The 57671-nt window shown below is 52.2% G+C and carries 52 protein-coding genes and 1 tRNA gene (1 of these 53 running past the window's edge); 13 read left to right on the top strand and 40 right to left on the bottom strand.

What is annotated here, in order from left to right; all coding sequences use genetic code 11:
* Positions 1-90: 90 nt before the first annotated feature.
* Positions 91-996, top strand: coding sequence for a LysR family transcriptional regulator (locus V2154_RS01655; RefSeq protein ID WP_100938148.1), 906 nt, complete (start codon positions 91-93; stop codon positions 994-996).
* A 35-nt stretch (positions 997-1031) separates the two neighbouring features.
* Here V2154_RS01655 and V2154_RS01660 read toward each other — a convergent pair whose 3' ends face one another.
* From V2154_RS01660 to V2154_RS01705, 10 genes are all read right to left on the bottom strand, one after another.
* Entirely contained in the window at positions 1032-2018 is a 987-nt protein-coding gene (locus tag V2154_RS01660; protein ID WP_353500797.1) for a glutathione S-transferase family protein, read from the bottom strand.
* A gap of 167 nt (positions 2019-2185) precedes the next feature.
* A complete protein-coding gene (locus V2154_RS01665) occupies positions 2186-2578 on the bottom strand; it encodes a DoxX family protein (protein ID WP_034786772.1) in 393 nt (130 codons plus the stop codon).
* A gap of 283 nt (positions 2579-2861) precedes the next feature.
* Positions 2862-3146, bottom strand: a complete 285-nt coding sequence (locus V2154_RS01670; protein WP_353500798.1) for a YqjK-like family protein — start codon at positions 3144-3146, stop codon at positions 2862-2864.
* Entirely contained in the window at positions 3143-3547 is a 405-nt protein-coding gene (locus tag V2154_RS01675; RefSeq protein ID WP_034786781.1) for a phage holin family protein, read from the bottom strand. Before V2154_RS01675 ends, V2154_RS01670 begins: the two co-directional genes overlap by 4 nt.
* Positions 3548-3549: 2 nt before the next feature.
* Positions 3550-3855, bottom strand: a complete 306-nt coding sequence (locus tag V2154_RS01680; RefSeq protein ID WP_353500799.1) for an ElaB/YgaM/YqjD family protein — start codon at positions 3853-3855, stop codon at positions 3550-3552.
* Between the two features lie 173 nt (positions 3856-4028).
* On the bottom strand, positions 4029-4406 hold the full coding sequence (locus tag V2154_RS01685; protein WP_353500800.1) for a DUF1090 domain-containing protein: 378 nt from the start codon (positions 4404-4406) through the stop codon (positions 4029-4031).
* 195 nt (positions 4407-4601) lie between these two features.
* The gene (gene mzrA / locus V2154_RS01690) at positions 4602-4988 is read right to left on the bottom strand and encodes an EnvZ/OmpR regulon moderator MzrA (RefSeq protein WP_353500801.1); all 387 of its coding nucleotides are present in this window, start codon (positions 4986-4988) and stop codon (positions 4602-4604) included.
* Positions 4985-5668, bottom strand: a complete 684-nt coding sequence (locus tag V2154_RS01695) for a DedA family protein (protein ID WP_353500802.1) — start codon at positions 5666-5668, stop codon at positions 4985-4987. Before V2154_RS01695 ends, mzrA begins: the two co-directional genes overlap by 4 nt.
* 541 nt (positions 5669-6209) lie before the next feature.
* A complete protein-coding gene (gene exuR / locus V2154_RS01700) occupies positions 6210-7013 on the bottom strand; it encodes a transcriptional regulator ExuR (RefSeq protein ID WP_353500803.1) in 804 nt (267 codons plus the stop codon).
* Between the two features lie 154 nt (positions 7014-7167).
* On the bottom strand, positions 7168-8460 hold the full coding sequence (locus V2154_RS01705; protein WP_353500804.1) for an MFS transporter: 1293 nt from the start codon (positions 8458-8460) through the stop codon (positions 7168-7170).
* A 453-nt stretch (positions 8461-8913) separates the two neighbouring features.
* Here V2154_RS01705 and uxaC point away from each other — a divergent pair, with 453 nt between their 5' ends.
* Both uxaC and V2154_RS01715 read left to right on the top strand, forming a co-directional pair.
* Complete coding sequence (gene uxaC / locus V2154_RS01710; RefSeq protein ID WP_353500805.1) at positions 8914-10326, top strand: glucuronate isomerase; 1413 nt, start codon at positions 8914-8916, stop codon at positions 10324-10326.
* Positions 10327-10358: 32 nt separating this feature from the next.
* Positions 10359-11840 carry a UxaA family hydrolase gene (locus tag V2154_RS01715; RefSeq protein WP_353500806.1) on the top strand — a complete coding sequence of 494 codons (1482 nt, stop codon included), beginning with the start codon at positions 10359-10361 and terminating at the stop codon, positions 11838-11840.
* A gap of 51 nt (positions 11841-11891) precedes the next feature.
* Here the strand turns inward: V2154_RS01715 and V2154_RS01720 are convergent, their stop codons facing one another.
* The 9 genes from V2154_RS01720 to argF form a co-directional block, all read right to left on the bottom strand.
* The gene (locus V2154_RS01720) at positions 11892-12620 is read right to left on the bottom strand and encodes a proteasome-type protease (protein WP_353500807.1); all 729 of its coding nucleotides are present in this window, start codon (positions 12618-12620) and stop codon (positions 11892-11894) included.
* A gap of 28 nt (positions 12621-12648) precedes the next feature.
* Positions 12649-13443, bottom strand: a complete 795-nt coding sequence (locus tag V2154_RS01725; protein ID WP_034786809.1) for a transglutaminase family protein — start codon at positions 13441-13443, stop codon at positions 12649-12651.
* Entirely contained in the window at positions 13443-14387 is a 945-nt protein-coding gene (locus V2154_RS01730; RefSeq protein ID WP_353500808.1) for an alpha-E domain-containing protein, read from the bottom strand. The genes V2154_RS01725 and V2154_RS01730 overlap by 1 nt, the downstream gene beginning before the upstream one ends.
* Positions 14381-15847, bottom strand: coding sequence for a circularly permuted type 2 ATP-grasp protein (locus V2154_RS01735; RefSeq protein ID WP_353500809.1), 1467 nt, complete (start codon positions 15845-15847; stop codon positions 14381-14383). Before V2154_RS01735 ends, V2154_RS01730 begins: the two co-directional genes overlap by 7 nt.
* A 290-nt stretch (positions 15848-16137) precedes the next feature.
* Positions 16138-16524, bottom strand: a complete 387-nt coding sequence (ridA, locus tag V2154_RS01740; protein ID WP_034786820.1) for a 2-iminobutanoate/2-iminopropanoate deaminase — start codon at positions 16522-16524, stop codon at positions 16138-16140.
* 92 nt (positions 16525-16616) lie between these two features.
* Positions 16617-17084 (bottom strand): aspartate carbamoyltransferase regulatory subunit, encoded by a 468-nt coding sequence (gene pyrI / locus V2154_RS01745; RefSeq protein WP_353500810.1) that lies wholly within the window; start codon positions 17082-17084, stop codon positions 16617-16619.
* Between the two features lie 18 nt (positions 17085-17102).
* Positions 17103-18038 carry an aspartate carbamoyltransferase gene (pyrB, locus tag V2154_RS01750; RefSeq protein WP_353500811.1) on the bottom strand — a complete coding sequence of 312 codons (936 nt, stop codon included), beginning with the start codon at positions 18036-18038 and terminating at the stop codon, positions 17103-17105.
* Positions 18039-18317: 279 nt separating this feature from the next.
* Positions 18318-20081, bottom strand: coding sequence for a sugar phosphorylase (locus V2154_RS01755; RefSeq protein ID WP_353500812.1), 1764 nt, complete (start codon positions 20079-20081; stop codon positions 18318-18320).
* A 190-nt stretch (positions 20082-20271) separates the two neighbouring features.
* The gene (gene argF, locus V2154_RS01760) at positions 20272-21279 is read right to left on the bottom strand and encodes an ornithine carbamoyltransferase (protein ID WP_353500813.1); all 1008 of its coding nucleotides are present in this window, start codon (positions 21277-21279) and stop codon (positions 20272-20274) included.
* Between the two features lie 163 nt (positions 21280-21442).
* On the opposite strand from argF, the gene rraB reads away from it, so the two are divergent.
* Positions 21443-21871, top strand: a complete 429-nt coding sequence (gene rraB, locus V2154_RS01765) for a ribonuclease E inhibitor RraB (protein ID WP_034786830.1) — start codon at positions 21443-21445, stop codon at positions 21869-21871.
* Positions 21872-21970: 99 nt separating this feature from the next.
* Here the strand turns inward: rraB and ampH are convergent, their stop codons facing one another.
* From ampH to fdrA, 6 genes are all read right to left on the bottom strand, one after another.
* Positions 21971-23116, bottom strand: a complete 1146-nt coding sequence (gene ampH, locus V2154_RS01770) for a D-alanyl-D-alanine-carboxypeptidase/endopeptidase AmpH (protein ID WP_353500814.1) — start codon at positions 23114-23116, stop codon at positions 21971-21973.
* Positions 23117-23228: 112 nt separating this feature from the next.
* The gene (locus V2154_RS01775) at positions 23229-24458 is read right to left on the bottom strand and encodes an MFS transporter (protein ID WP_034786834.1); all 1230 of its coding nucleotides are present in this window, start codon (positions 24456-24458) and stop codon (positions 23229-23231) included.
* 112 nt (positions 24459-24570) lie between these two features.
* Positions 24571-25479, bottom strand: a complete 909-nt coding sequence (locus tag V2154_RS01780) for a carbamate kinase (RefSeq protein WP_353500815.1) — start codon at positions 25477-25479, stop codon at positions 24571-24573.
* Positions 25480-25523: 44 nt separating this feature from the next.
* Entirely contained in the window at positions 25524-26375 is an 852-nt protein-coding gene (locus tag V2154_RS01785) for an oxamate carbamoyltransferase subunit AllH family protein (protein WP_353500816.1), read from the bottom strand.
* A gap of 50 nt (positions 26376-26425) precedes the next feature.
* Positions 26426-27691: a YlbE family protein gene (locus tag V2154_RS01790; protein ID WP_353500817.1), complete on the bottom strand. Its 1266-nt coding sequence runs from the start codon at positions 27689-27691 to the stop codon at positions 26426-26428.
* An 8-nt stretch (positions 27692-27699) separates the two neighbouring features.
* Complete coding sequence (fdrA, locus tag V2154_RS01795) at positions 27700-29367, bottom strand: acyl-CoA synthetase FdrA (RefSeq protein WP_353500818.1); 1668 nt, start codon at positions 29365-29367, stop codon at positions 27700-27702.
* A gap of 368 nt (positions 29368-29735) precedes the next feature.
* On the opposite strand from fdrA, the gene allD reads away from it, so the two are divergent.
* The 4 genes from allD to allE all read left to right on the top strand — a co-directional run bounded on the left by allD (position 29736) and on the right by allE (position 34317).
* A complete protein-coding gene (gene allD, locus V2154_RS01800) occupies positions 29736-30785 on the top strand; it encodes an ureidoglycolate dehydrogenase (protein ID WP_353500819.1) in 1050 nt (349 codons plus the stop codon).
* 164 nt (positions 30786-30949) lie between these two features.
* Positions 30950-32197 (top strand): allantoate deiminase, encoded by a 1248-nt coding sequence (gene allC / locus V2154_RS01805; RefSeq protein ID WP_353500820.1) that lies wholly within the window; start codon positions 30950-30952, stop codon positions 32195-32197.
* Entirely contained in the window at positions 32194-33474 is a 1281-nt protein-coding gene (locus V2154_RS01810) for an MFS transporter (RefSeq protein ID WP_353500821.1), read from the top strand. The genes allC and V2154_RS01810 overlap by 4 nt, the downstream gene beginning before the upstream one ends.
* A gap of 54 nt (positions 33475-33528) precedes the next feature.
* On the top strand, positions 33529-34317 hold the full coding sequence (gene allE / locus V2154_RS01815; protein WP_353500822.1) for a (S)-ureidoglycine aminohydrolase: 789 nt from the start codon (positions 33529-33531) through the stop codon (positions 34315-34317).
* Positions 34318-34417: 100 nt separating this feature from the next.
* Here the strand turns inward: allE and V2154_RS01820 are convergent, their stop codons facing one another.
* From V2154_RS01820 to allR, 4 genes are all read right to left on the bottom strand, one after another.
* Positions 34418-35686, bottom strand: coding sequence for an MFS transporter (locus tag V2154_RS01820; protein WP_353500823.1), 1269 nt, complete (start codon positions 35684-35686; stop codon positions 34418-34420).
* 268 nt (positions 35687-35954) lie between these two features.
* The gene (gene hyi / locus V2154_RS01825; protein WP_353500824.1) at positions 35955-36734 is read right to left on the bottom strand and encodes a hydroxypyruvate isomerase; all 780 of its coding nucleotides are present in this window, start codon (positions 36732-36734) and stop codon (positions 35955-35957) included.
* Positions 36731-38527 carry a glyoxylate carboligase gene (gene gcl, locus V2154_RS01830; RefSeq protein ID WP_353500825.1) on the bottom strand — a complete coding sequence of 599 codons (1797 nt, stop codon included), beginning with the start codon at positions 38525-38527 and terminating at the stop codon, positions 36731-36733. The genes hyi and gcl overlap by 4 nt, the downstream gene beginning before the upstream one ends.
* A gap of 137 nt (positions 38528-38664) precedes the next feature.
* Positions 38665-39477, bottom strand: coding sequence for an HTH-type transcriptional repressor AllR (allR, locus tag V2154_RS01835; RefSeq protein ID WP_034786864.1), 813 nt, complete (start codon positions 39475-39477; stop codon positions 38665-38667).
* Between the two features lie 220 nt (positions 39478-39697).
* Between allR and allS the strand changes: the two genes are divergently transcribed.
* The gene (gene allS / locus V2154_RS01840; protein WP_353500826.1) at positions 39698-40624 is read left to right on the top strand and encodes an HTH-type transcriptional activator AllS; all 927 of its coding nucleotides are present in this window, start codon (positions 39698-39700) and stop codon (positions 40622-40624) included.
* Positions 40625-40751: 127 nt separating this feature from the next.
* Positions 40752-40836, top strand: a tRNA-Leu gene (locus V2154_RS01845).
* 85 nt (positions 40837-40921) lie between these two features.
* Here the strand turns inward: V2154_RS01845 and V2154_RS01850 are convergent.
* The 3 genes from V2154_RS01850 to V2154_RS01860 form a co-directional block, all read right to left on the bottom strand.
* A complete protein-coding gene (locus tag V2154_RS01850) occupies positions 40922-41242 on the bottom strand; it encodes a hypothetical protein (RefSeq protein WP_437341985.1) in 321 nt (106 codons plus the stop codon).
* Between the two features lie 406 nt (positions 41243-41648).
* Positions 41649-43463 carry a response regulator receiver domain gene (locus V2154_RS01855; protein WP_353500827.1) on the bottom strand — a complete coding sequence of 605 codons (1815 nt, stop codon included), beginning with the start codon at positions 43461-43463 and terminating at the stop codon, positions 41649-41651.
* Positions 43456-44199: an ATP-binding protein gene (locus V2154_RS01860; protein ID WP_353500828.1), complete on the bottom strand. Its 744-nt coding sequence runs from the start codon at positions 44197-44199 to the stop codon at positions 43456-43458. Before V2154_RS01860 ends, V2154_RS01855 begins: the two co-directional genes overlap by 8 nt.
* A 168-nt stretch (positions 44200-44367) precedes the next feature.
* Between V2154_RS01860 and V2154_RS01865 the strand changes: the two genes are divergently transcribed.
* Positions 44368-45065 (top strand): IS1 family transposase gene (locus V2154_RS01865; protein WP_225865976.1). Its coding sequence is split into 2 segments (ribosomal slippage): positions 44368-44617 and positions 44617-45065, totalling 699 coding nucleotides; the frame shifts between segments, so codons are not numbered across the junction.
* A gap of 10 nt (positions 45066-45075) precedes the next feature.
* Here the strand turns inward: V2154_RS01865 and V2154_RS01870 are convergent.
* A complete protein-coding gene (locus V2154_RS01870; protein ID WP_353500829.1) occupies positions 45076-47202 on the bottom strand; it encodes an ATP-binding protein in 2127 nt (708 codons plus the stop codon).
* A complete protein-coding gene (locus V2154_RS01875) occupies positions 47199-48413 on the bottom strand; it encodes a DNA cytosine methyltransferase (protein WP_353500830.1) in 1215 nt (404 codons plus the stop codon). Before V2154_RS01875 ends, V2154_RS01870 begins: the two co-directional genes overlap by 4 nt.
* Positions 48414-49205: 792 nt before the next feature.
* Here V2154_RS01875 and fic point away from each other — a divergent pair.
* Complete coding sequence (fic, locus tag V2154_RS01880; protein WP_353500831.1) at positions 49206-50282, top strand: protein adenylyltransferase Fic; 1077 nt, start codon at positions 49206-49208, stop codon at positions 50280-50282.
* 74 nt (positions 50283-50356) lie between these two features.
* Here fic and chbG read toward each other — a convergent pair whose 3' ends face one another.
* The 6 genes from chbG to V2154_RS01910 all read right to left on the bottom strand — a co-directional run bounded on the left by chbG (position 50357) and on the right by V2154_RS01910 (position 55656).
* The gene (chbG, locus tag V2154_RS01885; protein WP_353500832.1) at positions 50357-51118 is read right to left on the bottom strand and encodes a chitin disaccharide deacetylase; all 762 of its coding nucleotides are present in this window, start codon (positions 51116-51118) and stop codon (positions 50357-50359) included.
* 43 nt (positions 51119-51161) lie between these two features.
* On the bottom strand, positions 51162-52505 hold the full coding sequence (locus V2154_RS01890; RefSeq protein WP_034786892.1) for a 6-phospho-beta-glucosidase: 1344 nt from the start codon (positions 52503-52505) through the stop codon (positions 51162-51164).
* Between the two features lie 93 nt (positions 52506-52598).
* Entirely contained in the window at positions 52599-53435 is an 837-nt protein-coding gene (gene chbR / locus V2154_RS01895; RefSeq protein WP_353500833.1) for a transcriptional regulator ChbR, read from the bottom strand.
* 14 nt (positions 53436-53449) lie between these two features.
* Positions 53450-53797: a PTS N,N'-diacetylchitobiose transporter subunit IIA gene (gene chbA / locus V2154_RS01900; RefSeq protein WP_034786899.1), complete on the bottom strand. Its 348-nt coding sequence runs from the start codon at positions 53795-53797 to the stop codon at positions 53450-53452.
* A 65-nt stretch (positions 53798-53862) separates the two neighbouring features.
* Entirely contained in the window at positions 53863-55221 is a 1359-nt protein-coding gene (gene chbC / locus V2154_RS01905) for a PTS N,N'-diacetylchitobiose transporter subunit IIC (RefSeq protein ID WP_353500834.1), read from the bottom strand.
* A 102-nt stretch (positions 55222-55323) separates the two neighbouring features.
* The gene (locus V2154_RS01910) at positions 55324-55656 is read right to left on the bottom strand and encodes a PTS sugar transporter subunit IIB (RefSeq protein WP_353500835.1); all 333 of its coding nucleotides are present in this window, start codon (positions 55654-55656) and stop codon (positions 55324-55326) included.
* Between the two features lie 734 nt (positions 55657-56390).
* Here V2154_RS01910 and V2154_RS01915 point away from each other — a divergent pair.
* A protein-coding gene (locus tag V2154_RS01915) for a ShlB/FhaC/HecB family hemolysin secretion/activation protein (protein ID WP_353500836.1) crosses the window boundary here: on the top strand, positions 56391-57671 show its 5' portion. The gene runs 447 nt beyond the window's last position; 1281 of the gene's 1728 nt are visible here — the first part of the coding sequence; the start codon lies at positions 56391-56393; the stop codon falls past the right edge of the window.

The raw sequence follows: 57671 nt of genomic DNA on the forward strand, positions 1-57671 counted from the left end.
AATTCCATACTTAAATGGTAAGCGTCTGGACGACTGATTGTTAGCCAGTTAATCTGGTCGGTATATTCAAATTTCCTGACAGAGAACCCCATGGCTAAGGATCGCGCACTCACACTTGAAGCACTCAGGGTCATGGATGCCATCGACCGGCGCGGCAGCTTTGCGGCGGCGGCAGACGAGCTAGGCCGCGTGCCTTCTGCATTGAGCTACACCATGCAGAAGTTGGAGGAAGAGCTGGACGTGGTGTTGTTTGACCGTTCAGGACATCGGACAAAATTCACCAACGTTGGCCGCATGCTGCTCGAACGCGGCCGCGTTTTGCTCGAAGCCGCTGATAAACTTACCGTAGATGCCGAAGCGCTGGCGCGCGGTTGGGAAACCCAAATCACCATCGTTTGTGAAGCGCTGGTTCCCGCTACCCAGCTGTTTCCGTTAATTGAAAAGCTGGCGCTGAAAGCCAACACGCAGGTTTCGCTGATAACCGAAGTGTTAGCCGGAGCTTGGGAGCGCCTTGAGCAGGGCCGCGCCGACATTGTTATCGCGCCGGATATGCACTTCCGTTCATCATCTGAAATCAACAGCCGCAAGCTCTACAAGCTGATGAGTGTCTATGTCGCCGCGCCGGATCACCCGATTCATCTCGAAGCCGAGCCGCTGTCGGAAGTCAGCCGCGTGAAGTATCGCGGCATCGCGGTGGCGGATACCGCCCGCGAGCGCCCGACTCTGACCGTGCAGCTGCTGGACAAACAGCAGCGTTTAACCGTCAGCACCATTGAAGAGAAGCGTCAGGCGCTGCTGGCCGGTTTGGGTGTCGCCACCATGCCTTATCCGATGGTGGAAAAAGATATCGAAGAGGGGCGTCTGCGGGTAGTGAGCGCGGAGTATAATCGCGAGGCGGAGATTATTATGGCGTGGCGTCGTGACAGCATGGGCGAAGCCAAGGCGTGGTTCCTGCGAGAAATCGCCAAGCTGCTCGGCACTCGCGACGCCAACTAAGCTTGCTCCCCCTCGCCAAAAGGGGAGCATGTAGCTTAGCTAAAACGCAGGTCGCGGCCGTGCTCGGCATCTAAGTCCTGCGCCGGGCCGGTGGAGATCACCCCGTGCGGATTGATGGTCGCGTGGCTGCGATAGTAGTGATTGCGGATGTGCGCGAAGTCCACGGTTTCAGCAATGCCCGGCATCTGGTAGATGTCGCGCAGGAAGCCGTAGAGGTTCGGGTAATCACTGATGCGATAACGGTCACACTTGAAGTGCGTGACGTAGACCGGATCGAAGCGTACCAGCGTGGTCCACAGGCGCAAATCGGCCTCGGTTAGCTGGTTGCCGGTCAGGTAGCGATGTTTCTCCAGCAGGGCTTCGGCTCGGTCCAGCCCTTCAAATACCCCTTTTACCGCCTCGTCATAGGCTTCCTGCGAGGTAGCAAAACCCGCTTTATAGACGCCGTTGTTAATTAGTGGATAGACCCACTCATTCACTTCATCAATGGCCGGGCGCAAATTTTCCGGGTAGTAATCCCCTGCGCGCGCGCCTTGGGCATCAAACGCGCTGTTGAACATGCGAATGATATCCGCTGACTCGTTGCTGACGATGGTTTGCAGCTTTTTGTCCCACAGGATAGGCACGGTGACGCGCCCGGTGTAGTCCTTCTGTGCCCGCAAATAGATTTCGTAGGCGAAGTTCAGGTGGTAAAGGTCGTCGCCGGTTGCGGCAGGGAAGTCGGTGGCGAAGGTCCAGCCATTCTCCAGCATCAGCGGATGCACCACGGAAACTGGAATCAGCTTATCCAAGCCTTTCAGGGCGCGCATAAGCAAGGTGCGGTGCGCCCAGGGACAGGCGAGGGAGACATAAAGGTGATAGCGATTCGGCTCGGCGGCGAATCCGCTTTTGCCGTGCGGACCTGCCTCGCCGTTGGGGGTCACCCAATTGCGAAATTGCGATTCAGTGCGTTTGAAATGGCCGCCGGTGGATTTGGTGTCATACCAAACGTCATGCCATTTGCCTTCGACGAGTTGTCCCATGATCTCTCCTTTCCCATCATCCTTCGTGCTGAATCTTGATGTACTGCATTGATGCAACGCGAATCATGCTGGGGAGATGTGCAGATAAGAAATAAAAAGGGCGAGGTGAATAATCACATCGCCCATCAGTCTATTGAGTATAGCGGCACATTCTTATGTGCGAACTGTTACCAGTTTTTCTTGATCAGGCGATCGATGCTGATTGCGCCCGGACCCGCTACGAACAGGGCGAAGAAGCCACCGGCGATAGACAGGTTTTTCATGAACATCATCTGGTTTACGGCAACAGCAAAATCAGTGTGGAAGATCAGTGCAGTCAGGATGGTGAAGATTGCAGTGATAAACGCTGTAGTACGGGTCAGGAAGCCGAACAGAATGGCCAAGCCGCCGCCGAACTCAAGCAAAATGGTCAGTGGCAGCAGGAAAGATGGCACACCCATTGAGCTCATGTAAGCACCGGTTCCTGCGTAGTTGGTGATCTTGCCCCAGCCCGCAGTGATGAACAGAATCGGCATTAAGATACGAGCGATAAGCAGGACGGTATTGTTAACTTTGGTCATTTTCGACTCCGAAAAATGTTGCCCAAATTGGGCGACAATAATATTAACGGCACGTTCGGGTATTATCCCCAACCGTTACCGCGTCTGGTTGATGATGGGATAGTAAGGGGAAAGTTGAACAGTTGTTAGCAAGTAAAACTGTCTATTATTATCAAATAAATTGAACAGCGCGGCGGGAACTTAAAGAAACGGGCCAGTCGGAGAAATTCCGGACTGGCCCGTGGGGGAGCGCGTTGCGCGTTGATTAAAAATGAATTAGTCGACTTTAATCAATAAATTAGCGCTACGGCTTTATAAAGTTACGGCGGAAAAGCTGCACGGTGCCCCAGATACCAAAGGCGCGACGCGACCAGCGAACCACTTTACTTGGATGTCGGATGCCGTAAATCGCCAGAACGCTGGAACCCAGCACCAGGTATTTACGCATATCAATAAACTTCACCCAGCCGCGATCTACTTTTGCGGTTGCTTCGAGCCATTCTAGGCGGCCCGCAGACAACTCAGCGCGTTGACGCTCGATTTTACGCAGCAGTTTTACTTTCTCGATAACGCGGTCAGGTGTGCTCATTGGTCATCCTTTTCCAGCAATGAACGGTCAATATCCAGCTGTTTACGCGTCATGCTCAACAAAGTTGAACGTTTCGCTTTCGACAGCGTCCAGAGACCTAATACCACCGCCAGAAACAGTAAAACGCCGGTGGTGGTGCCCATTGCAACAAGTCGATAAGCCGGGTCGATTGCCCAGAACAGCACAACCAATAGGCTCATTAAACCGAAAGCGGTAAAGATGAGGGTGATGCCCGCCATCAGCAAGAGTTGGAAAATATTGGCCTTTTCCTCTTCCAGCTCAATGACGGCCAGTCTGACACGCGTTTCAACCATGCCAACCAAAACGGTGACAATGCGTTGCGCCGTATCAAGTATCCCTTTGCCCGGTCCTTGTGGCGGAGTCTTTATCGGTTCAGCCATAATTAACGGCGTGCTAGCAGAACGCCAATAACTACGCCGACGGCAGCACCAATACCAACGCCAGTCCAAGGTTTGTCATGCACGTAATCATCAGCACGACCTGCGATTTCTTTCGAATGATGGGCCAGCTTATCGCCAGTATCACTCAGGCGAGAGCGGGTGTCTTTCAGCAGGCTTTCTGCCTTGCCGCGCAGCTTATCTAACTCTGCTTTTGGCTTATCGGTGGAAGTTTGAAGAACTTCTTCCAAGGTATCAGCCAACGATTTAAGTTCCGCGCGCAGATTTTCTGAGGTGGTGTTCTTAGCCATGTTTGTATCACTCCATACGTTAACTGATGCGAACTTTTAACATAGCGGATATCTGGGTTATCGCAACTTAGGCACCTGATTTAAGGACTAAAGCCCCCGATTTAAGGTTAAGCCTGAGTCAGATAACGCCATTTCACCGCTATGAACGGGGAAAATCGGTCTGACAGGGCTAATTATTGGCCCTGTGCTTCTTTCAATTCAGATTGTGCTTCGTCCAGCTTCTGCTGTTTCTTCTCGATCTTTTTGCTGTCGCCCGTGGCTTGGGCTTCTTTCAGCTCTTGCTCACGTTCCTGAACTTTTTCTTTCTTTTCAGCAACATGTTTTTCGTATTCGGCTTTGAGACCAGAGTCCGTGCAGTGCGCTTGGTTTTCGCTCAAGGCTTTTTGCAGGCCAGCGATCTGGTCTTTATTGTTGTGCTGATGTGCGTAATCAAGTTGGGTCTTGATTTGCTGTTGTTTAGCGGCGCAAGTCTGTGGCTGCGAAGCAGCGAGAGATGCGGCAGAAAATGCGAAAAGCGGTATAGCGAACAGCGCGGATAAACGCAGATTCATGAGGGTGTCTTCCTTAGTCATTGTGAAACGCTGGTGCATTTCTTCCGTAGGTAAAGCACTGAAAAACGTCTTATCGAAATGGGTCGATAGAAAAAATGCGCCGTCTTGGCACAGATAATTTTTCAATACAGTGGGATTAAGTATAACAGCAGATAATAGATGCGCTTAGGGGAGGATTCCGAAAGCGCGAGAGGGTTAACCTAATTTGAGCTGGTCGCGGGTGATTTTATGCACCCAGAGCTGGGATTGTGGCGGATCGCAGCGTTGGATGGAGAAGCCCAGCGGTAAGATATCCATCAAGGCGTGTTCCGCCAGTTCGCGCTGCTCCAGTGAGTCCAGTTCGACGATCAGCCCGTCCTGCACCGGCGTGATGCTCTGAATGCGAATGCCGCGCTGGTTCAGGCTTTGGTAAACATAAAAGCCGTCGGGCAGCGCCACGCCGGCCCGCACTGGGCGAATCTGCAGGGCGTTAGTGTTCTGCGGCATGCGGGCGACGGCAAATCCAATCACAATCGCCACCAACACCAGCGTCAGCAAGGTGATAGGCCACAGGATTGAGCGTTTAATCGGTTTGATTTTCACGGTGCCTTATCGCCCTTATTCTGACGATCGGCCTGCTTTTTACGCCACAGCAGCAGCAATGAGCCGCCAAGGCCACCCACCAGCAGCACCACCGGCAACAGCATCAGGCAGTTCATCAGCTGATCTTCGTACTTCAGGAACAGCGGCGTCTTACCCAAGAAATAGCCGAGGGTGGTCAAAATTAAGATCCACAGCAGGCCGCTCATCCAATTGAAGAACTGGAAACGCGCGTTGCTCAGCCCGGACAGGCCCGCGATGGTCGGTAATAAGGTTCTGACGAAGGCCAGAAAGCGGCCCACCAGCAGTGCGGAAAGGCCGTGGCGGTGGAACAGGTTGTGCGCCCGCTCATGATACTGCACGGGGAGATGCGCCAGCCAGCCTTGCACTATTCGCGTATTGCCCAGCCACTTGCCCTGAATATAACTCAGCCAGCAGCCGAGGCTGGCGGCGGTGGTCAGCAGCACGATGGTAAGCGGGAAATTCATGGCGTCTTTGGCAATCAATACGCCGACTAAAATTAATAAGCTGTCGCCAGGCAGGAAGGCGGCGGGCAGCAGGCCGTTTTCGAGGAAGATAATCAAAAATAAAACGGTATATAACGTCCAGACCAGCGAAGGGTTGGCCAGAGTTTCATAATCTTGTTGCCATAAGGCATCGATAAGCGAACTAATGATTTCCATGTACTTTTGCGAAACTCCATCGTTTTCAGTTAACCCGCCTGAATCGACTACGGAGCAAGCATGCTCAACGCGAGACTTTCAGACCGAGAAGTACGCCTTTCCCTGGCGCTGCATTCGGGGCAAAAAGCCCAAAACGCCGTGAGTATTGATACATGCAGTATAGGAATTGATACAAAAGGCCGATTGATCACTGGCAATCAAATGCATCTTAAGTGCAAAAAAAACGTTGTAACCTTTATTTTCCTTAGTCTTTATGCGGGTATTTTGGACGATTCCTCGCATTAAGCGCATTTTATCGCTCGGCGCTTAGGTAATAAAAGTCGTCTAACTGTAACAAAACAACCACCTTTGAGACAGGTAAATATACCTGCTTGAGCGCATTGGTTTAAGTTCGCAACGCCATACGGGGCGCGCTTTTACACTGACTGACACAACTCGACAATGGCTGACAGGTAGAGGCTTATTTTTCTGACAAATGGGTAGGATTATTCAGAAGAAATTGATGAAAGCAGGTCGAGAAATCGGCCTGCTATAAGAGGCACTATTTGTTGTTTAGCGGAGTAGGGACATTGAGAGGTGGTGAATCGAGATGCACCACCGGGTTTTCTGAGTACATATAGCGATCAACGTTGAATTCAAAGTCATCGCTGGTGGCGCGGAACAGCATCTGCTTGGTGTTTTCCAGATGTTGCCACATCGCCAGCTTGGCGGCGTGCGGGTCGCGGCGGATCAGCGCCTTCAAAATTTTGTCGTGATCTTCACACCAGCCTTCGATCGACTTCTCATCAATATGTTCGTGCAGCTTGCGCCAGTAAGGGTTCTGCCGACGCTGGCTCCACATCTTCTCGACGATGGTCGCCATGGCGCTATTTTGGGTGGATTGCGCCACCTGAATGTGAAATTTCAAATCCCATTCTGAATCGCGAAAACGGTCTTCAAGCCGCGCCTGCTCTTGGATCTCCATCAGCCGGATAATGTCCTGCTTGGTGACCTGAGTCGCTGCAAACTCCGCGATATTGCTTTCAATCAGCTGGCGCGCCTGAAGCAGCTCAAAGGGGCCTGCAGCGCCGAAATCAAGGCCGGTACCGCCGCTGCCCGCCACCACCAGATGCTTCTGTTGGTTGGACATTACGTGAATGCCCGAGCCTTTACGCACCTCCACGTAGCCTTCTACTTCGAGCATGATGATGGCTTCGCGCACCACGGTGCGGCTGACATTCATCTCTTCCGAAATCAGACGTTCGGCGGGCAATTTCTCACCGACCGGATAAACGCCACCCTCAATACGCTCCTTGAGCGTCGCGGCCAGTTGTTGATAAAGACGTCTGGTTTCAGTGGGTTCCATGATTTTACTCTTCATCGCTCTGATAAATTGAATTGCGCGGGTCTAGCGTTCAAAACTTGTTATACCAGTATACGGGGAAGTGCAGGGCGTTGCACCGTGCAACTCAAGTGAAAACCGGCATGCCTGATTCAAGACATGCCGGTTGGCGCGAAGTTTAGACTTTCGCGGGTTGCAACGGCTGCGGAACAGGCTCTACCGCCGAGCGATTTTGCAATACGGTCCAGATAACTATCGCGCCGAGCAGGTCAAATACCGACAGCGCGGCAAACAGCGGGCTGAAGCCCAGGGTGTCTGCCAGCGCGCCTACTACTAAGGCGAACAGCGTGCTGGCGGTCCACGCGGCCATGCCGGTTAAACCATTGGCGGTCGCCACTTCGTTACGGCCAAACACGTCAGAGGAGAGGGTGATCAGCGCGCCGGACAGCGACTGGTGAGCAAAGCCGCCGACGCACAACAGGGCGATGGCCGCATAAGGGCTGGCGAACAGGCCAATCATCCCCGGCCCAATCATCAGCAGCGCGCCCATGGTCACCACCAGTTTGCGCGAGACAATCAGGTTCACTTTGAAGTATTTCTGGAACAAAGGTGGCAGATAGCCCCCCACGATGCAGCCCAAATCGGCGAACAGCATCGGCATCCACGCAAACATCGCAATATGCTTGAGGTCGAAGCCATAGGCTTTAAACATAAACAGTGGGATCCACGCGTTAAAGGTCCCCCAGGCCGGTTCTGCCAGAAAACGCGGCAGCGCGATGCCCCAGAACTGGCGATTACGCAGGATTTGCCACGCCGACATCTTCTTGCTGTTGGAGGTTTGATGCTGGGCTTCCTGACCACCCAGAATGTATTCACGCTCAGGCTCACTCAGCTTCTTCTGGTCTTTCGGATGCTTATAGAACACCAGCCAGCACACCGCCCACACCAGACTCAGCACGCCGGTGATGACGAACGCCATCTGCCAGCTGTGCATCACAATTGCCCACACCACCAGTGGCGGCGCAATCATGCCGCCGATGGAAGAACCGACGTTGAAATAGCCTACCGCAATGGAGCGCTCTTTGGCGGGGAACCACTCGCTGCTGGCTTTTAGCCCCGCCGGGATCATCGCCGCTTCTGCCATGCCTACCGCGCCACGGGCGATAGCCAAGCCGCCCCAACTGCTGGCCAGCGCCGTCGCCATACAAAACAGCGCCCACATAACGGCAAACATGGCGTAACCCACTTTGGTGCCCATCACGTCCAGCACGTAGCCCGCCACGGGCTGCATGATGGTGTAACAGGCTGAATAGGCAGCAATAATATAAGAATATTGTTGAGTGGTGATATGCAGTTGATCTTGTAATGTCGGTGCCGCTACGGCGATGGCATTACGTGTTAAATACCCCAGAACAGTACCGACGGTCACCAGTGCGATCATGTACCAGCGTAACCCTTTAATCTTACCCATTTCGTTCTCTCCAACCCAATGTAGTCGGCGATGGCTCGATACGGCCACGGCGCGAATAGCTCCGCCTGACGGCGGGCCTCGGCTTTATTGCTTCTTGGTTTTTTCTTTTGCCCAGCTAACGGTTCGCTAAAAAATGCCCAAACAACGGTGCCGTCGAGGTGGCAGGATCTCGACGGCACATTTGTTCGGGCAAAATTACGATAACTTGTCATACAGATTTAAAATTTGAATGACATCACAAAACCACATTTGAATAGTGTGGATAATGTGCGCTGGCTATATAAATTGATAAAATCCTTAAATATCAGACATATTAAAGATTTTTTATTATTTCTCAGTCTATTGGCGAGCCGGGTTTAGCAAGAAATAGCGCTGGACGATAGCTTAAATTGGTGTGATAACTTTGCATCAAGAGAGATAACTCAAATTAACATCAAGGTGAGGAACCCCAAGATGGCGCAGTTTTTAACTGAAGATTTCCTGCTCGATACCGAAGTCGCACGTCGCCTGTACCACGACTATGCGAAAGATCAGCCGATTTTTGACTATCACTGTCACCTGCCGCCGGAACAGATTGCGCAGGACTATCAGTTTAAAAACCTCTACGACATCTGGCTGAAGGGGGATCACTACAAGTGGCGCGCCATGCGCACCAACGGCATGGCCGAGCGCCTGTGCACCGGCGACGCCAGCGACCGCGAGAAGTTTGATGCTTGGGCCGCCACCGTGCCTCACACCCTCGGTAACCCGCTCTATATCTGGACTCACCTTGAGCTGCGCCGCCCGTTCGGCATTATTGGCAAGCTGCTGTCGCCGAAAACTGCCGATGAAATTTGGGAGCGCGGCAATGAGCTGCTGGCACAGAAGAGCTTCAGCGCGCGCGGCATCATGAAGCAGATGAATGTGAAAATGGTCGGCACCACCGATGACCCGATTGACTCGCTGGAACACCATAAAATCGTCGCCGAAGATGGCAATTTTGACGTCAAAGTGCTGCCGAGCTGGCGGCCAGACAAGGCGTTCAACATTGATGCCGCCGGCTTCAACGATTACATCAAGCGCCTTGAACAGACCTCAGACACCTCAATTTCGCGTTTTAGCGATGTCTGCGACGCGCTGAAAAAACGCATGAATCACTTCGCGGCGCACGGCTGCAAAGTGTCTGACCACGCGCTGGACGTGGTGGTATATGCCGAAGCTGACCAAGCCACGCTGGACGGCATTCTTTCCCGTCGCCTGAGCGGCAGCCTGCCGAGCAAAGAAGAGAGCGCGCAGTTTAAAACCGGCGTGTTGCTGTTCCTCGCTTCTGAATACCAGCGCCGCAACTGGGTGCAGCAGTACCACATCGGCGCGCTGCGTAATAACAACACCCGCATGTTTGAACTGCTGGGTGCCGACGTCGGCTTTGACTCTATTAATGACCAGCCACTGGCCGAGCCGCTGTCAAAACTGCTGGGCGCGCAGGGCATGAACGGCGGCCTGCCGAAAACCATTCTTTACTGCCTGAACCCGCGTGATAACGAAGTGCTGGCGACCATGGCGGTGAATTTCCAAGGCGACGGCATTCCGGGCAAAGTGCAGTTCGGCTCCGCGTGGTGGTTTAACGACCAAAAAGACGGCATGCAGCGCCAGATGATCCAGCTCGCCAACATGGGGCTGCTCAGCCGCTTCGTCGGCATGCTGACCGACAGCCGCAGCTTCCTATCGTATACGCGCCATGAATACTTCCGCCGCATCCTATGCCAGATGATGGGGCGCTGGGTGGAAGAGGGCGAAGCGCCGAATGACATCGCGCTGCTCGGTAACATGGTGAAAAACATCTGTTTCGACAACGCCAAAAGCTATTTCGCGATTGAGCTTAACTGAGAGTGACGCACAGCATGACTGACACGGCGACTATGCAAAGCACCATAACTATTCACCCTGCTGATAATGTCGCCGTGGCACTGCGCGATCTCACCTGCGGAGAAATTACCAACACCGGCGCTGCTTTGCTGCAAGAGGTAGTGCGCGGCCACAAGTTTGCGCTACGCCCGATTGCCGCCGGAGAGCACATCATCAAATACGGCTTGCCGATTGGTCATGCGCTGGTGGACATCGCTGCCGGAGAACACATTCATTCGCAGAATGCCAAAACCAACCTCAGCGATCTCGACGCGTATCAGTATCAGCCGCAATTCGCCGCCGTGCCTGAACAAAAGGGCGATCGCGAGGTGCAGATTTACCGCCGCAAAAACGGGCAAGTCGGTATTCGCAACGAGCTGTGGCTGATCCCAACTGTCGGCTGCGTGAATGGCATCGCCAAGCAGATTCAGCAGCGTTTCCTCAAAGAAACTCAGCAGGCGGAAGGCATTGACGGGGTCTACCTGTTCACTCATCAGTTGGGCTGTTCGCAGCTCGGCGATGACCATATCAACACCCGCACTATGTTGCAGAACATGGTGCGCCACCCCAACGCGGGCGCGGTGCTGGTGGTTGGTTTAGGCTGTGAAAACAATCAGGTGGACGTGTTCCGCGAAACCTTAGGAGAGGTCGATGAAGCTCGCGTGCGCTTTATGGCGTTGCAGAAATTCGATGACGAAGTTGAGGCGGGCGTCGCACGTTTGCACGAGCTTTACGCCGTGATGCGCAGTGACCAACGCCAGCCGGGCAAGCTCAGCGAGCTGAAATTCGGCTTAGAGTGCGGCGGGTCTGACGGGCTGTCGGGCATCACCGCCAACCCGCTGCTCGGGCGTTTTTCGGATTACACCATTGCCAACGGTGGCACCACGGTGCTGACCGAAGTACCGGAAATGTTCGGCGCGGAGCGCATTCTGATGAGCCGCTGCCGTGACGAGGCGACTTTCGACAAAACCGTCAGCATGGTGAATGACTTCAAACAGTATTTCATTTCCCACAACCAGCCGATTTATGAAAACCCGTCGCCGGGCAACAAGGCGGGGGGCATCACTACCCTTGAGGAGAAGTCGCTGGGCTGTACGCAGAAAGCCGGGCATAGCCCGATTGTCGACGTGTTGAAGTATGGCGAACGCCTGACCGCGCACGGCCTGAACCTGCTGAGCGCGCCGGGCAATGACGCCGTCGCCACCAGCGCGCTGGCCGGGGCAGGCTGCCACATGGTGCTGTTCAGCACCGGGCGTGGCACGCCTTATGGCGGCTTTGTGCCGACGGTAAAACTGGCGACCAACAGCGAACTGGCGGCCAAAAAGCCGCACTGGATCGACTTCGACGCGGGGCAGCTGATCCACGGCGTAAGCATGGATCAGCTGCTGGACAGCTTTGTGGATCTGATTGTGAAGATTGCCAGCGGCCAGCAGACCAAGAACGAGCTGAATGATTTTCGCGAGTTGGCGATTTTCAAAAGCGGCGTGACGCTGTAAACGTCAGAGAGAACGTGAGAGAAGGATCGGCCAGCGCCGATCCTTTTTTGATCAATCCAGCTTCAGCGGCGGCAACTGGGCAAAGATGCTCAGCAAACCTTCCCCCCAGCCTTTACGGATCATGTCGAAATAGGGATGTTCCTCCGTGACGCGATACTGCTGCGCGGTGCTGAAACTGTCGGTCGGGTAGATCATCACGTCCAGCGGCAGGCCCACCGACAGATTACTGCGCAGGGTGGAATCCATCGAAATCAGCGCGCACTGCATGGCCTGCTCCAGCGGCGTGTTGTAAGTCAGCACGCGGTCGATAATCGGCTTACCGTACTTGCTTTCTCCCACCTGAAAATAGGGCGTGTCGTGGGTCGCTTCGATGAAATTACCTTGCGGGTAAATGTGGAACAGCCGCAGCCCTTCGCCCTTAATCTGCCCGCCTAACAGCAAGTTACAGCTGAAATCGGTCATGCCACCCTGATTCGCGCCGCTGTCGCGGGCGATCACCTCTCTCACGGTTTCTCCCAGCAGGCTGGCAGCGTCGTACATCGACTCCACGTTGAGCATATTCTCGCGATCCGGGTCCAGACAGCGGCGGTGCAGCAGGCTGATGATGCTCTGTGTGGTCGCCAAATTTCCGGCACTTTGGATAACCAGCATCCTCTCATCACTTTGATGAAAAACATGCAGTTTGCGGAAGGTGGAGATGTGGTCCACCCCGGCATTGGTGCGCGAATCTGAGACAAAAACCAGACCAGAGGACAAGCGCATGGCCACACAGTAAGTCATCGAAATCTACCTTTTCAGTAAGTCAGGGTCATTGGGGAATATCGAGCATTTGCACCGCCGCGACGGTATGCATATCTTCGCACCCTCCGCCTAACCGAACGCCACGCACCGGGCACGCATCAAGATAATCGATACCAATGGCGAGTTTCAAATGCTGATTCGGCTGGCAGGTATTGTTAGTCACGTCGAAGCTCTGCCAGTGTCCGTCGAGCCAGGCTTCGGCCCAGGCGTGCATCGCCACGTGGGTAGAATCCTCGGTGTAGAGATAGCCACTGACGTAGCGCGCCGGGATGCCCAAGCTGCGGCAGCAGGCGAGGAACACGTGGGTGTGGTCCTGACACACTCCCTGTTGGGCGGAAAACGCCTGCGAGGCGCTGTCTTTCACCGTGGTGGTGCCGGGGCTGTAAGGCATTTTCATCAACAGTTCGCCCATTAAGGCGCGCAGGCTTTCATGCTGGGCCTGCGGGCGATAATAGCGGCTGGCGAAGTCGCGGATCGCGCCGTCGGCCTGGGTCAGCGGGCTGGTGCGCAGGAACACCAGCGGCGATAAATGGCCGCAGTTGTCATCCTCGACGTTATCTTCGATTTCCACCACGCCGTTGGCTTCAATGGTGATCGCCTGATGCGGCTGGTCCAGCGTCAGTACGTGCAGCACGTTGCCATAGGCGTCCAGCGTGCGGGTGGCGAACTCCGGCAGGGTTAAATCCCACGACAAAATCTTCTGATGGCTGGAGTCTTGCGGGGTGAGGCGCAGATACTGAGTGCTGCGTTTCACCTGCTGCGCATAGGTGTAATGCGTCTGATGACTGACATTAAGCTTCATTATTGGGCCTCCAGATAAGTGTGGTGAATGCTTTCGGCGATGGCACTGGTTTGGCTCAGGAATTGCGCCAGCCACTCGCGCAGGCCCACCTTCAGAATGTCGTCCAGCGTGCTGAAACGCAGTTCGGCGTGCAGGGTGTGGACCAGGCGGCGCGGCAAGTTGCCGGTGCGGCCGCCAATCAGCTCCAGCTGTTCGGCCATGATCTCCACGCAGGCCAGCAGCGAGCGGGGCAGTTCGCGGCGCAGGATCAGCAGATCGGCGATGGTTTCGCGGCTGATTTGCTGCTTATAAAGAGTATGGAAAGCCTCGCGGGCGCTGACCGCGCGCAGCAGGGTGTCCATCCGGTAATACTCGCGCACCGGGTCTTCATCGGCATCGAGCAGCTGGTTTTTGGCGTCCAGCAGCCGCGCCGTGCTGTCGGCGCGCTCGAGCATGGTGCCAAGGCGGATAAAATAGAGCGCGTCGCTGCGCAGCAGAGTGCCAAACATAGCCCCCCGAAATAGGTGCGAACGCTCTTTAACCCAGTCGAAAAAGGCGTCTGCTCCGACCGACGCCACGCCTTGACGGCGGATCTGCTTCATCTCAATCCACGATGCGTTAATGCTCTCCCACACCTCCGACGACAGGCTGCCGCGCACCGCGTGGGCGTTGTTCCACGCCATCTGCATACAGCTGAAGATGCTGCTGTGGTTAAGGCTGTCCAGCGCGAAGAAGTTGAGCAGGTTGCCCATAGTGACCTGCGGATAATTGTCGCTGAACAGCTGCCGGGTGCCGGTGAGGGTCAGCGGCACCAGTAAATCGTTCTGCTCATCTTCCAGCTGGGATTTGTCGCGAATCGATATCATCGACAGCTTGTTGGTGACGTCGAGCAGGCGGGCAATGTTCTCGGCGCGCTCCAGATAGCGCGCCATCCAGTACAGCTCGCTGGCGGTTCTGCTTAGCATGCGTCATCCTCCGCAACCTGGCCGTTGACCGGCTCATCCTCTAACACCCAAGTATCTTTGGTCCCGCCTCCCTGCGACGAGTTGACCACCAGCGAACCTTCGGCCAGCGCCACGCGGGTTAAGCCGCCGGGTACCAGACGCACCTCTGCTCCGGTCAGCGCAAAGGGGCGCAGGTCGATATGGCGCGGGGCCAGCCCGTTGCCGACAAAGGTCGGGCAGGTGGAGAGCGCCAGCGTTTCCTGCGCGATGTAGTTCTGCGGGCGAGTTCTGAGCAGTTCGCGGAAACGTTCTATCTCGGCTTTGCTGGCCGTCGGCCCTATCAACATGCCGTAGCCGCCTGCGCCGTGAACCTCTTTCACCACCATTTTTTCCAGATTCGCCAGCACGAAGCTTAGGGCTTTTTCATCGCGGCACTGCCACGTCGGCACATTATTCAGGATCGGATCTTCCGCCAGATAGAAGCGGATCATCTCCGGCACATAAGGGTAGATGGACTTGTCGTCGGCGACGCCGGTGCCGATAGCGTTCGCCAGCACCACGCCCCCGGCGCGATAGACCGACAGCAGCCCCGGCACGCCGAGCATGGAGTCAGCGCGGAAGGCCAGCGGGTCGAGGAAGGCGTCATCAATGCGGCGGTAAATCACGTCGATTTTGCACGGGCCGGAGGTGGTACGCATAAAGACCGCGCCATCTTTGACAAACAAATCAACGCTTTCCACCAGCTCGACCCCCATCTGCTGGGCGAGGAAGCTGTGCTCGAAATAGGCGCTGTTGAAACGCCCCGGCGTCAGCACCACAACGGTTGGGTCATTGACCGGCGTGCTTTCACGCAGGGTTTGCAGCAGGTGGGAAGGGTAGCGCGACACCGGCGCGATGCGCTGCTCGGCGAACAGTTCAGGATAGAGCCGCATCATCATTTTGCGGTTTTCCATCATATAAGAGACGCCGGACGGCGTGCGCAGGTTGTCTTCCAGCACGTAATATTCGCCATCGCCGCCGCGCACCATGTCGGTTCCGGCGATGTGCGCATAGGTGTTGCGATGCAGATCTACCCCCTGCATGCAGGGCTGATACTGCTCGTTAGCGAGCACCTGCTCGGCAGGCACGATGCCCGCCTTAAGGATCTTCTGGTCATGATAGATGTCATGTAGAAAAGCATTAAGTGCCTGAACGCGCTGGCGAATGCCGAGATCTAACATCTTCCATTCATTGGCCGGAATGATGCGCGGCACGCTGTCGAACGGAATCAGCCGCTCCGCGCCGTCATCTTCGCCATAAACATTAAAGGTAATCCCCACCCGGTGAAACAGCAGCGCGGCTTCCTCCTTCTTGCGCTGTACGGCCTGTTGATCTGCCTGCTGTAACCATTGCCAGTAAGCTTGATAGTGGTCGCGGTGTTGCCCCTGCGCCATTAGCATTTCATCAAAAAAGGGTGAATCAGAAAGCTCGATATTAATCATGTTCACCTCACTGACAGGACGGGCTGCTTCATTGTTTTTCAATACGCATTAGTGATCAGGCATAAACCATGCCAGCGTGCATAAACCGCAGAAAACTCAGTAGAAAGAGGCTATTTCGCGCTATTTCAGTGCGCCAGATAAGGCGGCTGCCTAAATACAGGGCAGAAAATGGGCAGATGTCTTAAGTATGGTCGGTGATGAGGCAATAACAATGTGGCGGGAAGTGGGGCAGAAAAAAGGCATAAAAAAGCCAGCCCGCAGGCTGGCTATTGCACCGCGCTCGGTTCGAATTAACGACGAACGGCGATGGCTTCGATTTCGATTTTCACATCTTTCGGCAGACGAGCCACTTCAACACAAGAACGAGCCGGGAATGGCGCGTTGTGCTCGGTGAAGAAAGCTTCGTAAGTGGCGTTAACCGTGGCGAAGTCATTCAGATCTTTAACGAAAACAGTGGTTTTCACGATGTCTGAGACTTTCAGGCCAGCGGCTTCCACGATCGCCTGAACGTTGACCAGAGACTGACGTGCCTGAGCGGCGATGTCATCGGCAACTGCACCGGTTTTTGGATCAACCGGGATCTGGCCGGAAGTGATGATCATGCTGCCCAGATCAACGCCCTGAACGTAAGGACCGATAGCTGCTGGTGCATTTTCAGTGCTAATTTCGCGGGACATAGTGTCTCCTGATTTAAGTGATAAGGAAGGATAGCTTGCCGACAGTATAAAGGGCGCAGATGAAAAGTCATTACGCCCGATCAGGTCACGGCTTATTCATCGCTGCTCATCACCACCTGATGCTCGAACTCTTTCTCGCAATATTTGCATTGCAGGTGCACTTCGCTCTGGCGCTGCTTGACGCTAAAGCTCGAGGCCACCGGCTCAGAGCGGCTGATGCAGTTGCTGTTCGGGCAGTGCAGCACGCCGTCGATACGGTCCGGCAGGCTGGGGGTCAGCTTCTTCACCACTTCGTAATCGTCGATGCGGTTCACCGTGGCTTTCGGTGCGTAAACCGCGAGCTGGTTGACCTGCTGCTCGGTCAGGAAGGTGTTTTCGATTTTAATAATGTCTTTGCGGCCCAGCTCGTTCGACGGCAGATTCAGGCCGATGGTGATGCGCTGGTCGGTTTCAGTCAGCTTAAACAGCGACAGCAGCTTGAAGCCTACCTGAGCCGGAATATGGTCGATTACGGTGCCGCATTTGATGGCTTCAACCTGAAGTTTATTATCGTGAGTCATGTTTTTATCTCCTCAAGTTTAGTGGGCTGTGTCGGCGTTAAGAACCAGTGCCAGTAAGGCCTGGCGGGCATAAATGCCGTTACCGGCTTGCTGGAAGTACCAGGCGTAAGGGGTTTTATCGACGTCGGTGGTGATCTCGTCGATGCGCGGCAGCGGGTGCAGTACTTTCAGGTGCGGCTGGGCATTCACCAGGTCATTGGCGCGCAGGATGAACTGGGCTTTGACGTTGGCGTACTCGGACGGGTCCAGACGCTCTTTCTGCACGCGCGTCATGTAGAGAATATCCAGCTCCGGCACCACTTCGTCGATGCTCTGATGCAGGCTGTACTCAATGCCTTTCTCTTCCAGCAGGGAGAGAATATAGCCCGGCATCGCCAGCGCGTCCGGCGCGATAAAGTAGAAACGGTTGCCTTTGAATTTCGCCAGCGCCTGCGCCAGTGAGTGGACGGTGCGGCCATATTTCAGGTCGCCGACCATGGCGATCTTGATATTGTCCAGACGGCCCTGCGTTTCGCGAATGGTGAACAGGTCGAGCAGGGTCTGCGTCGGGTGCTGGTTGGCACCGTCGCCGGCGTTGAGGATGGGAATGCCGCCGGAGAATTCAGTGGCTAAGCGCGCCGCGCCTTCCTGCGGGTGGCGCATGACGATGGCGTCCACGTAGGTGCCAATCACCGAAATGGTGTCGGCCAGCGTTTCGCCTTTCTTGCCAAGCGAGGTGTTGGAGCCGTCGGCAAAGCCAACCACCGAAGCCCCCAGACGATGGATTGAGGTTTCGAAGGATAAGCGCGTGCGGGTCGAGGCTTCGAAGAAGCAGCTGGCAATCACTTTATGCTTCAACAGTTCGGGCTGTGGATTGGCTTTCAGGCTGGCCGCGGTGTCGAGCACCAGTTCTAACTCTTCACGACTGAGATCGTTGATCGAGATGATGTGTTTTTGGTACAGCGGATTAGCCATGACGTATTTCCTCAGCAGTTAGGGTTCTTAACCTCAAATTCTGGACAAAAAAAAGCCCCTTCAATGAGGGGCTTTCAATAATTCAGCAATGCAACGGAAGAACAACGGCAGCGGGCTGCCTTCAGGTACGGCGTGTTGAGCATGTTTTTTAACATCACAAACCTGACAATTGTTCATGGGTTCTCCCGGCAAATTGTGGCGCATTATACGCGCAGATTTTCGTGCTGCAAGCGAAAATCGGCCTGAATCGATTCTAAAAGCAAACGATTGGCAGCCCACTTACCGTTTGAAGATTTTCATTCTCCAGCGACGCATGCGGCCCAGACGCTCCGGCGCCTTCAGCTTATGCTTGATCCACACCACCTGCCACGGCTGGAGGCGGGTTTGGCCGTCAAACGGCACATCGGCAATCAAGTCCTTGCCTTCAATCGCCAGTTTCACCACCTGCGTTTGGTTGCTTATATTGAACACGCAGGTGATTTTGTCTTCCGTCAGCGGGTCATAGCGCTCCATCGCAAACAGCGATTTGCCCATATCGAATACCCGCTGCCCGGCCTGTGGCGAGAAGGCCGGATGGGCGCGACGATGCTTAATAAGATTACTCAGCCCGTAAAATACTCTCGCGCTTAGGCTGTCAGTTTTTTCCAGCCCGGCCTCGACGTCGTCTAGCTTGAGCTTCTTGCGGTTAATGCGGCGATTCAGCCCCGACTGGTGCATACCCTCGAGGTCATTTTCGCTGCCCAGCAGGCTGTGAATATAGATGGCCGGCACGCCGATGAAGGAGAGCAGCAGGGCCTGCGCCGCGAGGAATTTCCGCGCTTTGGTGTCGACGTCGTCATCCGGCTCGGTCAGGGCGCTGAGGAAGTTGATGTTCAACTCGTAGGGCGAATGGGTGCCGTCGCCATTGTCCTTGTAGGAGACGCGCCCCTCTTTGCGCAAGGTTTCTTGCGCCATGTATTTGCGCTCGTCGTCGCTGAGGAAGGTTTCCGTCGGGCGTAGCCCAATGCCGTCGTGGCTGGCTAAAAAGTTGAAATAGGTGGTTTCCGGGTAACGCGCCTCGGCGTTGAGGCTTTGCGCCCACTGGGTCAGCGTGGTGGTGTCCTGACGCAGAAAGGCGTGCAGCGTCAGCGGCGGCAGTGGGAACTGATACACCATGTGGGCTTCGTCGCCCTCGCCAAAGTAACTGATGTTCTCGTGATGCGGCACGTTGGTTTCGGTGATGAGCCGCGTGCCGGGGATCACTTCATCCAGAATGGTGCGCCACACTTTGATGATGTTGTGCGCCTGCGGCATATGGATACAGCGAGTGCCGACCTCTTTCCAAATGTAGCCAATGGCGTCGAGGCGAATCGACTGCCCGCCGCTGGCGGCGTATTGCAGCAGCACGTCGATACTTTCCAGCAGCACCTGCGGGTTTTTGAAATTGATATCGACCTGATCCTCGCTGAAGGTGGTCCACAGATACAGCTCGGTGCCGTCGGCTTTGATGAACGGCGTCAGCAGCGGCAGGGCGCGGGGGCGCACCACGCGGCTGTAATCCAGCTCCGGGTTGGAGTCGATAAAGTAATCTTTGTAGTAAGGATCGTCGTGCAGATAGCCCTTCATCCAGTCGCTGGATCGCGAGATGTGGTTGATCACGCAGTCGAACATCAGGTTGAAGTGGGAAGAGAGCTGGTGGATGTCCTGCCAACCACCCAAATTTTCGTCAATCCGGCGATAGTCGATGACGCTGAAACCATCGTCCGAACTGTAGGGGTACATCGGTAAGATGTGGATATCGCTGATGATTTCGCGCAGATACTTGTCGGCAAAATGGTTCAGGGTCGCCAGCGGTTTCTGCTCGCCGTGGCTGATATTGTCGCCATAGGTGATGAGGTAAATGTTGGTGCCATCAACCCAATCCTGAGTGCGGTGTTTGCCGTAATTCCATTTTTCTGCCAGTTGCAGGATCTGTTTCAGTAAATCGGCAATGTGTTCTCTGGGATAGATCCGGCTCAGTAAACTTTCCAGTCGCAGGACATATTCCAAATTGACTGATTTCATATCGTTTCCCTTTTCTTTATCACTCCAAAAGATGGCAAAAGAAGCGGCGCATAATGAAAAGGTTAGTTGAAAACGGGGCGTTCAGGCGGGGATTAGCCGTGAAAAACTGCAATGTTGTGTAAAAGGGTATGTGCGAAGCTGGAGGAAATAACCTGACGCGCGAGGATTGTCGCGTCAGGCAGAAGGCGAATCAGAGTGAACCAAGAGTGGCGACCATCACTGCTTTGATGGTGTGCAGGCGGTTTTCAGCCTGATCAAAGACCACGCTGTGCGCCGACTCGAACACTTCGTCGGTCACTTCCATCCCGCCGTGCAGGTTGTACTCTTCCGCCATCTGGCGGCCGAGGGTAGTCTGGTCGTCATGGAAGGCGGGCAGGCAGTGAAGGAATTTCACCTGCGGGTTGCCGGTCAGGGCCAGCATGGCGCTGTTCACCTGATAGTCACTCAGCAGGCTAATGCGTTGTTTCCACGTCTCTTTTGGCTCACCCATTGATACCCAAACGTCGGTATAGAGGAAATCCGCGCCTTTCACGCCCGCCGCAATGTCTTCGGTTAGAGTGATGTTGCCGCCGTTTTCCTGCGCCAGCTTCTTACAGGTTTCCACCAGCTCGGCTTCAGGCCAGCAGGCGGTCGGCGCGACCAGACGGAGGTCCAAACCGCAGAGCGCGGCGGCTTCCAGCAGGGTATTACCCATGTTGTTGCGCGCGTCGCCCAGATAGGCCAGCGTCATTTGTGACAGAGATTTGCCCGGCAGATGCTCTTGCATGGTCAGCAGGTCGGCCAGCAGCTGAGTCGGGTGAAATTCCGTCGTCAGGCCATTCCACACCGGCACGCCGGAGAACTCCGCCAGCGTCTCAACTTTATCCTGACCAAAACCGCGATATTGAATACCGTCATACATTCTGCCCAGCACGCGGGCGGTGTCTTTCATTGACTCTTTGTGACCAATTTGGCTGCCACTTGGGCCGAGGTAGGTGACGTTAGCACCCTGATCATAGGCGGCAACTTCGAAAGAGCATCGGGTGCGGGTTGAGTCTTTTTCGAAGATGAGCGCGATGTTTTTCCCTTGCAGATGGGCTTTTTCGCTGCCGTTTTTCTTAGCGGCTTTCAGCTCGGCGGAGAGCTGGAGAAGGGATGAAATCTCCGACGGGGTAAAATCCAGTAACCTGAGAAAATGACATTTACTCAACAGACTCATGGTGTTCCTCTCCAATGCCTTTGCATTCTTTAGTGAATTAAAATTCAATTTATATGTATGAATATGCAATTACAACCCCGTCGTTAAAACTTTATAGTGGAGGCTGGCCCCGCGCTGTGTGAAAATGGTCTAGAGAAACGTCACATTGATTGAGGACAGAGGCATGGCAAATCGTGAATTGCTAGAAGAACAGAGTGAAGAGACCCGCTTAATCATCGAAGAGCTGCTGGATGATGGCAGCGATCCAGACGCGCTTTACACCATCGAACATCACTTATCTTCTGATAAGTTTGAAGATTTGGAGAAAGCCGCGGTTGCCGCTTTCAAACTGGGTTATGAAGTTAATGACGCAGAAGAGTTGGAATTAGAAGACGGTTCAACCGTGATGTGCTGTGACGTGATCAGCGAAATTGCGCTGAACGCCGAACTGATTGATAAACAGGTTGAGCAGTTGATGGACCTGGCCGAAGCCCACGGCGTTGATTACGACGGTTGGGGCACTTACTTCGAAGGCGACGACGAAGATGAGGACGGCGAAGAAGGTGATGAAGAAGATTTGGTTGATGAAGATGATGACGGTAAGCGTCATTAATAACTAACTCTATCAGTAAGATAGGGTTTTGATCCTCCCCTTGAACTAAGGGGAGGATAAGCCCAGCTTGCAATTCCGTGCTTTAAATCATTCCGCGCTTTAAATCTCGTTATTACGCACTAACTCCGCAACCAGATCGTTTACGCCGTCACTCATATTTTTAAACTTGGTTAACTCGCTGCGCGTCACTACCACGAACACGCCTACGCCGCGCTGAGGCACCATCGCCACATAAGTAATAAAGCCACCGCCACCGCCGGTTTTCTGAATAATGCGCGGTAACAGTGGCGTCGGCGCCATCGTCACCCAACCCATACCCAAAGAGTCGGCCATGCCCGGCACGTCCATGCCTTTTAGCGATACCAAATCAGTACGCTTAAAGTACATCTTCTGCGCCATTTCGGCGGTCAGGCTTGGCTTGCCGAGTGGGGAAGGCAGGAACTGGCGCATCCAACGCGCCATGTCGGCCGGGGTCGAGTAAATCCCGCCGCTGCCCGCCGCCGCCGTGGTATTCAGGCACGGGCTTGGGCGCAGGCCGGACATCAGGCGAGCACACTGGCTGGCGTTTGGCGTCAGCGTGGTGTCGACCATGCCCAGCGGCTGGGTTATCTGTTCGCGCAGCAGCTGGGTGTAAGGTTTGCGCGCCGCGTTGGATAAGGCATCCGCCAGCAGGTCAAAGGCTAAGTTGGAGTAAGCCGCACGCGCGCCCGGAGGCGTGGTCATTTTGGCGACTCGCAGCCACGCCCAGCGATCGGCCTTGGTCGGCCAAGTGAACACCGGGCGATTTGGCGCGCCGCCCGGCTGCTCACGCGGCAGGCCGCTGGTGTGAGTGGCGAGATTAAGCAAGGTGATTGGCGTGGAGCCGCTATAGGAAGGCACCGCGCTGCCGCCGGAATATTTGCGCAGCGGGTCGTTAATCTTGACGGTGCCCTGCTGCGACAGCTTCACCAGCACTTCGCTGGTCATCAGCTTGGTCAGCGAGGCAATTCGAATCACGGAATCTTCGCGTGGACGAATGTCTGAGCCGGGGCGGGTTTCGCCAAAGCTGCGGAAAACTTGTTGGTTATTATCGACAACCACCAGCGCCATTCCCATCGCGCCGCTGCCGTAGAAGATATGTTCGGCATAGTCATCAACAACTTGAGAAGCCAATCGGGCGTTTTTCGCCTGGCTCAACAGCGGCGTGCTGGCAAAGGCCAGAGCCAAAAGTGAGAGAGAAATTTTTTTCAGCAAACCGGTATCCATCAACTAGGCAGAGTATTCATTCGGAATTTGTATACTAATGCGAACTTTCTGAAACGGCATGGGAAAAAAGCGCCCAATTGGCAAAATGTTGTAAGAAATCTCCTTTATCTGGTTATTCCGGTTGCGGCACGTGTTTTTCGCGCACCAGTAGCATGGCACCAATTCCCACCAGCGTGATGATCGCCGCGAAGTAGAAACCGGCGTTGAGTGAGCCCGTGCGGTCGGCGATAAAGCCGGTCACGTAAGGGGCAAAAATCGATGCCGCCATGCCAAAGAAGTTATACAGGCTGAAGGCGGTGCCGAGGGCTTTCTTCGGCGCGTTATCTGCCACCAGCGCCACCAGAATCGGGTTCAGGCTGATTTTGCCGATAAAGCCATACAGCACCAGCACGACAATCAGCATGGTTTCCGAGGTCGAATAGACAATGCCGAACAGCGCCAGCAGCGAGAGCGGCAGCATGCACAGCACCACCGGCTTTCTGCGTCCCAGCTTGTCCGAGGCGTAGCTGAAAATCAGCGTCCCGAGAATCGAAATCCACGGCACAATCGACGCAATATTACTGGCGCGCGCCATGTCCATTCCGCGCTCCTGCTGCAAGTAGTAAGGCAGCCAAGAGATGATCACGAAGAAGCCGTAAATCGAGCAGAAAATGGTGATGTAAGCGAGGATCAGGTTGCGATTTTTCAGCAAATCCATAAAGCGGAACGGCGGCTCTTGGTCGGCGGCCTGTACCGCAGCGGGCGCGGCAACCGGCGGGCGTTTATGGATAACAAACAGCATCAACAGCGCGACCACCAGCACCGGCAAGGCGATGATCACAAAGGGCAATTTCCAGCCAGTATGGAAATGATTCACCGACACGCTAGACAGCTGATAGCCCAGCGCAATACCAAAGGACATGCCGCTGCCAATTACCGCGCTGCCCAGCGTCAGCCACTTCTTCGGAATGGCTTCCGAAGAGAGCGCGTACTGCGGGCCGTAATAGACCCCTTGCGCCGCGCCGGTCAGCATCCACAGCAGGATAAAGCCTAAGAACCCCGGTGAAATGCTGATAGAAGCAATAAAAACGGCGAACAGCATAAAGCCGGTGACTAAGACTTTTTTGTGGCCCAGCCGGTCGCCGAGCAATCCGGCGGGAACCTGTAGCAGGGTGTAGGCCAAGAAGAACAGGCTACTGATGATGCCCAGCTCGGCCTGATTCAGCCCGTATTCGTCCTGAATCATCGGCATTAGCGGGCTGAGAACCGAGCGTCCGGCGTAGATAACCACCCAGCCGAAGAAGAAGATAATCACCAACTGGATCCAGTAGGGGAACCGGCTGGCGTGCGCGTTTTTTTCCATGATGTGTGCCTCAAAAGTTCAAATGCTTCAACGTTGAAAGGCCGGTGAGAAATCGCTCTCCGCCGGCCTGATTTTTGCGGCTGTAACCAGCCTGCTTCAGTGTTTAGGGGGATCAGCGAGCGGGGTGGATCAGGGTTCCCGCGCTGCCGTTCAACACGGCATCAATGTCTTTGAGCGCGCCAATGTGCGCCTCTTTACCTGAGCGTTCGACAAAGCGGCTCACCGCCATGATCTTCGGCCCCATTGAGCCGTCCGGCACCGCCAGCGGAGCCAATTGCTGCGGCGTGGCGCTGCGAATGGCCTGCTGGCTTGGCGTGCCCCAGCCGGTATACACCGCGTCGGCGTCGGTCAAGATGACCAGATGGTCAGCATCCAGCGCTTCGGCCAGCAGCGCCGCGGCGAGATCTTTATCAATCACTGCCTCAACGCCCTGTAACCCCTGCTCGGTCGCCACCATCGGAATGCCGCCGCCGCCGCTGCAAATCACCACCTGATTTTTCGCCAGCAGCGCGTGAACGGCTTCTATGTCCAAGATCTGCTTAGGCTCAGGGGAAGGCACCACGCGGCGCAGATGCTCGCCGTCCATCTTCATGGTCCAGCCATACTGCTGGCGCAGGTGCGTCTCTTCCTTCGGCGCATAGACCGGGCCGATAAACTTGGTTGGCTGCTGGAAAGCTTCATCGTCACCGTCCACCAGAATGCGGGTCATCAGGGTGGAAACCGCCTGCTGGGGGTGAGACGCGGAGAGCTTTTGCGCCAGCATGTAGCCAATCATCCCTTGGGTTTCCGCCACCAGAATGTCCAGCGGATAGGGCGGCACGTCACGATAATTTAGGTTCTGTAAGGCCAGCAGCCCGACCTGCGGCCCATTGCCGTGGACAATGGCAATGCGGTATTTCTTGGCTAGCTCGCCAATCGCATCGGCAATCAGCGCAATGCTCTTATATTGATTTTCAGCAGAAAGCACCGCGCCGCGTTGCAACAGGGCATTCCCGCCTAAAGCGATAACCAAAGTTTCCATGTTCAGTTCCCTAGTGTGTTAAATCACAAGTAAAAACCACGCTTTCAGCAGGCCGCTAAGTGCGGCGAGGTGCTGACTGAGTGAAGTTGATTAATAGTTTGCGCCGCCAGCCAGATGCCCAGCAGCGCGTCCGCGCCCGAGTAGTGGCCGACATTCAGCAGGTCGCGCACGGCGGGGAGTAAGGTCTGTGGAGCCAATAGCCCGTGGGCGATAGCCAGCAGCGGCGAGGAGAAAATCCCCCGTGCCGCGTAGGCCAGATAGTGATGACTTACTAACGTGGTCAGCCCGGCCAGTGGCTTGCTGTGCGCAAAAAAAGGTGACAGCTGGCTGGGAGTAACGCGGCTGTCGCAGTAGGCGACCAGCAGCATGCCGACCAGCGTGTCGTCGTTGCTTGGCGTGAGGCCTGGCCCCTTGCCGATAAACGCCGTCCAGTCCACTTCGCCGCCCAGCAGCCAGTCCGCAAATTGGCGCTGCATTTGCTGTAATTCGCCGACGGCGGGTAAAGCCACTAGCGCGTCTAACCCGCCAAACAGGCCGGTTTGCGCTGGCGAACAGCGTAGGGTTTGACGCAATGTTTGCGTGATCACCAGCCCCGGCTGGCCTAAAGTTAAGCCGCGCTGCGGGCCGATATTTTTCACCCGCAGGCCATCAATCAATAAGCCTTCGGCATCAAAATGGAGCTGTTCGGCCCCTTGCAGCTGGTCGGCAATCAGGTCGAAATCCGTTTCATCCACCACCCATCCCATCGGGCTGAGGCCGTGCCCGCTGCGGTGCAGCGTCAGCAATTGATGGCGCGGAGTAAGAAAGTTCATCGCGTTGTTAAACAAGCCCGCACGGCGCAACGGACCATAGTCGCAGGTGGCGTGAGCGCTGGAGGAGAGAACAATGCAAACCATGGTGGCTCCTGATTGCCCGACGGTTCCGCCGGGCAAAGTGGCGTGAAGGGTTACGCGCTGATACCAAGCTTCTCGGCTAAGGCTTCAATGGCTTTTTCGAAGCAGGCGAGCGGTGGGCGAACTGTCCCCGCGCCAATCTGACCGACGCCCGGCGAGCGGTGTGCTATCCCGGTGTTGATCAGCGGCGTAATGCCGGTTTCCACCACGCGGCGAGCGTCCAGACCTAAACAAGCGCCTTGGAAGTCCCACGTCGGGATTTGCAGCATCATGTTGCGTTCGAGGAAGATCTCCGCCATCTCTTCGGAGACGTCCAGCGCCGCGCCCATGCCGCCCGCCGCGCCAACAAAGCGCGTCACGCCCGGCGCTGCGACCATGGCCGCACCGCCGATACCAAAGGTTTCAGTGATAGCGCTGTCGCCGATGTCAGGGTTGGCGTCGGCTTGGCTGTAGCCTGAGAAGAACAGGCCTTCCGGCGTGTTAACCGGCGCAGTGAACCACTGGTCGCCCATGCCACTGATTTTGATACCAAAATCTTTGCCGTTGCGGGTCATGGCGGTGACGATGGTGCCTTGTTTGATTTCGGCCCCGGCATCCATGGCGGCTTTGCAGTAGGCCATCGCCAGGTTGAGGAAGAACTGATCGGTAATGGCAAGGAAGGAGAGCACGCTGGTCAGCTCGCTTTGCGGGCGATCCAACTGGGCGATTTTTGGAGCCAGCTGGCGCATTAACAGCGCGGAGGCGGCGATATTACGCTGGTGGAATTCATCCCCCATGGTGATAGCCTGCGCCATCACGGCGGTCAGGTCGATGCCGCCATCAATGTGGCTTAGAACCTCTTTCAGCACCGGAGCCAAGGTGTCGCGCATCCAGCGCAGGCGCTCCTGCACGTCAGGGCCGTACGCGCCGAAACGCATCACTTTACCAATCCCTTCATTCATATTGCAGAACGCCAGATTGCCGTGAGTGTGGTTTTCCACTACCAGCATCGGCATATGGGCTGAAGTGATGCCGCCCATCGGGCCAACGGCGCGCACGCTGTGGCACGGAATAAATTCAATTTCGCCGTTTTCCAGCAGGGCCAGCGCCTGCTGTTCATTTTCGGCCCAGCCTTCAAACAGGCAGCAACCAATACAGGCGCCGCGCACCGGGCCGCTCATGTCTTGCCAGACCACCGGCGGACCGGCGTGCAGTAGCTTGCGACCTTGCTGTAATACCGGCACCACTTCCTGCGCCGGTTTGACGTCACACCAGTGTGGACGGGCTTCGCGGATCCGCGCAATTACGGCTGCATTGGCTTCATTAATAGTTGTAGTCATGTGATCCCTCAGTGCAATTTTTTCAGAATGGCGGCTAAACGCTGATTTCCACCCGCGACCGGTGCCCATTGGTAATGCACCACGGGAACCTGATTGGTTTGTAAATCAGTGGCGAAACTGCGCAGACCGGCGTTGATAACAGAGACGCCATCCAGCAAGTGGTAAGGCGTCAATGGCCCGGTTTCGGTCGGCGGACTGATTAGTTGATGAGCCAGCAGTACGGCTTCCGGCAGGGTGTTCATCACCACGATGCCCGCGGCGGTGAGCGTGTCGATTTGCCGACTGCGCTGTTGTGGGTCCTGCTCGGTGCCGGTGACGGTAGCGATCACCACCAGCGGGTGAGCCGGGTCGCGATGCTGTTTGAGTGCGTGAACCGTGTCGGCCAGCGAGGTTGCCGGGTCAGCCTGCGCGCCAAAGCCAATCACCACGTCAATCAGCAGCACGCCGGTTTCAAGCTGATTAGCTAACTGGGCGATGGTCTGGTTGCGGGTCGACGGGTCAATCATCGGGTGGGGTTTGCCTTGGGTGTAGAAGTCATCACCCATATCAATGATTCGATGGCCCTCGGCGTCGAGCATGCTGCCGTGGTGGTGCTGGCTGTCCGGCGCGACCTGCAAATGCTCGGCCAGCAGCATGGCAACTTCAGCGGCCAAGGTGCCTCCGGCGTAATATCCGGCGATTTTCTTGCCATGCACGGCGGGCAGGGAAGCTATCTGCTGCTGGACATTCGCCAATGTGGCGGCGAGGCGGGCGGCTTCGTCCAGCGTGCTGGCGAGCCACACGTTGCCCACACGCGGGCTGGCCGGTTTGGTGCCGAGGAACAGCGCCACAATCGGCTTATTGATGCCCTGCATTTCATCCATTACGCGCTGGCGCACGGCTTCTGCCGGAGGCTTAGAGACGAAGGCGATGACCTGCGTTTTGCTGTCATTAGCCAGCATCGCCAGCGCCGTCAGGGCGCTGATGCCGCCGACTTCAGCCGAGAGGTCGCGCCCGCCGAGGCCAATGGCGTGGGAGACGCCCTGGCCCGCCAGCGTAATTTGCGATGTCAGCTCCTGAATGCCGGTGCCTGACGCGCCGATAATGCCGATGACGCCTTTGGGCGCAACGTTGGCAAAGGCCAAAGGACCTCCGGCGATATTGGCGGTGCCGCAGTCCGGCCCCATCACAATCAGCTTTTTGCTGCTGGCTTTCTTCTTCAGCGCAATCTCCTGTTCCAGCGAGACGTTGTCGGAAAACATCATCACGTTGCAGTCGTTGTCGAGCGCCTGATCTGCCAGACCGGCGGCGTATTCACCGGCAATAGAGATCAGCAGCAGATTGGCGTCCGGCGCTTTTTGGCGAGCCGTCTGCCAGCTGCGGGCGACTGGCAGGCGTTTGCCCCCTTGCTGCCCTTGCGCAATGGCTTTGAGCGCCTCTTCCAGCGCGTCGCTGATGAACTGGGTGATCTCTGGGTCTTGGCTGTCGGCCTTAATAGCGACACAAATATCGTTTGGCGTGGCGTCGTTGAACTGGGCGTGCCAAAAGCCGGTGGCTTCCAGCAGAGATTTGTTGGCAGGGGTGCCCATCATCACCGAAATTTCGTCTACCTGTGGAAATTCGCTGAGCTTTCGGGAGATCAACATCAGGCTTACCGAGTCCTGAAAACTCCCTTTCTTAATAAAAGCGTGGACCATGACTGTTTCCTTTTGCTTTTTTTCTCATGCTTAGTGAGAAGCGGTTCGTGAAAAGCCTGATAAAGAATTTCAATTTAAAATTTCCCTTAATGGCTGGCTGGAAATTACAAATATCTGGGGTGTCACAAGGAGAGGTGAGTCACACTTCGCGGATTGTTAGAAATATTCATGGCAAAGAGAAGACTTTATTAAAATCGCTCAATCAATGCCGACAGGCTTTATCAAAATAATTTTTATAATTCGACGGTGAGTGAATGAAATTTTAATTTAATAGTTTAAAAACGTCGCCGATCACATTTTTAAAGTCTGAGGGTTATAGATTGTGACCATAAATAAGTTCTATCAGTGGTTAGCAAAAAGGATTATCTATGAAAGTCACCCGGGAACAGCTCCACACTTTAATTAGCAATAAGATCAACAAGGCGGGACTGCCAAGAGAACAGGCCAATATCGTGGCGGATGTTCTGGTCCATGCCGATGCAAGGGGCGTACATTCTCACGGTGCCGTTCGGGTGGAATACTACTCGGAACGTATCAGCAAAGGCGGGACTAACAACAACCCGGATTTTAGATTTGAGAAAACCGGACCTTGCAGCGGCGTGTTTGACGGCGATAACGGCGCGGGGCACGTGGCGGCCAAAATTGCCATGGAGCACGCGATAGACATCGCCAAAGACAACGGCGTGGCGGTGGTGGGCATCCGCCGCATTGGCCACAGCGGCGCGCTCTCTTATTTCGTACAACAGGCGGCTAAACAAGGGCTTATCGGGATTTCACTCTGCCAATCCGACCCAATGGTCGTGCCCTACGGCGGCGCGGAAGTCTATTACGGTACCAACCCAATAGCCTTTGCCGCACCGGGCGAAGATGGCCATATGATCACCTTCGACATGGCAACCACGGTGCAGGCGTGGGGCAAAGTGCTGGATGCCCGCTCGCGCAATGCCAAAATCCCTGACACCTGGGCCGTGGATTCCAACGGCGAACACACCACCGATCCTTTCGCCGTCAGCGGTCTGCTGCCGATTGCCGGGCCGAAAGGCTATGGCCTGATGCTGATGGTGGACGTGCTGGCGGGCATCCTGCTTGGTCTGCCGTTTGGCCGCAACGTCAGTTCCATGTATCACGACCTGACCGAAGGCCGTAACCTCGGCCAGCTACATATCGTTATCGATCCTGCCGCTTTTACTAATATCGACAGCTTCCGCAAAAATATTAATCAGGTGATGAGTGACCTCAATGGCATTAAACCTGCGCCGGGCGTGAGTCAGGTAATGTATCCGGGGCAAAATAGCGAAAACAATGAGCGTAATAGTGAAATCAATGGCATCGAAATTGTTGATGAAATTTACGATTACCTCATCTCCGATGAAATCTATTTGCGTTCTTACGACCACAAAGATCCGTTCGCCAGTTAATTAATGGATTTTTTATATTAATAAGACAGTGAAATAACTCACTTGAATCAATAAGTGCTTTTTGCGCGGATTATTGGCCAATAACCTGCCAGTAATTCGCGGTTCTATTTCTACCTCCTCGTGATTAATGACCTTCAATATGGAAATTAAATAAGGACCGGAATATGCAAAACTTCCCTCGCCAGATACAAGAAATCTCCGCATGGCTTTCGCAGATCGGCGCAGACCCGACCGGAGGTATGACGCGTCTTCTCTATACTCCCGAGTGGTGTGCCGCGCAGCGCGCACTACAGGAAAAATTTGAAAGTGCCGGGCTGAAGACCCAGTTCGACCACGTCGGCAACCTATCGGCGCGCCTCGAAGGTAGCCGCTACCCCGAGCAGACCATCATGTCGGGCTCACACATCGACACCGTGGTGAACGGCGGCAACCTCGACGGCCAGTTTGGTATCGAAGCCGCTTTTTTGGCAATCAACTACCTGAAAGAGACTTACGGCCAGCCACTGCGCACTTTAGAAGTGCTATCGATGGCGGAAGAAGAGGGCAGCCGCTTCCCGTTTGTCTTCTGGGGCAGCAAAAACATCTTTGGCTTGGCGAATAACGCCGACATGCATCAGGTCCAAGACGCCAAGGGCGTGGGCTTTGTGGATGCCATGCATCAGGCCGGTTTTGACTTTCGCCCTGAAAACACGCCGGTGCGTCAGGACCTGCGCGCCTTTGTCGAGTTGCACATTGAACAGGGCAAAGTGCTGGAAACCGAGGGCAAAACCGTCGGCGTCGTCACCAGCATTGTTGGCCAGCGCCGCTACGACATTCGCTTGACCGGCGAGTCCAACCACGCGGGTACCACGCCGATGGGCTACCGCCGTGACACCGTGCACGCTTTTAGCCGCATCTGCTATGAGTCCATTGAAAAGGCGCGCAAAGAGGGCGATCCGCTGGTGCTGACCTTCGGCAAAGTTGAACCGAAACCCAACACCGTCAACGTGGTGCCGGGCTTTACCCACTTCACCATGGACTGCCGCCACACCGACCAACAGGCGCTGCTGCGTTTCACTCAAGAGATTGAGGCTGACATGAAACGCATCTGTGACGAGATGGGCATCGGCATCGAAATCAACCTGTGGATGGACGAAGCGCCAATTCCGATGGACCCGCAGCTGGTGAAACAGGTCGCGGCGGTGTGTGAAACCGAGAAAATGAACTATCGCCTGATGCATAGCGGGGCGCGGCATGACTCGCAAATCTTCGCGCCACGGGTGCCGACCGTCATGCTGTTTGTGCCGAGCATCGCCGGTATCAGCCACAACCCTGCGGAGAAAACTGAACTGAGCGACTTAGCCGAAGGCGTTCGCGCCCTGGCCCACGTGCTGTATCAGCTGGCTTACCAAGAAAACGGGGGCGCAGTATGACCACTCGCACTACCTCATCGCCAGCCAGCGGCGGCATTGATCCGCTGTACTGGAAGAAAATCGTTGTCGTGCTGTGCCTCGGCTGGGCGGTTATCTGGATCTACCGCACCGTCCTGACGCCGATCTTCCCTGAAATTCAGGCCACCATTGGCGCGCAGTCCGACACCGAAATGGGGCTGATCGCCAGCTTCTACTTCTTTGCCTACACCGGCATGCAGATCCCCGCCGGGATCTTGGTGGATAAGTTCGGCAAGAAGATTGTGCTGATCCCCGGTTTCTGCCTGTTCATCATCGCCACGCTGCTAATTGGTAACGCCACCAGCTTGCACATGATCTACGCCGGTAGCCTGCTCGCCGGGGCGGGCTGTGGTTCCTACTATGGTTCGGCTTACTCGCTCTCCTCTGAAAGCATTCCGTTAGAAAAACGCGGCTTATCCACCGCCATCATTAACAGCGGCTCGGCGCTGGGGATGGGGATTGGCCTGATTGCCTCCAGCCTGCTGGTAAAAAGCGTCGGCATGAACTGGCAACTGTTGCTGTTCATGATCACCTTCTTGCTGGTTATCATGACGCTGGTGTTCTTCTTCGTTATCAAAAGTGCCCCGAAACAGCAGGCAGCGGCGCAAGCCGTGACCGCCGCGCCGGTGGTCGAAGAGGTAAATCAGAACCCCGGCGGCTTGTTCAGCCTGAAGATGATTTCAGCCTACGTGATGTATTTCGCCACCTGTTACGGCTACTACATGATTGTCACCTGGCTGCCGTCATTCTTGCAGCAGGAGCGCGGTTTTGAGGGCGTGGCCATTGGCTTCTCCTCGGCGCTGGTGGCCTTTGCCTCGGTGCCGGGTGCGCTGTTCTTCAGCCGCATGTCCGACCGTTTCCGCAATAAGAAAGTCAGCCTGATCATCTTCCTTGAGATCTGCGCGGCGGTGATGCTGACCTGCACCGTGCTGTCTCCTGACTCCACTATGTTGCTGATAAGCCTGATCCTCTACGGCCTGCTCGGCAAGCTGGCGGTTGACCCGATCATGATCTCTTTCGTCGCCGACAACGCGCCGAAAAAGGGCTACGGCACCAGCTTCGGCGTCTTCAACTTCTTCGGCATGTCTTCTTCGGTGATTGCGCCGCTGGTGACCGGGATGATCTCCGACCATACCGGCTCGAAGGTCATGGGCTTCTATATCTCGGCGGCCATTCTGGTTATCGGTACGCTGATGTTCTTCACCGTAAACGTATTAATGAAAAAACATCAAACCGCTAAACCGGCTTTATCTCAATAATCTTTATATAGGCCGATATCTCTTATCGGCCTATGGAATAAATAAGGAAAAATCATGGGTTATATTAATCAGCAGACCGGTTATCGTGCCGACGTATTATCTTCACGTTCTATTATTAAACGCCATAACTATGCCTTAATTGAGCCGGACGGTTTAGTTAAAAACGTCATTCCTGGTTTTGAGAATTGCGATATTACCATTCTGTCCACGCCGAAATTAGGCGCGACCTTTGTGGATTATCTGGTGACTTTATTAGACGGCGGTCGTAATCATCAAGGTTTTGGCGGTGGCGATATAGAAACTTTCGTTTATGTCATTGATGGCGAAATTATGGCGGCGGCGGATGATAAATCTTACGCACTTAAAACCGGCGGATATTTATATTGCCCGGCGGGCGTAAAGCTTTATCTCGATAATAATAGCGAAGGTAAACCAAGCAAACTGTTCCTCTACAAACGCAAATATCAGCCATTGGCGGGCCATCAGGCCTATGTGGTCAGCGGCAACGTCAGCCAGCTTGAGCGTATCGAGTATGAAGGGATGAGTGACGTTATCTTGCAAGACTTCCTGCCGAAAGAGCTGGGTTTTGACATGAACATACACATCTTGTCCTTTAATCCGGGTGCCAGCCACGGTTACATTGAGACCCACGTGCAGGAGCACGGCGCTTATATCTTGAGTGGCGCGGGCATGTACAACCTCGACAACGAATGGGTACCGGTGAAGAAAGGCGACTACATCTTTATGGGCGCGTACTGCCCGCAGGCGGGCTATGCGGTGGGCAAAGACGAGGTGTTCAGCTACATCTACTCTAAAGATTGCCATCGCGACGCCGAGCTTTAATCACGCATTTCGTCTTAACTAAATAGCCAAAAGCGCCTGAAGATCTCTCCTCAGGCGCTTTTTTAATACTTCTCACTTTCTCTTCTAAGACAATCAGTTACTACTTATTCACCATCTTGGCGGGCACCGTTAGCGTGAGTATCGCGCCGAGGATCATCATTGAGGCCAGCACGCACATCGCCACCAGATTACTGTTCGTCGTATTCTTAAAGTAGCCGATGATATAGGGCGAGATAAAGCCGCCGATATTGGCGATGGAGTTAATCAGCGCAATGCCCGCCGCCGCGCAGGTGCCGGTAAAGATGGCATTCGGCAGGCTCCAGAACAGCGGCGAAGGCACCAGACTGGCGGCCACGGCGATGCACAGTGAGAACATCACGATGCTTTTGTTATCCTGAAATACGCCAATGCTGACCATGGCGACGGCGGCAATGCAGAAGGGAACCACAATGTGCCAACGGCGCTCGCGGTGCTTATCGGAGCTGCGCGCCGCCAGTAGCATCGCCACCACCGCCAGCATATAAGGCACCATGCTGAGCAGGCCGACGTCGAAAACGGACTTCACCCCGGTGTCTTTGATAATGGTCGGCACCCAGAACGCCAGCCCGCCTTGGCCCATCACGGTACAGAAGCAGATCAGCCACATTTTGGTGAACGCCGAGGATTTCAGCATGGTTTTCATCGTCCATTCGTGGGCGACAATACCGTTTTTGGCGTTTAACAATCGCTGTTGATTGGCCTGATCCATATCCTCGTGGATCATGGCTTTCTCCTCATCTGTCAGCCACTTGGCGTTTTGATAGGTGTTGTCGAGGAAGAAGAAGATCACCAGCGCAATCAGCAACGCGCGCGGGCCGCTGATGAAAAACAGCCACTGCCAGCCGGACATCTGCATCAGGCCATTCATGTGCTCAATGATCCAGCCGCACAGCGGGCCGCCGATGATATTACTGATGGGAATGCCGCAGACGAACAGGGCGGTCATTTTGGCGCGCTGGCCAGAGGGGAACCATAAAGTGAGGTAGAGAATGACGCCGGGGTAGAAGCCCGCTTCGGCAATCCCGAGGAAAAATCGGGCGATGTAGAACTGCATGGGAGAGGTGATAAACACGCTGAGCATCGAGATGCCGCCCCAAATCACCATCAGTAGCGCAATGATTTTTCGCGCGCCGTACTTACTCAACACCATATTGCTCGGCACGCCGGCAATAATATAGCCGATGAAAAACACTCCGGCGCCCAGCCCATATACTGATTCCGCTAAGGCCATGTTGCCATTTAAAATGTCCGGCATCATTTGGAATTTAGAGAAGGAGATGCCGACGCGATCTAAATAACCCACAATATAACTGATTAATAAAATGGGCATGATTCGCCATGCAACTTTTCGATACAATTTTGATTTATTAATTTGTTGTGAAATTGATGATCCATTGATTGTTTCTGAAACAGCCATACCTATCTCCTTGGATTAAGATCCTGATAATTTTTTATGAAGGCTGGTCTTATTTGTAGAGTTCCCGCTCAGGGTAATGAATAACCCTGAGCGGAGAGAGGTAATTCTCATTCCCGGTCCCGATTAAAAGTCTATCAGAACGCCATATTATATTTTTCCCGTGACTCCCTTTGTGAGTTGATTAACGTTGTCGATGATTTAGCCAAGATAATCCGGCCGCCGTGTCGCCCTGCGGGTTATATTCACAGCCGATCCAGCCGCTATAGCCCATCTGATCCAGCGCGCTAAAAATATTGTCGAAATTGATCTCGCCGGTTCCCGGTTCGTGCCGCCCTGGGTTGTCCGCCACCTGAATATGCGCGATCTGCGACAGGTGGTTGCGTAGGGTCTGGATCAGCTCGCCTTCCATTCTTTGCATATGGTAAATGTCATACTGCAACCAGAGATTCTTGCTGCCGACCTGCTCAATCAGCGCCAGCGCCTGACGGCTGGTGTTGAGATAAAACCCCGGCATATCAAGGTTGTTGATAGGCTCAATCAGTAACCGAATGTTCTCTTTTGCCAGCGCGTCGGCGGCAAAACGCAGGTTAGTCACCAGCGTTTTTTCTATCAACTGCGGATCACTGCCCGCCGAGACTTTACCTGCCAGACAGTTCACCTGCGGGCAGTTCAGGGCTTTGGCATAGCGAATCGCCTGACTCACCCCTTGGCGGAACTCGTCCACTCTGCCCGGCAAGCAGGCAATGCCGCGCTCGCCGTCGGCCCAGTTTCCCACTGGCAAATTGAACAGCACCTGAGATAAACCCTGCTGGGCAAGCTCGGCCTGTATTACCTCGGGTGGATACTCATAAGGAGAGATATACTCCACGGCGCTGAACCCGCAGGCCTTGGCCTGAGCGAATCGAGCCAAAAAATCGACGTCGGTGAACAGCATGGAAAGGTTGGCGGCAAAGCGACTCATGAGTTCTCTCCTTGGCGGTAATCGTAAAACGCCACGGCGGTCGGGGCTTCAGCCGCGAGCGACGTGGTCGGCTCAAATTCAGTGACATTATCCAGCTCGGTACCCATCGCAATATTGGTCACGCGCTCGAGGATAATTTCTACCACAACCGGCACCTGATGTTCTTTCATTAGCTTTTCAGCCTGCCTAAATGCCGGGGCAATCTCTTCCGGTTTGAATACGCGAATGGCCTTACAGCCCAGCCCTTCGACCACCTTCACATGGTCCACGCCGTATTCACCCAGCTCGCTACTATTGATATTTTCGAAAGAAAGCTGGACGCAATAGTCCATGTCGAAGCCGCGCTGCGACTGACGAATCAGCCCCAGATAGGCGTTATTGACCAGCACGTGAATGTAGGGGAGTTTGAACTGTGCGCCGACCGCCAGCTCCTCAATCAAGAACTGAAAATCGTAATCGCCGGACAGCGCCACCACCTTGCGAGCGGGGTCTGCGGCGCGAACGCCCAGCGCCGCAGGCAGGGTCCAGCCCAGCGGGCCTGCCTGTCCGCAGTTAATCCAGTGCCGTGGTTTGAACACGTGCAGGGTCTGCGCCGCCGCGATTTGCGACAGGCCGATGGTGGTCACGTAGCAGGCGTCGGCACCAAACGCGCGGTTCATCTCTTCATACACCCGGTGCGGTTTGACCGGCACTTGATCGAAATGGGTTTTGCGCAGCAGGGTAGTTTTGCGCTGGTTGCACTCTGCGACCCAGTCGTCACGGTTTGGCAGGTCACCCTTGGCGAACAGGCGTTTGGCTGATTCAACCAGCATCAGCAGGGCTTCGCGGGCGTCCGACACTATGCCCAGATCGGGGCAGATCACCCGACCAATCTGCGTCGCTTCAATGTCGATGTGCACCACTTTGCGATCTGCGACGTATTTCTCCACCGATCCGGTATGACGATTGGCCCAGCGATTGCCAATGCCGAACAGCAGATCCGACGCCAGCAGGGTGGCATTGCCGTAGCGGTGGGAGGTTTGCAGCCCGACCATGCCCGCCATCAGCAGGTGATCGTCGGGGATCGACCCCCAGCCCATCAGGGTTGGGATCACCGGAATATTGCAGATCTCCGCCAGCTCTTTCAGCAGATCCGCCGCGTCGGCGTTTATAACCCCACCCCCGGCAATAATCAGCGGGCGCTCGGCCTGACACAGCATCGCCAGCGCCTTGTCGATCTGCGCCTGCGTGGCGCAAGGCTTGTAAGGCACCAGCGGCGAATAAGTCTCGGGATCAAATTCAATTTCCGCCATCTGCACATCAAACGGCAAGTCGATCAGCACCGGGCCGGGGCGACCAGAACGCATCAGATGAAAGGCTTTTTGCAGCATGCGCGGCACCAACGCGGGTTCCAGCACGGTCACCGCCATCTTGGTCACCGGCTTGGCAATCGACTCAATATCCACTGCCTGAAAATCCTCTTTGTGCAGGCGGGCGCGCGGGGCCTGCCCGGTAATGCACAGGATTGGAATCGAGTCCGCCGAGGCCGAGTAGAGCGCGGTGATCATGTCCGTGCCCGCCGGTCCCGAGGTGCCCAGACAGACGCCGATATTGCCCGCAGTGGCGCGGGTATAGCCCTCGGCCATGTGCGACGCACCTTCCACATGGCGTGCAAGGATATGCCGAATACCGCCGTGCCTGCGCATTGCATCGTAAAACGGGTTAATTGCCGCGCCGGGCACGCCAAAGGCGGTGGTCACCCCCTCTTTCTCCAGCACCCACATTGCTGCATCAACTGCTCTCATCTTAGCCATGGTTTACATTCCTTATCGTCGATAAATCCATTTATTGGAAAGTTTTTCCAACTTGGTTTTATGCCAAAAAAAAGCACGGAGCTTTGTGATTGGCAGACCGTGCGACCAGACGCCATCTCTGGCGTCAGGCCTAGATTCTAGCTGTGCGGGTCGCCCAGTGCGGTACTGATGTCGCGCGCGGCGTCGCGCACCAGTTCGCCGAGTTCGGCAAAGCGCGCCGGTTCCATCCGCGAGCTTGGCCCCGAGATGGAGATGGCAGCAATCGGCTGATTGTTCTTATCAAAAATCGCCGACGCGAGGCAGTTCAGCCCCAGCGCGTGCTCCTCGTGGTCCACCGCGTAGCCGCGCTGGGCCGAGGTCGCCAGATCCTTCTTCAGTGGGATCAGACTATTTAGCGTGTGCGGAGTAAAAGTCTGCAAACCGGATCGCACAATCAGATCCAGCATCTCTTCTTCATCCAGCGCGTAGAGCAGCGCCTTGCCCGCGCCGGAGGCGTGCAGCGGCAGGCGACTGCCGAGCGGGGCGCACATGCGCACCATCGCCTGACACTCGCACTGGCGGATCAGCACGGCGTCCATATTGTTGCGGATCGCCAGATTGGCGGTCTCGCCGGAGAGCAGCATCAGGCGGCGCATAAAGGGCCCGGCGACCGACACCACGTCGCGATCGTTCATATACGTCGACCCGACGGTGAACGACTGAATACCAATGTGCCACCAACCCAGCTGCGGGTCTTGGAACACAAACTCTGATTTCTCAAGCACTTTCAGCAGACGGAAGGTGGTGGAAAGCGGCAGATCTAACTTTTCCGACAGCACCGACACGGAAGAACTCCCTCCCGACTGTGCCAAAAACTGCAAAATCTCCAGCCCACGATCCAGCGCCTGCGCGCCCTTGGTCGCAGAGGTGCCTTCCTGAGCAGGCCGACCTCTTCTCCGTAATTCAGTCATTCAATCCTTTCTCTTATCGCGTCGATTCGATCCCTACTGTAGCAAGGGAATTTTCAATTAAAAGTGATAAATGGAATATATTTCCATAATTGTATTTCGCGCACGATTTCCCTATCTCTGCAATTAAAACCATTTTTGTGATGAAGGTCAGGGGAGATGGGGAGGATTTTAGGCTCAATAGGCGGCATAGTGAAGTGAGACAAACCTGCAAGGAGCGCCAATGCTGGACCACGAGACAATCCGTTCATTTGTAAAAGTTGCCGAGTGCTGTAGCTTTTCCCGCGCCGCCGAGTCGCTGCATAAGACCTCGGCCACCATCAGTTATCGCATCAAAGTGCTCGAAGAGGGGATTGGCACCCAGCTATTCCTGCGCACCACCCGCAGCGTGACGTTAACTCCGGCGGGCAGCTATTTGCTCGAACGCTGCCGCCAGTGGCTGAGTTGGCTGGACTCTATGCCCGGCGAACTCAAGCAGATCAATCAGGGCGTTGAGCCACGGGTTGATATTGTTATCAATAACTTGCTGTATAACGGCGACAGCGTTGCCGACCTGCTGGCGCATTTAAATGTGCATTATCCCTTCACCACTTTCCACATCACCCGACAGGTGTATATGGGCGTGTGGGATACCTTGCTCAATGGCGATTGCCATCTGGCGATTGGCGTGGCGGGCAGGGAGTCGCTGGAGAACAGCATCAGCATTCTGCCGCTCGGCAAGGTCGAGTGGGTGTTTGTGGTTGCGCCGCAGCACCCGCTGGCGCAGGGCGGGGAGACGCTGAGCGAAGAGCAACTGCGCTGGTATCCGGCGGTCAATATCGAGGACACGGCGGTGCATCTCGCCAAACGCGTCGCCTGGCTGCTGCCGGGCCAGCAGGAGATTAAAGTGGCGGACATGAACACCAAGCTGCAATGTCACCTGCGCGGCGTCGGCATTGGATTTCTGCCCCGCACGCTATGCCAGCCCTATCTCGACAGCGGCGAACTGGTCGCCAGAACGCTGGTTAACCACCGCCAAAGCTCGCCATTGTCACTGGCGTGGTCACATGAACGCGGCGGCGAAGTGGTCAAAGAGTTGGTGGCGATGTTCGAGCGACGCGACCCACTGATTCAAGGCTTTTATTCACCCCTTCAGACCCTCGATTTGTAGTAAAAACAGCCAGAAAGACGCGGTTTTGCCGTTTTTTTCGGCACTCAGTCAAAACCCGTCAGGATAAGTATTGCGTGAGGTCTTCGGAAAGGTATAATGCACCCGTTTTCCGCATACTACTTTCAGTGCCGAAGTGGCGAAATCGGTAGACGCAGTTGATTCAAAATCAACCGCCGCAAGGTGTGCCGGTTCGAGTCCGGCCTTCGGCACCATTAGTCAGTATGAAAATTAAGTCACCCTCGGGTGGCTTTTTTTATGTCTGCGATTTGGCTTAATCCAAAAGGTTAAGTCTCAAATTCAGACAGTTAATGGTCCGTTTCTTCGACTTCCCAGTCTGTCACTCGCACACTCATTCAACTCAAACAGTAGTGGTACGAGATGCGCCACGGCTTTTAGATAAGCACTGATTTGAGGCACCCCCTCTGGCGGCACAATCTCACTGTTCTCCAGCCCTTCGCTAAGACACAGCAAGCCATGACAAAGCCCTTCGGCAGACTCGGAGGCTAATGCACTCAGGTCATAAAGCTGGGTGTCTTCTAAGTGGCTGAAATCCAGCCCGGCAATCAGTGAACGGAAGACGGTGATAGAGTTTTCAGTGGTTTCGGTGTGAGTCATCATTTTAATCCCATATTTTAAAATTTAGATGACCGCCCAAGACGCTAACCTTGGGTGGCAGCTCAGACAGAGTTAGCGTTACCGGAACATATGGGAAAACCGGCGCTTCTTGCGAAGCCTCTGCCTGAGCCACCATAATTTGGGTGAGCAAAAGCGTGAGGCATTATTACACAGTGCCACATCATATGTTTAGGCAGAACGCTAATTCCGGCTGCGGATTTTGCCGCAGCGAAGAGAGTGTATTCTCCCCATCAACACAATGAAATGTGCTGGATACATTTACAGGGATTTGTATGTGGTTTTGGAATGGGGATCGCAGGGAATGGGGGATAATACAGGATCAAAATTAACAAAGCCCCCTTCTTGGGGGCCATTTTTCAGACCACCTTTTCAAGAGGTGGCTTTTTCTTTACCAAATGCTTTTTTTATTCTGGAAATCCAACCCAACGCGAGTTTGAGAAGAGCCGAATTTATGGAGTAAATTAAGAGCATATTCATAGCGCAATTCTGCAATTGCCGATGCTTGAATATTTATCATTGTTAAAGTCTTTCCATTAATCGATTCTTCCTCTCGTACGCACCTCAATGATAATTGGTTATCCTCGAAGTAACGACCTTGATTTTCTGCATAAAATGTATCCCAGTGAGGATTGTCCTTACCTATCCAATATGCCTCAGGAATTCCATTAATATTTAGGTAAATATAATCATTTTTATTTGCATGTTCATTTGCCGTGCTCAAAACAGCTAGTTCAAATTTTATAGCTTTAAATACTAAATGGGTCTGGCCTATACGTGATTCCCACATGCTAGATTTTTGTCCAGGGATTAGATCGCATGCCGGAGTAATACAGACCCACTTTTCACCATTTATATCTAAAACTGTTCCGGTTATTAAATGATTATTGCATACTGGCATTGAACACGAAAAAGCATTTAGCTGTCCTAGGGCTAGATCATTTCTGTTAATGCAATCTTTGAAAAATTGCTTGACAAATTCCTTACTATTTCCAGGGTTTAAATTCTTAGCAACTGCCATGATTTTTTTAGAAAAGTCTCTCAGCTCTATACGAGATGCTGTAGCTAACTGTTCCCAGTGTAGATTAATGGCCTTATCGTGAGCATAGTCGCTTTCCGAATTTTGTAGAAGGCTATAGAGCCAACCTGCTTGAGCATATCGGTTACTGATAATTTTAGATGCTTGTTCAATACCTCTCTCGTCAAGCTCATAACGCATTTTTGCCATAAGAAGATGCATTGGAGAAGCATTCTGTTTAGTTAATGCCAAATTCAGCGAACCAATCAACTCATCCTCAGGATTATCATTGCTTTTCCTAATTATAGAAATGAAAGTTTTACCAGTGCTAATATAGTTTGTATTATCACACCAGTGCCACTTCAAATCTGTACGAATGTTTTCTGCGAATTTTATATTATTTTTTTTTAGAATGTCATATAAGCGCCATTTAACAACATCTATGCCATTTATACCGATTTCCTTAGCTACTTCTAATATCTCGTCAGAATAATGATTCAACGGATTATCAGGATTTTGAGGTTTAATGCATTCTTCAGGAATCATTGAAGCATAGACAGAAAGTGCATCGAGCAAGTGTAAGTCTTCTCTGATCCAGTTGTATTTGTCACCATCATTATTAACGTCTAACCAATCGTTGATTTTTTCATCAATATCATCAGTTGGAATAAGGATATTATCGTTACTAATCCTTATGAAATCAGTTAGTATATCCTTAAAAACAGACTTAATATCACCTGCAAGCCCTTTCGTATGAACGAGAGTAATATTGTAGTGATTGTTGTTATCTAAGGATTGGATAATGCTTCGTGCTCTTTTACCTTCATCGGCAGAGGTATCACCATCTAAATGATAATCGAGTATTATTAAATCACTATGATGTATGTATCCAGGGATAGACTCATGACCTCCAAAGTTAGGAGACTTTCCGTCAAAAACATCTATGCTCCACTTGCGAGATGATTGGCACATTGTTATTATTTTTTTTAGCCGTTCAATATTTGCTCCAGTGTAAGTAGTGGCTGATTTACTCTCTCTACTTTGTCCACTCGTATCTGGATTAACAGTCTTCATATCAATCAATGACAAAAGTGTAGGGTATTCATCATCTATAACAGTTACATTACGAATAGGGGTTATAAATGCTTCCGTAATTAAGTCACTGTAAGTTGCGACAGTTTCAGTCATGATTAATTCCTTTGAAATTAATTGCAAAATTTGCACCACTTAGAACTTTAAAACTATCTCGAGTTTCATATCTAATACTATGTCCACCTGCCATAAGGTTTTGTTTGCATAGATAAAGGCCAACACCTCTCCCCCCTTTTTGTTTACGGGTAAAGAATAATGTGAATAAATTTTCGTAATCATCACTGTCAACGCCGGGACCGTTATCACTGACGAATACTTCTTCGTTAACATAGCTTATGAGAATTTTTTTTGACTTTTCCTGATCTCTTTGTACCCAGTAAATAGAGTTATTTATAATATTTATAAATACTGGGTAAATTCTTGATGGTAGATCCAATAAAGATAATTTTGTGAACTCTTTACTACATGATAATTCTATGTTTGCAATTGAAAGCTGCTTTGAGAAATAGGATTTAATATATTTTTCTATTTCAAGCCCTGTTATTTTTTGTACTTCTTTTTTTCCAGATAATTTCAATGGTGATAAGAATTTAAGTTTTTCAACTAATGAATTGTGACATTTTAGAGCCATGTCAATATTTTCATGTTGAGAAGATGTCAGATTTCCATCATCAATATTTTTTAAGGCATGAGTCAACTCTTGATCTAAACTATCAAGTTCATGACCAATAATTTCAACTGTAATACCAAGCTGAGCTAGTGAATGTAGGCGCAAAACTTCTTCACGATGTCTGGTTGTTTCGTTCATACTATGAATAGCTAAACTTTCCAAGTCTATTTCTTCGTTTATTCTCTCTAAAGCTGTAATATATGGGGAAAGTTTTTGTGTGTTTTCAATTTCAACCCGTTCTTGTTCTTCGTCTAACTTATTTAGTAAAAGAGGCAGGTAATGGTGCCAACTTACTGATTTAGTGTATGATGGTGTTTTTGAGGTGCTCCAGTGGCTTCTGTTTCTATCAGCTGTCCCTCCTGTTCAGCTACTGAAGGCGTGGTGCGTAACGGTAAAAGTACTGCCGGACATCAGCGCTATCTCTGCTCTCACTGCCGTAAAACATGGCAGCTACAGTTCACTTACACCGCTTCTCAACCCGGTACGCATCAGAAAATCATTGATATGGCCATGAATGGCGTCGGATGTCGCGCCAGTGCACGCATTATGGGCGTTGGCCTCAACACGGTTTTACGACACTTAAAAAACTCAGGCCGCAGTCGGTAACCTCGCGCATACAACCGGGCAGTGATGTGATTGTCTGCGCGGAAATGGACGAACAGTGGGGTTACGTCGGCGCTAAATCACGCCAGCGCTGGTTGTTTTACGCGTATGACAGGATACGGAGGACGGTTGTGGCGCACGTATTCGGTGAACGCACGTTGGCCACGCTGGAGCGTCTTCTGAGCCTGCTGTCGGCCTTTGAGGTCGTGGTATGGATGACGGATGGCTGGCCGCTGTATGAATCACGCCTGAAGGGAGAACTGCACGTTATCAGCAAGCGATATACGCAGCGCATTGAGCGGCATAACCTGAATCTGAGGCAGCATCTGTCAAGGCTGGGCAGGAAGTCACTGTCGTTCTCAAAATCGGTGGAGCTGCATGACAAAGTCATCGGGCATTATCTGAACATAAAACACTATCAGTAAGTTGGAGTCATTACCAAAGAGGCAAGGGGATTTTATCAAGTTTTATATCTTCAAGATCCGACTCCATTACAAGTTTATATTGCTCACGGCAAGTTTTTATCAATTCCTCAAATTCAAAATGTTGTTTAGAGAGAACTTCTTTTCCGCGAGCTGCATATTTTGTAATTGTATTATTAATGCTAGAAAGTTTACTTCTGTATACTTCATATGCTTTTTCGTAATCACTTTTTTGAGTGGAATCAGAAATTGCTTTATTAATTAAAAAAGTAAGATCTTTTACTATTTCCCTGCATTTAAGTTCTTCTTTTCTATAGGATCGATAATCATCCTCTAAGCGGCCTAAATTAGTAGGTAGTGGACTCAGTGAATACCCTTGTACTATTTCAAGGTAAGTATCAGTTGACTGTTTTAGAGCGTGGAGCTCCTCAATAGAGCCAAGACTCAGTCTACCATCAATACTTTCTCGAAACTCTGTAAGGGTAGACACGAGACTAGTTAATGGAATTATATTGCGCTTGATGGAGGATCGTATGCGTTTACGTTCCTTATTCAATAGCTTTAGTCTATCTTCTTCTGCTTTCAAAAGTGCTTTTTTTTCTTTTATATCTTCAAGTGTAGTTTTTCTCCCTTTTGAGTTACGACCAAAGTGTTGATCTGCAGAATCTAATAATATCTTTTCGACAATTTCTCTAAAAAGTTTTGAGGCCCTATTTTCAATAAAACCCTCTCGGCCAGCTTTATCTTTTAAATTTGGATTATTTTCTCGAGAAATTGCAATTCTTCCGAACATACGTCGGCCTGACCAAAAATAACGACCAGCATTCTTTGAACGTCTTTCTTCTATCGAGAAGTAATCACTATCGGCTCGGCCATAAGGCATTACACGCAAACCATCACGGTATATTCTAAACCCGCCATACATATCGGATTGCTCAAGAAAATGAGAGTGTTGGATATCATTTAGTGAGGTACTTCCAGATAAAACTTCAAAAGTACCAATCCGTAAATGAAATGAACCAAATGCACTATCTTTTCTTGTTTTATAAACTTGCTTAGGCTTTATAATATATTCTTCGATCCATTTTCCAAATACTTTAACTCTACCTTTAAAGTATCCATCACTATCAACGACTCCTTCTATAATATGCTCTAATTCCTCGAGATTACGCAGGTCAAACTCGCGTTCTTCTCCAATTATTATTCGAGGAGCATTATTTACCCAACCTGTAACATTATATTTAAAGTCGTCAATTAAAGGCTCATTGTCCCGAGAAAATGGGTCGGTAAAATTAGATAAAGTTTGGAAGAAGCGATCACGAGTACTCTTCTCTGTGTCATCTGCTTGATTTATTGGAGTATTTGATAGTTGTATGTAAATGTCATATTGCACATCTGCGATAAACATTGCAGTACCATGTGAAGAATCACCGGACCACACTGACCATTTATTGAAATGTTTTTCCTTGAAAATTTCTCGAATTAATGTTTGTTCAATTTTTTGTTGAGTGGTTTTTTCTAACCCATCTTCAATTTCTTGTTTGCTAAATGTATTCCAAGCATCAGCTATTCTTTGAGTGCGTGCTGCATCGTCTGAATCGCCCCATATATTGCCCATCATTTGGTCAAATAAAGAAGGAAGTATTTCTTCTAACTCATTTTTATGACTAAATTCTCTAACGGGGATTCTTATATCATTGAGATATAAGAATGGATTTTCAAATAAACGCCAGTCTATAAGTGCGACAACATAGTCACTATCATGTCGTTTTGAAATAACTAATAAGAGAGGCCCAAGAGCCGCAGATGATAAACGGCCAATACCTTTCTGACCTTGTTTCGGCCTTGCTGGAAGACCATTGCGGTCTGCTGGAGTAATAGAGAAGCCATTCGTTTTTGATTCCGTACCTACAATGAGCCATTTAGATTCGAATTCACTTCTATTCATACCATGACCATCATCTAAAATGGCGGAGATATTCATATCATCATCAAAGATATGGAGGTCAACTTTACGAGCATAAGCATCGTAAGCATTTTTCCATAATTCAGATATAGCTGTAGGGCAGTCAGCTATCTGCTCTCTTCCTAGATGGTCTATTGTTCTTGCTCTTGTCTGAAAGGTGACATGCCGCGTCATAATGAATATTCCTTATTAGTTTCTTCTTGGTTTTTGTTAGCAATTATATCTACTTGGGCGGATAATAAATTTATTATTGCTTGTAGTAATACTTCCCCTAATTTTACAGGGACTGCATTGCCGATCTGTTTAGATACAGCCATAGATCCACCCTTGAAGACAAAGTCATCAGGAAACGTTTGCAAGCGAGCAGCATGTCGTAATGATATGCCTCTGGGCAACCATGGGTGGACAAACCGGCCTTTGGAAGGGTTATTACATCCGGTCGTGATTGTATTCGATGGCATATGTGGATAGATTCTTCCATATACATCTAAATGGCCCGCATATTCTTTATGGCAATTTAACTGTCTTCCTGATTCAATTCTGTCCCCAATTAAAGGTGTATTCTCAAAAAGATTCGTTATTTCCGCTGAGTGTATCATATGTACATTACAAGGGTCATCCTCTGAAAGTGGGGCGCCCCAAACTAATTTTTTGATGAGATCTTCAGCAATATTTTCCTCATACTTAAATTTCTCGATTAAACGCTCTTTGAATTCAATTAAAATAGATTGCTTTGGACATTCGAAAACAGTTGATGCAGTTGTTAGCGGAAGTGTATTATTCTTTCCATGCGTAGCTTTTGGTGGCCACGAGAAGCTAGAAGTACAAATATCTTCTCTGACAGCTAGTATAAATGCTCTTTTACGATTTTGTGGAACACCGTAATCTTTAGCATTTAATATATATGGTTTATTACCAATGATTTTATAGTTATGCTCTTTTGTCAGTCGTATAAATTCATCTAGATAATCGGCATGCCGAGCCCAAAGTAATCCAGGAACGTTCTCCACTAAAAAAACTTTAGGTCTCAATTCTTTAACAAAATCAAAATAGCGTAATAATAAAGCATTTCTTGGGTCATCTTTACCAGCATTATTAATGCGATGAGATGAAAAACCTTGGCAGGGCGGACCCCCTAGTAATATATCAAGATCGCCTTGTTTTAAGTTCTGAAAATTCATCAAAGAACTAATATCTACTTTGTTGATATCCTCAGAAAATACTTGCGTTAATGCGCCATATTTAACAACAAGATTGTTGTAATATGTTTCTGATGCTAGTTCGTCAAGCTCTATCGCAGCTTGTACATCAATATCTGCTTTAAGGGCCGCAAGAGAGAATCCACCGGCGCCAGCAAATAGGTCAATAGCTTTTAACTTGTGCATAATAAGGTTTTTTTTGTTGTTAATCACACTAGTATACGTAACATTTAGAGCATATCCCACTTTTGAACATTAATGTATATAATGACAGTACAAGCTCAACTACCTGTGATATCAGTAACTTACTGATAATAAAGTGTTTTATTCGGTTCGTGGAAAGAAATGAATTGCCTTAAGTACTCTAATTTAGCACTGTGTCAGCATAAAACTATTTAGCTAAAGATCCATATAGACATAATGCCTTATTTATGCCTGAAATATTTCGAAAAATGAAGAGTTGTGAAAAAATATTTTTTTCTATCTTACGAGCCTATAAATTTTATCTATCTGATTTTTTTTCCCTCTTCGACTATCCTCTGTGCTGGCTACACATCCAATTCAACTAATCTTAGGCCACGATACTTACTTCTAAGTACGATTTATCGGTGAATGACCTACAGCACTCGATTTTCAAGGGGGCTCAGAGGCCTAGGAACGCTGCATTGGAGATGCTATTAGCTATCGAAAGCGGCAGTGCAGCGCAAGAGCTATTGTTAAAATTTTTCTCATATTGGGAGGGAAATAGAGGTCTCCTTTGAGTAGGCTTCATCAACCACAAACCCAGATAGCCCACATCAACCCCCCAAAATGCCCACAAACTCTCTTTTCTAAACATATCCCCCAGATATGTTTATACCATCGACACGTTTTAGCTATATGTCGATAAAACGCGATTTTATAAACATGAGGGCGTGACATGTTTATGGCATCGACATATTATGGCTATATGTCGATTAAAACGGTTTTTATAAACATATGAGTTGGGATCCTGAAACGCCTTACAACGCGTTGCCCATACTGCCGCCTGACTTGGAGCAGATTGAAACGCGCAGCGTACTCAAAGCTTGCATCAGTGCGCGCTCTGCAATCGCTGAGTTGAAAACTTCTGGTGAGTTGATCCCCGACCAAGGGTTGCTGATCAATATCCTGCCGATGCTCGAAGCGAAGGACTCATCGCGCATTGAGAACATCGTAACGACCAGCGATCAGCTCTTTCAGTATGTTGACCGTACAGAGGGTGCCGATCCGGCGACGAAAGAAGCGTTGCGCTATCGCACCGCGCTTTTTGATGGCTACACCCACCTTGAAGACTATCCACTCTGCACAAACACAGCGATAGCTATCTGTACCAAATTACGCGCCGTTCAAACTGATATCAGGAAAACGCCGGGCACGATGTTGCGTGACCAGAATAATAACGTGGTTTATACGCCGCCGGTGGGTGAAGAGGCCATTCGTAACTTAATGGCGAACTGGGAACGGTTTATCCATGGTGATGATGATTTAGATCCCTTGGTAAAAATGGCTATTGCGCACTATCAGTTTGAGTGCATCCACCCCTTCCCAGATGGGAATGGGAGAACGGGCCGTATCCTGAATATTCTCTACCTGATCCAGAGCGAACTGCTTTCGCTACCCATCCTGTATCTGTCTCGTTTTATCTTGGAGAGGCGTGACGATTACTACAGGCTCCTACGCGGAGTGACAGAGGAGGGGGATTGGGAGTCGTGGATATTATTTATGCTGGAGGCGGTGGAAAGCACCTCCCGATGGACTACTGAGAAAATCTCGATTGTGCGGGCCTTGATGGCTGAAACCTCGGCGTATGTTCGCGACAAACTACCGAAAATTTACACCCATGAACTGGTCCAAGCGCTTTTTGCACAGCCTTATTGTCGGATCGAGAATCTGGTTGAACGCGGCGTGGCTAAGCGCCAGACGGCATCACTCTACCTCAAGCAGTTGGTTGAAATTGGTGTGTTGGAGGAGATGAGCGTTGGTCGTGAAAAGCTGTATATAAACACCAGATTGCTACGGGAATTGAATCAGTAAGTGGTAGTCGCTAAGCAAACTGATGCCTTCTCCGAGAGGAGAGGGCATCAAAACCACAAAACGCCTACTCACTCCTACAACTCTCCAAATCCACCTAGTTTAAAACCACGCTCCCCAACCCCAGCCTTCACTCCAACCGACGTCAACACATCCAACTCCGCCAATCTTGGGTAGCAATACTTGCTGCCGAGGATGGTGTTGTCGATGAATGACGGGTGGCACATGATTTCCAGGGAGTGGTCGCCGCGCTGGTTGGCGTGGTCGAGGATGCTGAGAAACAGCTCCTCTGTGATGCTGTCGCCGTAGAAGGTGCTGTCGAAAGCGGCCGTGCTGCGCGCGCCGCACAGGGGGATGTTGTGCTGCTGGATAGCATCCCGGTCGATGCGCATCGCGACGTCTTGCTGTTGGGCGAAGGCTTCGACGATAGGGAAAATCTGCGGGATCATATGCACGTGATGGTGGCTGTCGATGTGCGTCGGTTTGCGGCCAAACAGTTCAATAAAGCGGGTGAGCTGGGCGGCAAGCTCTTGTTTAATTTGGTCGAGGGGCAGGGTGTCGGCTTCGGCCATCTCCCAGATCCATTTACCCAGAACGCCGTTGTCGCGCACTAAGCCCGGCATCTCGGTGAGAGGTTTACCAAGGGTGAGCACGAAGTGCATGCCGACCGGCAGCAGTGGGTTGGCGGCGCTGAGTTGGGCGGCGTGCTCGGCACCCGGCTGGTTGACCATAGCCGTGGTGGAGCTGACAACGCCGTGGGTGAAGGCGTCGATAATGCCGTAGTTCTGTGCTTTGCAAAGCCCGAAGTCGTCGGCATTGACTATCAGTAATTTATCCATAAATTGCCCTTTGGCAGCCCTCCCGCGAAGGAGGGCGCATAGGTTATTTTAGTTCTGCGATGGCTTTCGCAAAGTTCGGCAGCAGCGCTTCGTGCGCCAGCAGCATGTCGCGGGCCAGCTTCTCGGCGTCTTTGTCGGAATGAATCAGCGGGCTAAGGTTCAGCGCCAGCAGCACATCATTCAGTTTGCCGCTCAGGGCTGCTTCGCTCGCCGCAATCTCAAAGCCTTTGATGGTGTAAATCAGACCCAGCACTTTCTCATCGAAATGGGTAATGCGCGGAGTTGGCGTCGCACCGTTGCGCCCGATGGTGCAGGTCATCTCGACCGCCCAGTCAGCCGGAATATTATCAATATGCCCGTGGTGGGCGAAGTTGACGTATTGCTCGGTCTGTTTGTCATTGTAGATGGCGCTGATCACTTCGCACGCCGCGTCGGAGTAATAGGCCCCGCCGCGCAGCTCCAGCTCTTTCGGTTTTACGTTCAGCTCTGGGTCTTTATAAAGTTCGAACAGCTGTTTCTCGACCTTTTGTACCACGGTGGCACGCGCGCCGCCTTTGTAGAACTCGCCCATCTCGATGGCCAGCATCTCTTTGGGTTTGAAGTAGTAGAGCAAGTAGGAGCACGGCAGCAGGTTGAGCGAGCGGATCAGCCCTTCGCTGAATGGCAGGTCGAAGATGTTTTTTACCGAACCGGCGGTCAGGGTGCCGGAGGCCACGCCGTCCAGCAGCTCGGCGAAGCGCGACTCGCCGTTGACGATGACGTCTTTGATAAACACCAGATGGTTGAGGCCGAACAGGTCAATCGACAGCTCATCCTGCGGGCTAATCTTCAGCACGTCCTGAATGAACATCTTCATGCCGACCGGAATGTTGCACACGCCGATAAACTTCTTGAAGTTGGTGTGGCGAACCACGGCTTCGGTGACCATACCGGCCGGGTTGGTGAAGTTGATAACCCAGGCGTCTGGGCAGATCTCTTCCACATCTTTGATGATGTCGAAAATCACCGGAATGGTGCGCAGGCCTTTGAACAGGCCGCCCGCGCCGTTGGTCTCCTGACCCAAATAGCCGTGGCTCAGCGGGATGCGTTCATCCAGCTCGCGGGCTTTTAACTGGCCGACGCGCAGCTGGGTAGTGACGAAGTCGGCGTCTTTTAATGCTTCACGGCGATTTAATGTTTTATGCAAACTGATTGGCACGCCCGCGCGCTTTATCATGCGCTGGCAGAGATCAAAAATAATATCCTGCTTCTCTTTACCGGCTTCGACATCCACCAGCCATAATTCACTGATCGGCAACTCTTCATAACGTTTAATAAAGCCTTCGAGTAGTTCCGGGGTATAGCTGCTGCCACCGCCAATGGTGACTACTTTAAGTTTTTTAGACATAGGGGCTCCCGTGCAATATGAATGCACTTTAAACAAAGGTAAATATAGGAATGAGTGAAGACTATTATTGAGTCCGCATTAATTCATATACAGTCAGCTATTATTAAATAACTCCTTGCGATAATGCTTAGGCGTAAAGGTAGTTATTTTTTTAAAGTTCTTAATGAACATGCTAGGACTGCTATATCCCGAATCGTATGCAATATCAGTAATAGAGTAATTGGTTATCTCTAATTGCTTTTTGGCGAAATCAACGCGGATCTCATTAATAATCTGCATTGGCGTTTTGCCATAATGGCGCTGAGTGGCGCGCGTTAAATACTCCTGCGATTTTCCCGAAAGTTGCACCATGGTCGACAAAGCTTTATCGCCGAACTGGGTTTTATCGTGCATTTTCTCAATGGTCTCTTTGAGCCAAACCGGCACGTCAGGCGCGATATCAGACTCGCGATGATGACGAATACGGTTGATGGCGTAGAAGGTCACCATCTCAAGAAACTCGTTAAACTCGCCATTTTTGAAGTTGAGAGACGCCACCATCGACTCGATAAAGTTAAGAAACTCACTCTTAATTTTATACACCTGCGAGGCCACGAAGCAGGTCGGCAGCAAGGCCAGATAGTGCTGTTCGAAGAAGGCTTTACTGATGCCGACGTTTAATATCCGGGTTGGGCCAAACTCATAGAAACTCTGATGGTTGGAGCCCAGCGGGATAAAGGCGAAATCGCCACGCTCGAGCAGCACTTGCTTGCCGTTGATCTGCTGGTAGTAGCGGCCAGTGAGCACGATGGTGAACTCGTAGTAGTCGTGTTCGTGCAGCCCTGAGATGCTCTCTACCTTGTTGTAGATAAACATGTGGAAATTTTGACCGTCGAATAGTTGATCTTCGCGTGCTGTCTTAATGTCCATACTCAGTAACTGTGGCTGCATGATGACTCCCAACGCTATTTTATTTTCTCGTGAAGCTCAATGATCTCTGTCACTAACTCGCGTGCCAACATGGAGGTCATCAGGTGGTCTTGGGCGTGAACCAGCACCAGGCTGACCTTGGTTTTGCCTTCACCGGCGTCACCTTCAATCAGTTTGGTCTGCACCAGATGGGCTTCATGCAGCGACTCGCGTGACTTGGCCATCAGCTCCCAGGCCTTGGTGAAATCGCCTTGTTTAGCGACTTTCAGTGCTTCATACGCCAGGCTGCGCGCCTGCCCGGAGTTAATGATGAGGCCCATCACCACTTCTTCCAGACTGTCTAACTCTTCTTCACTGTCTTCAATGTTGTCTAAATCAAACATGGTTATCTCCCTGAGTTAACTCGTTGGATACTGGGGAGAATCTCCTCTCCCCAGCTTGCCTTAGATTAGAATTTTAGTGATGCAGCAATGTCTTCTTCGCTCTCTTCTTCTTCGATAATCGCCTGCGCTTTGTTCGACAAGATGACGAATGGCATGTAGACCAGCGTGGCAATACCGAGGTTGAACAGGGCGACTAACAGCGCCGCAATGCTGCCGTTACTGTTGAAGAAGGCCCCCAGCCCGGTAGGCATGGTCCACGGCGCGAGGTTGGTCACCGGCGGGATAATCCCCATGGTGTATGCCGTCAGCGTGATAATGGCCAGAATCGGTTGTACCAGAACAAACGGGATAAACATCACCGGGTTCATGATAATCGGCAGGCCGAACAGGATAGGTTCGTTAATCTGGAAGATGCCGGATGGCAGTGCCAGTTTGGCGACCTGACGGTGGTCCGCACGACGTGATGCGATAAAGATGGCGATGATCAGGCCCAGCGTTGCCCCAGAACCACCCAACAGGATGTAGGAGTCGAGCATTGGTTTAGCCCAGAAGTGGAAGGTCTGGCCCGCATCCAGCGCGGCTTGTACTGAACCATACTGGTTGTAAATGGCGATGTTCTCCAGCGCCCACGGGGTCATGATGCCGCTGTCCAGCGCGGTTAACGCGAGGGAGCCGTGAACACCAAAGAACCACAACAGGGAGTTGAAAATCACGTATGCCCAGCCCACCACGCTTCCCATTGATGCCAGAGGTTTGGAGATGGAATCCATAATAATCTGGTGGAAGTTGTGGCCGTATAGCCCCAGCAGCCAAGAGATAACCCCAAAGATACACAGGATGATGAAGCCTGGGATCAGTGCGGAGAAGGAGCGGGAGACGGAGGCCGGTACGCTGTCTGGCAGGGTGATAACCCAGTTGCGGCGGATAACAAAGGTAAACATCTCGGCGACGACTAAGCCGATCACCATGCCGGAAATAATGTTCGCGCCACCTAGCCAGTTGGCCCCGACGGCGTAAGCTTCGCCCACGCTATAAGGGGTGACGGTCATAAAGGCGGCCACGGAGAGCAGGCCTGCGGCCAGAGGATCCACTTTACGCTCTTCGGCTAAGGCCATCCCGATAAAGAACGGCGCCATGAGCGACATAATCCCTAATGTGCCGTTATACACATTGACGCCGATGGTTTTTAAACCGGCTAATGTCTCAATAGTGGAAGCGTCTAAACGAATGCCGAGAGAATAAAAGAAAGAACCCTCGCCGAAACTCAGAAATACGTTATTAATTAAAACGAACATCGCCCCTGCGAGGGTCAGCGGCATTAATCGGATGAAACCATTTTTAATAGCGTTAATATGGGGCTGTCTACCTATTTTTACAGCAAAAGGTAGAAGCACCTTTTCAAGTGAATCAATGGCTTTACTCATTTTTATTTTCCTTTAATGCCGCCTTTTAGACGGCCAGGGTATGAAATTCGCTCTTTGACTGCTGACTCTTTGACTTTTAAGTAATGCAAAATAAAAAATTAATTAATGACTCACAGATTGCTGACTTGATGCTTTAATTAAAGCGACTGCTGATTGAAGAACTTTTAACCCATCAACCTTGCCGTAGTGGATTGAATCAATCACTTCGACAGTTTTACCCGGTAGTAATCTTCTTATCTCATCCAACTTGTAAGCGATTTGCGGGCCGAGCAAGACTAAATCCGCTTCACCGCCTTTTTCTGCCGCCAGTGACTCGGAGAAGGCTTGGATGATGACTGGTACTTGGTGTTTTTCAGCGACGTCGTTCATTTTTTTAACCAGCAATGAAGTGGACATACCCGCCGAACAGAACAAATAAATGACTTTCTTTTCCATAACGTAATCCTCGTTTTTCTGAGAAATAACAGGGCAGAATGATTCGTCCTGATTGTCTCTGCTTGCAGTGAGTATAATCCAGCAAGCTCGATGGACGATAATTCATCTCTTGCTAAAATTGTCTCTCCTTGACCAATAGTTATGACTCCCTTCACATTTTGGGGAATTAAACAGCAAGATGGTATTTGAAGCGGCAATGAATCGCCGATGCGGCCATTCGTTATACCTATAGAATTAAAGACTATTTTGCTGTTTTCGCCAGAAAATAAGGCTCAAAGAAAATTAGCTCTTAACCTAGGAAATTCGCCTGATGCCTAGCGTGCTCTGCTTTCCCCCGTAACGAGAATCACTATCAAGCGCAAGATAACTAATCTGCCCGACGCCTCGGCAAAAATGTGCGGTTCCGCGCTGCCGATGATCGGCCCGCCAATCAGTACGTCTGACCCAAAGCGAGCATTAAATACTTCGATATTGATTGAGTCAGCCGCGCCAGCCTCCTCTGGCAATGACTGGGGTAGGTTTGAATCTAAACCGTCCCGTAGCCGTTTTCTCCATCTTCTCTTAACAATTTCCTCTGCGTTACAGTTTACATATCTTGACACAACTACCTTTTCAGAACCCCTAAAGTTAAATTTCTGCCCGCCGATAGCTGCTGGATGCACATTTATCAATCGGACCTGTTTAAAAGCCGGACAACCGTCTGCGAGCTATAGGGTCTGGAAAACGGCCAGGATATGGAAATCATCAGATCTCTTTCTGCGTTACCCCTTCGTGAATTGACTTACCGGATCACTGGCCGCAAAAATCTCGTTGGGTTCGGGGGGGCGGTAGCTTTGCTTTTCAGCCTCTCTGCCTTGGCTTCGCCATTAAGCCCGGCCGATCGCGACAGCATTGAGCAGCAACAGCGCCAATTGCTGGAGCAAAACCAGCAGCAGCGACAGGAACTGCAACGCAGCACCAGCCTGAGCGAAAAGCCTGCGCCGCAGTCCACTCGCCCCGGCGGGCCTTGTTTCGACATTCATACTATTAGGCTGACGGGTGCCGAGAAGATGTCGGCGGGCGTGCAGCAGGAGATAACCCGGCCCTACCTCAATCGCTGTCTGGATATTGGCCAAATCAACGCGCTGGTGAAACAGGTTTCTGACTGGTACATCGGCAAGGGGTATATCACCAGCCGAGCATTTTTGACTGAGCAAGATCTCTCCACCGGCACCCTGAATCTGCTGGTGATGGAAGGCAAACTCGAGCAGATAAAGATGGAGAACCAGCGCGGTGCGATGCTGGCGATGGCCTTTCCCGGCTTGGTCGGCAAGGTGCTCAACCTGCGCGATATTGAACAAGGTATGGAGCAAATTAATCGCCTACGCAAAACGCCGGTGCAGATTGAGATCCAGCCGGGCACTCAGCCGGGTTACTCCATCGTTAACCTGACCTCTAAGCCGGAATTCCCTCTTCAGGTCGGCGTGGGCTTCGATAATAGCGGGCAAAAAAGCACCGGTGTCGGGCAAATCAATGGCTCGCTGACCGCCAACAACCTGCTGGGGCTGGCGGACCAGTGGTTTGTCAGCGCGGCGCGCAGCAGCGCCTTTGCCAATGACCACGATGCGCAGAGCGTGCAGGCCGGATTCAGCCTGCCTTACGGCTATTGGACCGCCGATTATAACTACAGCTACAGCGATTACCTGACCACCCTCGAGTCACAGGGTTTTGAGTGGCGTTCGCGCGGCGACAGTCAGGCACATCGGGTAAACCTGAGCCGGGTGCTGTTCCGCAATGGCGACATGAAAACCGCGCTAGCGCTCGGCCTTACCCATCGCCTCAACCGCAACTATCTCAACGACGCGCCGCTAAAAAGCAGCAGTCGCAGCCTAACCAGTGTTAACACCGGCATCAACCACAGCCAAAAACTGTGGGGCGGCTATGCCACGTTAAACCCTAATTTTAGCCGTGGCGTGAGTTGGTTTGGTGGTGAAGATGACCAGCATAAAGCCAGCGATGGACCGCGCGCCGAGTTC

Source organism: Ewingella sp. CoE-038-23 (genome assembly GCF_040419245.1).
GTDB lineage: Bacteria > Pseudomonadota > Gammaproteobacteria > Enterobacterales > Enterobacteriaceae > Ewingella > Ewingella allii.

Coding starts and splice junctions, on each gene's coding strand:
- V2154_RS01655 (WP_100938148.1), top strand. CDS start 91: ATGGCTAAGGATCGCGCACTCACACTTGAAGCACTCAGGGTCATGGAT.
- V2154_RS01660 (WP_353500797.1), bottom strand. CDS start 2,018: ATGGGACAACTCGTCGAAGGCAAATGGCATGACGTTTGGTATGACACC.
- V2154_RS01665 (WP_034786772.1), bottom strand. CDS start 2,578: ATGACCAAAGTTAACAATACCGTCCTGCTTATCGCTCGTATCTTAATG.
- V2154_RS01670 (WP_353500798.1), bottom strand. CDS start 3,146: ATGAGCACACCTGACCGCGTTATCGAGAAAGTAAAACTGCTGCGTAAA.
- V2154_RS01675 (WP_034786781.1), bottom strand. CDS start 3,547: ATGGCTGAACCGATAAAGACTCCGCCACAAGGACCGGGCAAAGGGATA.
- V2154_RS01680 (WP_353500799.1), bottom strand. CDS start 3,855: ATGGCTAAGAACACCACCTCAGAAAATCTGCGCGCGGAACTTAAATCG.
- V2154_RS01685 (WP_353500800.1), bottom strand. CDS start 4,406: ATGAATCTGCGTTTATCCGCGCTGTTCGCTATACCGCTTTTCGCATTT.
- V2154_RS01695 (WP_353500802.1), bottom strand. CDS start 5,668: ATGGAAATCATTAGTTCGCTTATCGATGCCTTATGGCAACAAGATTAT.
- exuR (WP_353500803.1), bottom strand. CDS start 7,013: ATGGAACCCACTGAAACCAGACGTCTTTATCAACAACTGGCCGCGACG.
- V2154_RS01705 (WP_353500804.1), bottom strand. CDS start 8,460: ATGGGTAAGATTAAAGGGTTACGCTGGTACATGATCGCACTGGTGACC.
- uxaC (WP_353500805.1), top strand. CDS start 8,914: ATGGCGCAGTTTTTAACTGAAGATTTCCTGCTCGATACCGAAGTCGCA.
- V2154_RS01715 (WP_353500806.1), top strand. CDS start 10,359: ATGCAAAGCACCATAACTATTCACCCTGCTGATAATGTCGCCGTGGCA.
- V2154_RS01720 (WP_353500807.1), bottom strand. CDS start 12,620: ATGACTTACTGTGTGGCCATGCGCTTGTCCTCTGGTCTGGTTTTTGTC.
- V2154_RS01725 (WP_034786809.1), bottom strand. CDS start 13,443: ATGAAGCTTAATGTCAGTCATCAGACGCATTACACCTATGCGCAGCAG.
- V2154_RS01730 (WP_353500808.1), bottom strand. CDS start 14,387: ATGCTAAGCAGAACCGCCAGCGAGCTGTACTGGATGGCGCGCTATCTG.
- V2154_RS01735 (WP_353500809.1), bottom strand. CDS start 15,847: ATGATTAATATCGAGCTTTCTGATTCACCCTTTTTTGATGAAATGCTA.
- ridA (WP_034786820.1), bottom strand. CDS start 16,524: ATGTCCCGCGAAATTAGCACTGAAAATGCACCAGCAGCTATCGGTCCT.
- pyrI (WP_353500810.1), bottom strand. CDS start 17,084: ATGACTCACGATAATAAACTTCAGGTTGAAGCCATCAAATGCGGCACC.
- pyrB (WP_353500811.1), bottom strand. CDS start 18,038: ATGGCTAATCCGCTGTACCAAAAACACATCATCTCGATCAACGATCTC.
- V2154_RS01755 (WP_353500812.1), bottom strand. CDS start 20,081: ATGAAATCAGTCAATTTGGAATATGTCCTGCGACTGGAAAGTTTACTG.
- argF (WP_353500813.1), bottom strand. CDS start 21,279: ATGAGTCTGTTGAGTAAATGTCATTTTCTCAGGTTACTGGATTTTACC.
- rraB (WP_034786830.1), top strand. CDS start 21,443: ATGGCAAATCGTGAATTGCTAGAAGAACAGAGTGAAGAGACCCGCTTA.
- ampH (WP_353500814.1), bottom strand. CDS start 23,116: ATGGATACCGGTTTGCTGAAAAAAATTTCTCTCTCACTTTTGGCTCTG.
- V2154_RS01775 (WP_034786834.1), bottom strand. CDS start 24,458: ATGGAAAAAAACGCGCACGCCAGCCGGTTCCCCTACTGGATCCAGTTG.
- V2154_RS01780 (WP_353500815.1), bottom strand. CDS start 25,479: ATGGAAACTTTGGTTATCGCTTTAGGCGGGAATGCCCTGTTGCAACGC.
- V2154_RS01785 (WP_353500816.1), bottom strand. CDS start 26,375: ATGGTTTGCATTGTTCTCTCCTCCAGCGCTCACGCCACCTGCGACTAT.
- V2154_RS01790 (WP_353500817.1), bottom strand. CDS start 27,691: ATGACTACAACTATTAATGAAGCCAATGCAGCCGTAATTGCGCGGATC.
- fdrA (WP_353500818.1), bottom strand. CDS start 29,367: ATGGTCCACGCTTTTATTAAGAAAGGGAGTTTTCAGGACTCGGTAAGC.
- allD (WP_353500819.1), top strand. CDS start 29,736: ATGAAAGTCACCCGGGAACAGCTCCACACTTTAATTAGCAATAAGATC.
- allC (WP_353500820.1), top strand. CDS start 30,950: ATGCAAAACTTCCCTCGCCAGATACAAGAAATCTCCGCATGGCTTTCG.
- V2154_RS01810 (WP_353500821.1), top strand. CDS start 32,194: ATGACCACTCGCACTACCTCATCGCCAGCCAGCGGCGGCATTGATCCG.
- allE (WP_353500822.1), top strand. CDS start 33,529: ATGGGTTATATTAATCAGCAGACCGGTTATCGTGCCGACGTATTATCT.
- V2154_RS01820 (WP_353500823.1), bottom strand. CDS start 35,686: ATGCCCATTTTATTAATCAGTTATATTGTGGGTTATTTAGATCGCGTC.
- hyi (WP_353500824.1), bottom strand. CDS start 36,734: ATGAGTCGCTTTGCCGCCAACCTTTCCATGCTGTTCACCGACGTCGAT.
- gcl (WP_353500825.1), bottom strand. CDS start 38,527: ATGGCTAAGATGAGAGCAGTTGATGCAGCAATGTGGGTGCTGGAGAAA.
- allR (WP_034786864.1), bottom strand. CDS start 39,477: ATGACTGAATTACGGAGAAGAGGTCGGCCTGCTCAGGAAGGCACCTCT.
- allS (WP_353500826.1), top strand. CDS start 39,698: ATGCTGGACCACGAGACAATCCGTTCATTTGTAAAAGTTGCCGAGTGC.
- V2154_RS01850 (WP_437341985.1), bottom strand. CDS start 41,242: ATGATGACTCACACCGAAACCACTGAAAACTCTATCACCGTCTTCCGT.
- V2154_RS01855 (WP_353500827.1), bottom strand. CDS start 43,463: ATGACTGAAACTGTCGCAACTTACAGTGACTTAATTACGGAAGCATTT.
- V2154_RS01870 (WP_353500829.1), bottom strand. CDS start 47,202: ATGACGCGGCATGTCACCTTTCAGACAAGAGCAAGAACAATAGACCAT.
- V2154_RS01875 (WP_353500830.1), bottom strand. CDS start 48,413: ATGCACAAGTTAAAAGCTATTGACCTATTTGCTGGCGCCGGTGGATTC.
- fic (WP_353500831.1), top strand. CDS start 49,206: ATGAGTTGGGATCCTGAAACGCCTTACAACGCGTTGCCCATACTGCCG.
- chbG (WP_353500832.1), bottom strand. CDS start 51,118: ATGGATAAATTACTGATAGTCAATGCCGACGACTTCGGGCTTTGCAAA.
- V2154_RS01890 (WP_034786892.1), bottom strand. CDS start 52,505: ATGTCTAAAAAACTTAAAGTAGTCACCATTGGCGGTGGCAGCAGCTAT.
- chbR (WP_353500833.1), bottom strand. CDS start 53,435: ATGCAGCCACAGTTACTGAGTATGGACATTAAGACAGCACGCGAAGAT.
- chbA (WP_034786899.1), bottom strand. CDS start 53,797: ATGTTTGATTTAGACAACATTGAAGACAGTGAAGAAGAGTTAGACAGT.
- chbC (WP_353500834.1), bottom strand. CDS start 55,221: ATGAGTAAAGCCATTGATTCACTTGAAAAGGTGCTTCTACCTTTTGCT.
- V2154_RS01910 (WP_353500835.1), bottom strand. CDS start 55,656: ATGGAAAAGAAAGTCATTTATTTGTTCTGTTCGGCGGGTATGTCCACT.